Genomic DNA, 53,068 nt, shown 5'->3' on the forward strand with positions numbered 1-53,068 from the left:
TCCACTCGGCGTACAGGTAGTCGATGGCGTTCTTCAGCACGCCCGACGTCGAGTGGTTGTACTCCGGGGTGACGAACACGAAGCCGTCGTACGCCGCGATCGTCTCGGCCCACGCCTTCGTGTGCTCGCCGGCGTACTGGCCCATGGTCGGCGGCATGGCCTCGTCGAGGTGCGGCAGCGGGTAGTCGAGCAGGTCGATCAGCTCGTAGTCGGCTTCCGTGCGGCTCTTGGCCTGCGTCAGCACCCAGTCGGCCACGGCGGCTCCGTTCCGGCCGGGGCGGGTGCTTCCGAGAATGATCGCGATCTTCAGGTCGCTCACAGCGACAACTCCTTCAGACAGGGTTGGCTTGAATCTTCAAGTCACGATCTACGGTAGGACGGTCAACTTGAATCTTCAAGTCAAGCCGGTGGTGACCTATGCTGCATCCATGGCCACCGAAGGAGCCCGGAAGGTCGAGCCTCGGTGGCTGACCGCGGATGAGCTGGATACCTGGAGGACGCTGCACCTGCTGATCGCCACCCTGCCGACAGTGCTGGGGGCGCAGCTGCAGCGCGACTCCGGCCTGAGCTTCCTCGACTACTACGTCCTCGCCGGCCTGTCCGAGCAATCCGGTCACACCATGCGCATGAGCCGGCTCGCTATCCTGACCAACTCCGAGCTGTCCCGCCTCTCGCACCTCGTCCGGCGGCTGGAGAATCGTGGCCTGGTACGGCGCGAGCTCGATCCGGCCGACGGTCGCTTCACCAACGCGATCCTCACTCCCGAGGGGTACGACGAGGTCGTGAAGGCGGCCCCCGGTCACGTCGACCTGGTCCGGCAACTCGTCTTCGACCCACTGACCGAGGATGAGCGGCAAGCGCTGCACCGGGCTTTGGCGAAGATCGTCCCGGGCTTGGGGGACGTCGGCTAGCTCCAGCGATCTGCGGAGATCGACTCCTGGGCGAGCAGGCGCAGTGAGGAGATCAGGGTCTCGCCGAGGATCGTGCCGATGACAACGGATTCGGCCAGTTGGTCCCGGGTCGGGTTGGCTGTGACGGCGTCGATCTCGAGGGCGGTGAAGCGTTCGACCGCGTCGGCGTAGGTGTCGAGGTGGGCGGCCAGGGTGGGCTGGCCGAGGGTGTGCAGGGCGGCGATGGTGTCGATGAGGGTGGCCAGGGCGGGGGCGTCGGGGTCTACCTTCCAGCCGCGGCTGGTGATGAGGTCGGTGACCTGGGTGGTGGCGGCGGCTCGGGCCTCGTCGGTGGCGGTCAGGCGGCGCGTCGGCGTGAGGGCCCGGTGGGCGCGGCCGATCTGTTCGTGCAGGGGCTCGGTATCGGAGTCGAGTGACTCGAGGATCTTCTTGACCTGAGCGACCGGGACCTGGGCCAGCTCGATCAGTGCGCGGATCAGACGCAGCCGGCGGATGTGTGTCTCGCCGTACGACGCCTGGTTGGGGCTGGTCAGTTCGCCGGCGGGGAGCAGGCCCTCGCGTAGGTAGTACTTGATCGTCGGCACCGGTACGTCGGTCGCCTTGCTGAGTTCCCCGATCCGCATTTCCCTTGCCTTCCCATCGCCTGTCATGGACAGTATCAGTATCTATAAACAGATACCCTGACTATCCATAAGGAAGAACGTGTACGTATGAACGACCACTCCCGCATGATCGCCGGCGTCATCCTGCTCACCATCGTGACGATCCAGTTCGGTGGGTACTTCATGACCAAGATCGTCCGCGGCCAGGTACCGATGACCGATTTCCAGAAGTCGTTCGCGCGGGCCGGTCATGCCCACGCCGGCGTACTCGTGATCCTCAGCCTGGTCGGACTCCTGTACGTCGACCAGACGAGCCTCACCGGGTTCTGGCTCTGGGTGGCCCGGCTGGCGATCCCGGTCGCGGCCATCCTGATGTCCGGCGGCTTCTTCGCGTCGTCCGCCGGCAAGGACCGCACCCAGCCCAATCAGTTCCTCTGGATCCTGTGGGCCGGCGCAGCGTCCCTGGCGATCGGCGTACTGACGCTTGGAATCGGACTGCTCACTGCGTGACGAAGGCCTGCGTGAGTCGCTCACCCACTTGGCCGATGAACGCAGCCGTCTCCGGGGTCACGTGGTCGACGACGAAGGGACCGAGGACCGCTACGGCGGCGACTTGGGTCAGGAGCATCGCCGGCGTGTCCGCGCTGAAGCGGACGACACAAGACGACTCGTCGACCGGCTCGACGATCCCGCGGACGACGCCTTCGAAGGTCGCCGAGACTGTGGCCGCAGGCGCCTGCACGGTCAAGTGAACGGAGTGCCGGTACTGCGCTGACACGAACGACTCCACCAGGTACGACGCCGCGTCGGCAGCGGGCAACGTCCGCGGCGTGAAGCGGTGCAAGGTCGAAGCAACGTCGGAGATCCGGTCGACCCGGAAGATCCGCCAGTCGTCCCGATCCGGATCGAATGCGAGCAGGTACCACCGCCACGCCAACGTCAGCAGCTGATGCGGCTCCACCCGCCGGCGCGTCGCCCCGCGCGCCCGTCCTTGGTAGTCGAAGGCAACGATCTCGTGGTTCCGGCAACAGCGGGCGAGGACCGCGAGCACCCCCGGTGAAACCTGCGGTACGCCGGGCCGCGGGATCGCCTCCGCGGACGAACTCACCGCCGCGAGCTGAGGCCGGAGTCGCGCGGGCAGGACCTGCTCGAGCTTGGCCAGCGCGCTCATCGAACTGTCCGCCATCCCGCTCACGCCGCCGCCGACCGCGCCCACCAGCCCCAGCGCGACGGCGATCGCCTCGTCGTCGTCCAGCTGGAGCGGCGGCAGGTTCGTCCCCGACCCGAGCCGGTAGCCGCCCGCGGTCCCGGTCGTCCCGGTGACCGGATAATCGAGCGACCGCAGCCGGTCGACGTCGCGCCGTACCGTTCGCTCCGTGACGCCGAGGCGGTCGGCCAGCTCACGGCCGGACCACTCGCGACGGCTCTGCAACAGCGACAGCAACCGGAGCAGGCGGCCAGGCATATCCATGACAACAGGATGCCTTGCGGACAACTTCTGTCCGCAAGGGCCCATAGCGTGAGTTTCATGATGCTGACGACGACAAGCCCGGAGTACGACGACGCGCGCCTTGGCTTCCAGCGGCGGGACCCGCATCGGCCCGAGGTGATCTTCCCGGTCACCGACGCGGCCGAGGTCGAGGAGGCAGTGCGGTACGCGATCGATCACGACAAACGGATCGCGGTGCAGGCGTCCGGCCACGGTCTGACCCGGGGCATCGACGGAGGCGTGCTTATCGCGACCGGCGCGTTCAACCACGTGGCGGTCGATCCGGACAAGAAGACAGCCTGGATCGAGGCGGGCGCGACCTGGCAGGACGTGATCGCCGCGACCGCGCCGTACGGCCTGGCGCCGTTGTCAGGTAGCTCGCCCGGTGTCGGCGCGATTCCGTACACGCTCGGCGGCGGGCTCGGGTTGATGGCCAGGCGGTTCGGGTACGCCGCGGACCACGTCCGGCGGATCGAGCTCGTGACGATGGACGGCGTACGGCGGGAGGCCGACGCGGAGCTGTTCTGGGCGACGAGAGGTGGCGGCGGGAACTTCGGTGTCGTGACCGGGATCGAGATCGACCTCTTCGACGTACCGACGCTGTACGGCGGGAGCCTGTCCTTCGATCTCGCGGAGCACCCGAGCGCGCCGGAGTCGTGGAGCGAGTGGACCCGGTCCATGCCGGAGGAAGTGACGTCGGCGATCGCGATCCTGCCGATCCCGGACATCCCGCAGGTGCCTGCGCCGGTGCGCGGCAAGTACATCGCGCAGATCCAGGTCGCGATCCTCGGCGACAACGGCGAGGAGTTGGTGAAGCCGCTCCGCGCGATCGGCGAGCCGGTGCTCGACACGGTGGGCGACCTACCGTACGTCGACTCCGGGCGGATCTTCGCCGAGCCGGAACGCCCCGACAGCTACAGCTCGAGCAACGTCCTGGTGAGCGATCTCGATGCGCTGGCGACTCTGCCGAAGCCGGTAGCCGGAGCGCCGATGCGCGTGATCGGTATCCGTCATCTCGGCGGTGCGCTCGCCCGCGAACCCGAGATCCCGAACGCGGTCGGCCACCGCGATGCGGCGTACTCCGTGACCGTCCTGGGCGAGCCGGAAGACCAGCAGGCAGTCCTCGAGCCGTGGAAAGCCTCGACGGTCGGTCGCTTCCTCAACTTCAGCTACGCGCCGCTGACTGCCGGCGAGGTCGCTGACGGTTTCGATCCGGGCGACTACAGCCGCCTCACCGAGCTTCGGCGCCGCTACGACCCGGATCGTCGCCTGTGGGCGAACCACCAGCTCTAGCAATCAGTTCCTCGACCAGCGCGCCCTTGCCGTCGACGTAGGCGGTGCGGTCCGTGGTGAGCAGGTGCGCCAGCTCGCGTTTGCGGGCGGCGTACCGCTCCCGGTCGACCGGGTTCGTACGCAGGTGGTCGCGGAGCAGCACGTGGTCACGGTGAGCTTTGTTGCCTTCAACAACGACGTACAGATGGTGGTAGTGGGCAACGTCCGGCGGCAGGGCGAAGGCTTCGCGGCCGGGGATGCCGGCATCGCCCTCGTGACGGTAGCCGGCGGCAACCAACAGTTCGATTGCCTTCGGCACCAGGTCGGCCGACGGTACGACGATGTCGAGATCGATGATCGGCTTCGCGGCCAGCCCGGGTACTGCGGTGCTGCCGACGTGCTCGATCGTGTGCGGGAGGTCGCCGAGCTCCAGGCCTGCGGAGATCTCGGCGAACCACAGCGGCCATTGCGGGTCGTAGGAGACGACCTCGGCAGGAGCGATCACAGCGCCGCGGTCACGTCGATCTCGACCAGCTGGCCGGGGAAGCCGAGCTGGGCCACGCCGAGCAGCGTGCTGGCTGTGGTGAAGGCAGGACCGAGCGGTGACGCGTTGAGCTGCGTCCACACGGCGGACAGATCCTCACGGTCCGGGCTCACGACGTAGATGACAGTGCGGACGACGTGCTCAGGAGTGGCGCCCGCAGACTCGAGTGCGGTCAGGATGTTGCTGATCACCTGCGCGGTCTGCCCTTCCAGACCGCCCGGAGCCAGCTCACCGGACGGCTGCAACGGGCACTGCCCGGCCAGGTAGACGAGAGTGTCCGCCTTGACGGTGGTGACGTGGTGGTAGCCGGGGGTCTGGTGGAGTCCGCTGGGATTGGTCCGCTCGATGCTCACGCTTCGAACCCAACGCGACAGATCAGCCGCGGGTCAACAGATTTAGCACGTACCGCTTCTGCCACGGCGTCTCGACGGCGTGCTTGTCGAAGTGGGCGCGCACGTACGAGACGGCCTGATCAGCAGGCACACCGTCGAGTACGGCGAGACAGGCGAGCGCCGTACCGGTCCGCCCGCGACCGCCGCCGCACGCGAACTCGACCCGCCCACTGGTAGCCCGGTCCAGCGCCTCGCGAAAGATCGTCAACGCCGCCGGGCGATCCGCCGGCAACCGGAAGTCCGGCCACTTGATCCAGCGCGTTTCCCACGGCACGTCGGGCGGCTCCGACCCGAGCAGATAGACGCCGTACGTCGGAAACGGCGCTACCGCCGGGCCTCGCCGCAGACTACGTCCGCGCACGAGCCGACCCGACGGCAGCTCCATCACACCTGGTGCGTCCTTGTCCCAGAAGCCCACGGGATCAAACTACAAGGCGCTCCTCGGTGGAGGTGGAGAACAGGTGCAGCTTGTCGGGGTCCGGTGCGAGGTAGACCTCGGTGCCCTTGTCGTTGTGCAGGCGGGTGCCGATCCGGGCGATGATCTGCTGGTTCTCGGCGTGATCGGCCGATCCGTACAGGAACGCGTCCGAGCCGAGCTCCTCGATCACGGAGACCTTGACCGGCAGACCCTTGTCGGACAGGTGCAGGGCCTCGGGCCGGACGCCGAGCGTCAGGGTCTTGTCGTCACCGGCCTTGGCCAGCAGCTCCCGCGCGATCGGTACGACGAAGTCGCCGATCTTGGCGCCGCCGTCGACGATCTCGGCGGTGATCAGGTTCATCGCCGGCGAGCCGATGAAGCCCGCGACGAACTTGTTCCGGGGGCGGTCGTACAGGTTCAGCGGGGTGTCGACCTGCTGCAGTACGCCGTCCTTCAGGACGGCGACGCGGTCGCCCATGGTCATGGCCTCGACCTGGTCGTGGGTGACGTAGACGGTGGTGACGCCGAGGCGGTGCTGCAGTTCGGCGATCTGGGTGCGGGTCTGGACCCGGAGCTTGGCGTCGAGGTTCGACAGCGGCTCGTCCATCAGGAACACCTTCGGGCTGCGCACGATCGCGCGGCCCATCGCGACGCGCTGGCGCTGGCCGCCGGACAGGGCCTTCGGCTTGCGTTCGAGGTACTCCTCGAGGCCGAGCAGCTTGGCGGCCTCCATCACGCGCTTGGCGCGTTCGTCCTTGTGGATGCCTTGCATCTTGAGCGCGAAGCCCATGTTGTCGGCGACCGACATGTGCGGGTAGAGCGCGTAGTTCTGGAACACCATCGCGATGTCGCGTTCCTTCGGCGGGGCGTTGGTGACGTCCTTGTCGCCGATGTAGATGCCGCCCTCGTTGACCTCTTCGAGCCCGGCCAGCATCCGCAGCGCGGTCGACTTGCCCGAACCCGACGGGCCGACCAGCACCATGAACTCGCCGTCGGAGATGTCGAGGTCGAGCTTGTCCACCGCGGGGACGTCGTTTCCCGGGTAGACCCGGGTGGCTCCCTTGAACGAGACAGTTGCCATGTCGCGCTTCCTTTCCTTCGCCGGCAGGAACGTGCCGGACGATCCGTAGCAAAGGCCCCCAGGTCTTGGGTGTCTGGTTGTTGGTGATGCATCACCAAGCACTTCTTACAACGAGCGAACCACCACTTACATTCCCAAGTGATATAAATCTCGTGATTGACAAAGAAGATTTTTACGTACAAAGTTCTTTGTGTGATGAGAGACGTGATGCACCTGGAGCAGCTCGAACAGGCCGAGGCGCTGTTCAAGCCGCAGCGGATCGAGGTGCTGCGACGGCTGGCCGAGCCGGCTACCTGCAGCGAGGTGGCCGAGCAGCTCGGGCAGACTCCGCAGCGCGTCTACTACCACGTCAAACGCCTCGTCGAGGCGGGCCTGGTGACCCAGGTGGACGAGCGCAAGGTGCGCGGCATCCACGAGGGCATCTACCAGGCGACGGCTCGTTCGTACTGGTTGTCGCCGACGCTCGTCGGCCGGATCGGCGGCCTCCGCCGGACCCGCGACGACCTGAGCCTCGGCTACGTGCTGGACCTGATGGAAGAGGTCCAGACCGACATCGCCGCGCTGGATCGGTCGGCTCCGGAGCTGCCGTCCATCGGGGTGTCCGGTGAGATCCGGGTTCCACCGGACCGGCGGCGGGAGTTCTTCGAGGACCTGCGCGGCACGCTGCAGGACCTCTTCTCGCGCTACGGCGGCAGTGAGGGTGACGCCTTCAAGCTCGCCGTGGCCTGCTACCCCAAAGGAGACCAGACCCATGACTGAACCACTCGTTCTGCAGGTGCGCGCCAAGGCCGGCGTCGAAGAGGTCCGCCAGGCGCTGACCGACCCGAAGGCCCTCAACCTCTGGCTCGGCGAGCACTCGACCGTCGACCTCCCCAGCACGTTCGAGTTCTGGGGCCGCCACATCCCCGAGGGCGACGCGCCGCACCAGCGCGTCGTCGGGTACGACGGAAGCACGCTGACGCTGGCGTGGACGCTCGGCGGCGAGGAGACCACCACCGAGATCACGCTCACGCCCGACGCCGAGGACGCGACCGTGATCAAGCTGTCGCAGACGCACTTCGACTTCGCGGACGCGATCAGTGGCGCCAACATCCGCGGTGTGCTGCAGACCTTCTGGTCGCTCGCGCTGGCCAACCTCGTCGACCACCTCGAGGGGCGCGAGCTCACGGCCAGGCCGGACTTCACCTCGCCGGTCTTCGAGGGCGAGGTGCTGATCGACGCGCCGATCGACCAGGTGTACTCGTCGCTGACCGAGTCCGAGAAGGCCTCGGCCTGGTTCGGGTTCCCGATCGGCATCGACGCCCGCAAGGGCGGCCGGTTCGCGATGGGCGGGTTCGACGTCAACCCCGGCGTCGAGATCATCGACCTGGTCGAAGGCCGGAAGATGTCGACCGACTGGGGCACGGCCGGTATCAGCACCTGGGAGCTCGCCGAGTCGGACGGGAAAACCCGGCTCACGTTCGTGATGAGCGGGTTCGACGAGTCCAACCCGCCGTACGGCGCCTGGCTCGGCTGGCTCAGCGGCGTCGCGGCCCTGCGCCGGTACGTCGAGTTGCCGGACTGGTCGATCTGGTCCGCCTAGAAGTACGGGCGGGTGCTTTCCCCGATCAGATCGAGCAGGGCGGTGACCGCCCTGCTCGGTTGCCGTCCGGCGGCCGTCGCCACCGACAACGTCCAGGTCAGGTCGGTGCCTTTGATCGGCACCTTGGCGACCTCGGGGTCCTCGGTCAGCTCGAGATCCGGCACCACCGCCACCCCGAGCCCGACCCGGACGTAGTCGGGGATCGTGGTCAGCTCGGGGACCTCGACCTGGATCCGTCGCGGCATGCCGATCGTGTCGAAGGCGCGATCGACCATCTTCCGGTTGCCGAAGCCGGGTGGCATGTCCACGAACCGCTCGGCGGCCAGCTCCTCCAGCCGGACGCCGACCATACCGTACGGTTTGGTATGGCGGGTCTGAGTGGCGGCGGCCGCCACGAGCCGATGCGACGCAGGCAGGAGCGCGACGAACGGGACGGTCGCGATATCCCGGACGTCGAGCCCGTTCAGCTCGGGTTTCGGCAGCCCGAGCAACGCGACGTCCAGCCGGCCGTGGCGTACGTCGTCCGCGAGCCCGGTCGATCCGGTCGGCGAGGTGGCGACCTGGACCTCGACCAGCGGGTACTTGCGGTGGAACGCACCCAGCAGCTCGGCCAGGTTCACCAGGTTGAGCCGGGCGAGGGTCCCGATCCGGACGTTCCCGCGGAGACCGGTCGACGCTTCCTCGACGGCGGCCCGGGCGCGGTCCAGCGCCTCGAGCGCAGCCTTTGCCTCAGGCAACAAAGCCTGACCGGCCGCGGAGAGCGCGACCCGGCGGGTCGAGCGGTCGAAGAGCGTCGTCTTCAGATCGGTCTCGAGGGCACGGACGGCCGCCGACACCGTGGACTGCACCGTGAACAGCCGCTGCGCCGCCCGGGTGAAGCTCAGCTCCTCGGCGACCGCCACGAAGTACTCGAGTTGTCGGCTGTCCACAGCGACAATTATCGGATCTGACGATAAGAGCGTGCAAGAACTTTCGTTGGACTCGATAGATCCCGCGCGGCACGCTGGGAACATGTCCACCATGACGTCTTCGCGGACCGGCGTACGGATCCGGTTCGCCCATGCTCCCGGGTTCTGGGTGATCGCGGCGGCCTTTCTCACCACGATGGCCTTCTCGACGATCCCGACTCCGCTCTATGCGATCTACCAGCACCGGGACGGGTTCCCGACGTACGTGATCACGGTGATATTCGCCAGCTACGCGGTCGGTGTGATGGCCTCGCTCTACCTCGCGGGGCATGTCAGCGACTGGCTCGGTCGACGCCGGGTCGCGCTGCTCGCCGTACTCGCGGAGGCGTTGTCCGCGGCGATCTTCCTGAGCTGGTCGTCGGTGCCCGGTCTGCTCGTGGCGCGTTTCATCTGCGGTGTCGGGGTCGGCGTACTGACCGCGACCGCCACCGCGCACCTGTCCGAGCTGCGGCAGGTCGCGCGGCCGGGCGAGGACCCGAGCCGGTCCGCGTTGATCTCGAGCATGGTGAACCTCGGCGGACTCGCGTTCGGCCCGCTGATCGGCGGACTGCTGGCGCAGTACGTGTCGGCGCCGCTGCAGCGCCCGTACGAGATCTTCCTCGTGCTGCTGTTGCTCAGCGCGGTCGGGATCGCGCTCGTGCCGGAGACCGTGGAGCGGCTGGAGGAGCGTCCGGCGTACCGACCGCAGCGGGTGGCGTTGCCGTCGTCGGCACGTCCGCTGTTCTTCGCGTCGGCGATCGGTGCGTTCGCGGCGTTCGCGATCTTCGGGTTGTTCACATCGCTCGCGCCCACGTTCCTGGCCGGCGTACTGCATCACACCTCGCGCCTGCTCGCGGGTGTCGTCACCTTCGCCGTCTTCATCGCGGGCGCAGTGAGCCAGGCTGTGTTCGTCCGGCTGTCGCGTCCGCATCAGCTGCGGCTGGGCCTCGTCGCGATGTCCGTCGGTCTCGTCGGTGTCGCAGCCGGCGGTCTCGTTCCGAACCTGTGGCTGTTCGTCATCGGCGGCGTTGTCGCCGGTGTCGGTGTCGGCCTGGTGTTCCGCGGCGCCGTCGCGACTGCCGCGTCCCTGGCCGACCCGGGTTCACGGGGCGAGGTGCTCGCCGCGCTCTTCCTGATCGCGTACGCCGGGCTGGCGATCCCGGTCCTCGCGATCGGACTGGGCATCGCGCTCCTCCCCGCCCAGGTCGCGTTGCTGGTCTTCTCCGTCCTCATCCTGATCCTGGTGAATGCCGCCGTACTCCGTATGTTGGCCGCCCACAGGTGATGTGATGCCGGGGTGGTGGATCTCGAACGCAACTATGGCCTGACCGTCTCTTCGTTGCAGCCGCACCCTGGCGGGTTCGCCACCGACGGCTGGGTGGCCGACGAGCAGTGGTTCGTGAAGGCGTGGAAGGAAGGCGTACCGCCGGTCGGGCTCGAGCTCCTGCACCAGTTGCACGCACTCGGACTCCCGGTCGTGGAACCAGTCCGGACCGTGCAGGGAGAGCTGTCTGCGATGGACGGCGAGCGGGCGTACGCCGTTTTCCCTTATATCCAAGGGCGTACGGCGACCTGGGACGACTGGCGGGTTGTGGCTCGCGCGCTGCGCCAGGTCCACGACGTACCTCTGCAGGTGAAGCTGCCGCCCGCCGACACCAGTGAGCCGCACATCCGCGCTCTCGAACAGGAATTGCAGCACCCGTGGATCGCGGATCGGGCGGAACTGGTGTCCGCGGCGATCGCTCGGTTGGACGGCGTACGTGAGCGGCTCACGCCGGTGCGCGATGTCGTCTGCCACACGGATTTCCACGGGCTCAACGTGATGATCGGCGACGACGGCGAGGTGGCGGCGATTCTCGACTGGGAGAACGCCGTCATCGGACCCCGCGAGTACGACGTGTGGGTCGCGGCCGACGGCGGACTGATCGCGGAGTTCATGGACGAGTACGGCGCCGACGACCTCGATCTCGATCACCTCGAGTTCGCGCTCCTGGCCCGCGGGCTGCGGGACTTGTCGGCCCGGGTCTCGCACAACGTCGACCGGCCCGGCGTCGACACCTGGGGCTTCGACCGGATCGCGCGCGTCGACAGCGACCTCGACCACTTCCGCCCGTACTGCGCCTAAGCGCCCGGCCCGGGCAGTACGTCGATGTCGTTCGCGTGCATCGGCTTGCCGCAGTGGGAGCAGCTGAGCTCGACGTGGCTGATCTCGCCGCAGGCATGGTGCCGGTACAGCACCGGCGGGCCTGCCTCGCCGGCCAGCCATTTGTCGCCCCAGGCAACCATCACCATCAGGACGTCGATCAGCTCCAGGCCCTTGCCGGTCAGGACGTACTCGTACCGCGGCCGCTTGTCGTACGGCCGGCGTTCCAGCACGCCGCGGTCGACCAGATGGTTCAGCCGCTCGGTGAGCACCTTGCGGGAGATACCGAGGTCCGCCTGGATCTGCTCGAACCGCGACATCCCGACGAAGATGTCGCGCAGGATCAGCGGCGACCACGGCTCGCCCATCACGTCGAGCGTGCGCGCGATCGAGCACGCCATTCCACTGAAGTCTGTGCGTTGCATGAAATCAGCATAGCGATTGGGGTTCCCTGAAGGAACCCCAGCATGTTAGCGTTCCCTCAAGGAACTCCAAACGGAAGGTGGGAACGATGAGCAAGGTCTTGGCAGCCCTCGCGGTCTCGGTCGACGGCTACATCACCGGCCGCGATTCGGGTCCGGACCGCGGCCTCGGCGACGCGCCGATGCTGTTCGACTGGTACTTCGACGGCGACACCCCGAGCCAGGTCTTCGACGGCTTCAAGCTCAGCGCCCCGAGTGCCAAGGTGTTCGACGCGCTCGCCGGCCGGGTCGGCGCGGTCATCGCCGGGCGCAAGACGTACGACGACTCCAGCCACTTCGGCGGCGGCAGCCCGCACGCGAAGGCGCCGCTGGTCGTGCTGAGCCACGGTCCGGTCGCGGAGATCAGCGAGCAGCAGACGCTCGCCAACACCGTCGAGGACGCGGTCGCGGCGGCCCGCCGGATCGCGGGCGGCAAGGACGTCGGTCTGATGGGCGGCGGTGCTGTGACCTCTGCGCTGAAGGCCGGCCTCGTCGACGAACTCGTCCTGCACCAGGTGCCGATCCTGCTCGGCGGCGGCCGGCCGTTCTTCCAGGAGCTGCCCGAGCGTGTGCGGCTCAACCTCGTCAAAGCAGTGCCCGCCCCGGGCGTCACCCACCTCCACTACGCAGTCGTCCGCTGAAGGAGCAGAGCCATGTTGAAGCCCGCCGTACGCCGTGCCGTCGAGAGCAACTCGATCGCTCACCTGGCCACCGTTCTCCCGGACGGCTCGCCGCACTCGATCCCGCTCTGGGTCACCACGCTCGACGACCGCATCATCTTCCTGACCGGCCCCGACTCGCAGAAGGCGCACAACCTCCGCCGCGATCCCCGTGTCGCCCTCTCGCTCGCGCCCGTCGACAACCCGTACGAGCCGATCATCATCCGCGGCCGCGTCACCGAATGGATCGACGGCGACGCCGGCTGGGCCCTCGTCGACCAGATCGCAATGAAATACCTCGGCCAGCCCTACGACCGCTCGCTCGACCGCGTCATCGGCGTCATCGAGCCCGAGTACCAAAAGGTCGGAGTCTAAGATGCGCGCATGGGTGTGACGGTGACGGTTGGGGAGCAGGACGCTTATCTGGCGCGGGTCGGGCATGCCGGCATGTTGTTGTTGCCGATGATCACCGGGATCGGTGAGCAGGTGCGGGCCTGGGCCGATGAGTTGGCGGGGGAGGGGATCACCGCGCTGGCGTGGGATCCGTTCAAGGGGCGCAGTACTGACAACACCAGTCGGCAGGAGCTGAGTGGGTTGCTGCGGGAGATGGACGACGACACCGCCCTCGCCGAGCAGAGCGCGCTGCTGGACTACCTGGTCGACGAGCTCGGGTGCAGCAAGGTCGGCGTGATCGGCTGGTGCCTCGGTGGGCGGTTCGCCTTCCTGCTCGGGGCGCGTGACCAGCGGGTGGCGAATGTCGTCGCCTTCCACCCGACCGTTCCCTCCGACCGGCCGCCGCACCACACGTACGACGCCATTGCCGAGGCGGCCGGGATCACGGCGCCGGTGCTGGTGAGCTATCCGAGCGCGGACACCGCCGTACCGAATGCGGACTTCGAGACGCTGCAGACGGTGCTGCAGGCGCGGACGGCCGGCGCGACGTTCACGCAGTACTTCCCGGGTGCGGACCACGGGTTCTCGGACAAGTCGCGGCACGACAAAGAGGTGAACGCGGACGCGTTCCGGCTGGCTTGGCCGCAGGCGTTGGCGTTCATGAAGGCGACGGTTGCCTGAGCGCCGACTCCAGTTGGCGGTGCAGTTCGCCGAGCCGGCTGCTGCCGGGCGGCGTGCCGTCCGGGTAGCGCCGCAGTACGTCGCGGACCACGGGTGGCACTCGGTCGATCGCCCACTTGACGACGGCTTCGGGATCGCGCCCCGCCAGCTCGTGCGCGTACGCCGCGTACTGTGCCGCCCCGACGATGTGCTTGACCTGGGTGGCCGCCGCCAACGGATGCAGGTACGCCGAACCCGCCGCCGCAACGGCTGCCCTCGCCGCAGCCTCCGCGGCCGCATCATCCACCTCGCCTGCGGCTTTCAGCGCAGCCCACGCAGCCGTCCGGATCGCCTTCGTTCTGTTGCCTCCAGCACCGAATTCGCGAGCGACCTCGATCGCCTCGCGCGGTCGGCGATCGTCGGGGACGACTGCCTCGTAGAACCGCAACGCCCGCTCCGCACAGTCCGCACTCCAGAGGCTGAGCTGCCGCAGTTCGTCGAGGCTCAACGCGATCTCCATGAGCCTCAATCGTATCGTTGAACCGCGGTATTTAAGCTTTCACGCCGCCCGGCGATGGTCCGTCGGCGTGATCCCGCGGACCCGCTTGAACGCAACGCTCAACGCAAACGCGTTCGCGTAGCCGACCCGCCGGGCGATCGTCTCGACCGTATCCCGGGTCGAGCGGAGCTGATCGGCGGCGAGCGTGATCCGCCAGCCCGTCAGGTAGCTCATCGGCGCTTCGCCCACCACCGCGGTGAATCGCCGGGCCAGCGAGGCGCGCGACACCCCGACCCGGTCGGCGAGATCGGTGACGTTCCACGGGTGCGCCGGATCCTCGTGCAGCAGACGCAACGCAGTACCGGCAACCGGATCGGTCTGCGCCTGGTACCACCCCGGCGCGTGTGAATCGGGACGATCGAACCACGCCCGCAACGTCGTGATCAGCGCCAGGTCGAGCCATCGGTCGAGCACGGTCTGCTGCCCGACCGCATCGCGCTGGATCTCACTCGTGATCATCTCCATCACCGAACCCGCGACCTCCGCGGCCGGTACGACGAGCACTGGCGGCAGCGCGGTCACCAGTCGCCGGCTGACGTCACCGGCTACCTGATAGGTGCCGCTGGCAACCATCACCTCGCCGGACTTGCGGCTGCCGTACGTCCGCACGCCGAGCCGGGCCGAGTAGTCGGCCGGTGCCCCGGGCAACGGTTCGCAGATGCCGCCGGGATGGATCCGCAGCTGCGGCGCGGTCTGCACGCTGTCCCCGACGACGTACGGCTGCGGACCGGTGAAGATCGCGACGTCGCCCTGCTCCAGCCGTTGTGGCGCCTCCCCTTCGCGGGTCACCCAGCCCGAGCCGCGGACGAGGGTCGCGAGCGCGAGCGGTGCCTCGTCCCGGATCTCCAGCGCCCACGGCAGATCCAGGATCGTCAGGTTGAAAACCCCGTCCTGGGCGCGGGTCCCGGCCAGGAGTTCGTCGAGCACGTCCATGCGATGAGACTACGCCATGGTGAGCGCCTCGAACATCAAATTGCGCCGCATGGCCATGGTTTGTCTCACTCAACCCGGCTGAACTTGATACATGACACCGATACTGATCCTCAGTGGCAAAGGCAAGACCGGCCGTCGCGTCGCGGCCCAACTCGATACGCGGGAGATCCCGTACCGCCTCGCCTCCCGCTCCAGCGAGCAGCGGTTCGACTGGTACGACGAGTCCACCTGGGCACCCACGATCGCCGGCGCGGAGACGGCGTACCTCGCGCCGCCGGTCGGACCGACCGGTCTCACGCAGGCAGGCAAGTTCATCCAGCAAGCATCGGACCAGGGCTTGCGGCGGCTGGTGCTGCTGTCCGGTCGCGGCGTCGGCAGCCCGGGTCGCGACTTCGCCGTGTACGACGGCCAGCTCGAGCTGGAGAACGTCGTCAGGGCGAGCAACCTGGACTGGACGATCGTGCAGCCGGCGTGGTTCGCGCAGGGCTTCAGCGAAGACTTCCTTCGGTACCACGTACTCGCGGGCGAGATCCGGCTGTCCGCCGGCACCGGCGCCGAGGCGTGGATCGACACCAACGACGTCGGCGACGTGATGACGACGGCCCTTCTGGACGAGTCGTACGTCGGCCAGACCCTTGAGATCTCCGGCCCTCGCACGCTCACCATGACCGAGATCGCCGAAGAACTGTCCGCCGCGACCGGTCGCCCGATCACCTACGTCGACCTGGAGCCGGAGACGCACGTCGCCGAACTCGTCGAGCAGGGTCTGGTCCAGGAAGACGCGGAAGCGGTCCGGGACCTGTTCGCCGTGATCCGCAACCACCGCTCCGAGTACGTCTCCGACGGAGTGCCGAAGGTCCTCGGCCGCGCACCGCGGGATTTCCGGGACTGGGCCCGCGAGACCGCGGCGACCGAGGTCTGGTCTGCCTGACAGCGCGGACCGCCAGCACTCACCAACCGGCCCTCCCGGGCCGGGCGTGCGCTCAGCGAGCCGGTTGCGCGCGTGTTGATGAGTGCTGGCGGTCCGCTTCCCCGCCCACCTGAAGTGCGGGGAGGTCAGTGCTGCATGGAAATCCACTCGTCGTGGGTGATCTCCTGCAGCTCCGACGTCGGAGTCTTGGCGCGGGGCGTCGTACCCCCGCCGACGGCGCCGCCGCCGAAGACGATGTTCGCCCAGTTGTTCTGCGCGATCAGGATCGACGTGGTCTTGTCGCCGTTGATGTCCGCGGCGGTCGTCGTGTCGGTGGTGTCACCGTCGCAGTTCCAGTCGATCGGCTGGTTCGCGGCGCCGGCCGTGGTCCGGGTGGAGCCGTTCGGGCACTTCCAGCTGGTCTTGTACCCCGCGCCCAGGCTGCCCAGGCCGACCGTCTCGTCCGGCCGGGCCTCGTTGATCGACGTCGGCTGGACGTTCGAGTAGCCCCAGTACTTCGTGCCGTCGGCCTTGAGCACGCCGCCGAGCTGGAACGAGTAGTTCATCACGCTCAGGTAGTTCGGCTTGTAGTTCAGGTTGTCGGTGCCGCCGTGCTTCAGGCCGATGTTGTGGCCGAGCTCGTGAACGAACGTGCCGACATTGGTGTCGTCGGTCGCGTTCCACCCGCACTTCGGGCCGACCGTGACGATGAACGTGTCGTTCGGGATGTTGAACGCCTGGCCGCTGCTGCAACCGCCGTCGTAGCTGTCTCCCCAGATCATGTAATGGAAGACGGCCTTGCGGGCCGCGGCGAAGTTGGCCGCCTTGATCGCGTTGGTCTGGGTCGCCGACGGGTTCAGGTCGTCGTCGTACGTGACCTGGTTCCCGCCGCCGAGGTCGTACGCCGTACCGCGGGCGGCGCCGGCGTCGAGGTGGATCTTGACGCCGGTCGTGCCGTCCGGGTTGCTGACCGGAGCACTCGCGAAGACCTGGACGATCCGGTCGAGCGCGGCCGTACTCGCGAGCCGGCCGGACATGTAGTCCATCTCGACGAACAGGTCCTTCTTCTTCGGGTCCGCGCCCATCGCGGGCAGGTCCACGTCGACGACGCCGTCGCCGTTCGCGTCGTACCCTCCGGTCTCCCACGCGTCGGGCAGCGAGTCGCCGTCGGTGTCGGTCGCGGCGACGACTGTCCTCGCGTTGTCGACGGACGGAGCCGGAGCCGCCACCGCGCTCGAGGTTGCGAGCGCGGCGGCGGCCAGCGATGTCAGGACAGTGAGCAAGGCGGGGCGGGGCCTCATCAGATCTCCTTGGGGGCGGTGGGTGATCTGAGCGCTACCGTAGGTGATTTTCAGCGCCGGCAACGGCCCAGGCGGGCCACTGGCTCAATTGGGTCACGCGGCCGAGCGGAGCATCGCGCGGATACCGACGGTCAGTCCGAGTACCGCGGTCACGATCGCCGCGACCAGTCCCCAGAGCACGGCGCTCGACCACACATCGCCCGAGAACAGCGTCCGCTCGGCGTCGACGAGGTACGACAGCGGGTTGAACTTCGATGCCACCCGCATCCATCCCGGGCCGGTCTCCAGCGGCAGCAACATCCCGGACAGGATCATCAACGGGAACAGGAAGGTCTGCTGAACGACCCAGAACATCCAGTCCTGCTTGCGGACCGCGATCGCCAGCGCGTAGCTGAACGAGCCGAGCCCGACGCCGAACACCGCGAGCAGCGCCAGCCCGACCAGCGCACCGCCGACGTGCAGGTCGAACGCGAACGGCGTCATCACCGCGATCACGATCACCGCCTGCCCGAACAGCGGCACCATCTCCTTCAGCGCCCGGCCGATCAGCAACGACGAACGGGACAACGGCGTGACCAGCATCCGTTCGTGTGCGCCGGTCTGGAACTCGAACAGCAGGTTCGCGCCGGTGGTCGACGTACCGAACAAGGTCGTCATCACGAGGATCGACGGCACGAACCACTGCCAGACGCCGTCGCCGAACGTGCCGGCCATCGAGCCCGACAGCAGTGGCCCGAACAGAGCGAGGAACACCAGCGGCTGGATCATCCCGAACAGCAACGAGAACGGGTCGCGCAGCACCGGCTTCAGCTCGCGGGTCATCACGATCCGGATGTCGCGCAGCAGGTTCCGGGACGGTTCAGAAACAGTCAGGGTGGTCATCAGGCGGCCTCTCGCAGGTTCCGGCCGGTCAGGTTGAGGAAGACGTCGTCGAGCGTCGGCCGATGCACCTGCGCCGACGCGATCGGTACGCCGTCGTGCTGGGCCGCCGCGATCAGTTCGGGCAGCGCCGCCGGGCCGTCGGCCACGCGAACGCTGAGTTCGTCGCCAGTGGCAACAACTTCGCGGGCCCCGGGCAACTTCTCGGCCAGCACCGTCAGTCGTGAAAGGTTGTCGGGAGCAACAGTCAGGGCGAGCCGGTCTCCGGCCAGCTTGGCCTTGAGCGCACTCGCGGTGTCGTCGGCGATCACCTCGCCGTGGTCCACCACGACCACCCGCTCGGCCATCGTGTCGGCCTCGTCGAGGTAGTGCGTGGTGAGCACGATGGTCATTTCGTGCTCGGAACGCATCCGCAGGATGTGGTCCCACAGGTTCGCCCGGTTCTGCGGGTCGAGGCCGGTCGACGGCTCGTCCAGGAACAGCAGCGACGGTGCGTGGACCAGACCCATCGCGACGTCCAGCCGCCGGCGCTGACCACCGGACAGGTCCGACACCTTGCGCTGCGCGAGCTCCCGCAGCTCGAGCGCGTCGAGCAGCTCGTCGGCCCGTTGCTTCGCGGCGCGCCGGTCGAGACCGTAGATCACGCCTTGCCCGCGGAGCTCGTCGCCGACCCGCTGGGTGTGGCCGGCGCCGTTGCCCTGGCCGACGTACCCGATCCGTCGACGGACCTGGCCGGGCTGCGTCGTCACGTCGTACCCGGCGACCGTCGCCGTACCCGAGGTCGGGGTGATCAAGGTGGTGAGCATGCGCAGCGTGGTGGTCTTGCCGGCGCCGTTCGGGCCGAGGACGGCGACCAGCTCGCCGGGTGCGACGTCCAGGCTGATGCCGCGGACGGCGTGCACGGTCTCGGTACGGCTCACCACGAAATCCCGGGTGAGCGCTCGGGTGCTGATCACGGATGGCTCCTTCGGTTGGGCTTGATGGGACCGACATTTCCAGCAGTAGCGGTCAGGTTCTGTCCCTTACTCGTGCGAAGCTGAGGTCATGTCCGAAACCTCTGCTCGACTCCTCGCGCTGCTGTCGCTGCTGCAGGCGCGGCGCGACTGGCCGGGCGCCTTGCTCGCCGAGCGGCTCGAGGTCAGCCCGCGGACGGTCCGCCGCGATGTCGACCGGCTGCGGGACCTGGGCTACCCGGTGCGTGCGAGCAAGGGGCCCGACGGCGGTTACCGCCTGGACGCGGGGGCCGACCTGCCGCCGCTGCTGTTCGACGACGACCAGGCGATCGCGGTCGCGGTCGCGCTGCAGACCGCGACGACCACGGTCACCGGGATCGAGGAGGGCGCGTTGCGTGCGCTCGCCACGGTTCGCCAGGTGATGCCGGCGCGATTGCGGCAGCGGGTCGACGCGTTGCAGGTCACGACGGTCGATCGGTACGCGAACCGACGGACGACGGTCGACTCGGAGAAGCTGATCGCGATCGGGATGGCGGTCCGCGCACAGGAGGTACTGCGGTTCGACTACGCGTCACCCGGTGCGTCGGACGAATGGGTGCCGCCGCGCAAGGTCGAGCCGCATCACCTGGTGACGTGGGGCGGACGGTGGTACCTGGTCGGCTGGGACCTGGATCGGAAGGACTGGCGGACGTTCCGGGTCGACCGGATGACGCCGAAGTCGCCGACCGGGCCGCGGTTCACCCAGCGCGAGCTCCCGGCGCCGGACGTGGCGACGTACATCTCGAGCCGGTTCCACGGCCAGGACCAGAACGCGTGCCGGGGTGAGGCGATCCTGCAGGCGAAGGCGTCGGACATCGCGCAGTGGGCCGGGCGCGGTGCGTTCGTCGAGGAGGTCACGCCGACGAGTTGCCGGCTCGTGCTCACCGCGTGGTCGTGGACGGGCCTGGCTGCGACGTTCGGGATGTTCGAGTGCGACCTGGAGTTCGTCGGTCCACAGGAGTTGAAGGATGCCGCGGCCCAGTTGGCCGCCCGCTATCAGGAGGCTGCGTCGTGAATGCGGAACTGATCGTTGTGGACGCCGGTGCCTGGCTGGCCTGGCTGCGCGAGAACCACGAGACGTCGGACGGCGTGTGGCTCGTGCTCGCGAAGAAGAACGTGACGACGCCGACCAGCCTCACCTACGACCAAGCGCTTGAGGAGGCACTGTGTCACGGCTGGATCGACGGGCAGCGCAAAAGCCGTGACGAGCAGACGTTCGTCCAGCGCTACACCCCTCGGCGCGCGCGGAGCATGTGGTCGAAACGGAACGTGGACCTGGTCGCGCGGATGGAGGAGGCGGGCCGGATGCGTCCTGCCGGGCGCGCGGAGATCGAGCGTGCCAAGTCGGACGGCCGGTGGGACAAGGCCTACGACGCGTCGAGCACCCAGCAGGTCCCGGACGACCTGGCCGCGGCGCTGGCGGCCGAGCCCCGCGCGCAGGCCATGTTCGAGATCCTGACCAGCGCCAACCGGTTCGCCGTCGTCTTCCGGGTGAACGATGCGAAGAAGCCAGAGACCAGGGCGAAGCGGATCACGCAGTACGTCGAGCAACTTGCCCGCGGCGAGACGATCTACCCGCAGAAGCGGACGCTCTAGATGAGGTCGAGCGTCGCGTCCTGGCCGGCGGTGAGCGGGAAGTACGCCAGGAACGTGACGCCCTCGTCCTCGGTGTCGAAGCGGGAGATCCGGTCGACCGCGGGCTCGTAGAACACGTCGCCGGGGTGCAGGACCTGGATCTCGGCGTCGGCGGCCTGCTGGTAGATCGCCTTGCCGGAGACGATGTTGCCGAAGACGGGGCCGTTGTGGACGTGGGCGCCGAGCGCGGTGTGCGGCTCGATCGTGATCCGGCGTACCTCGACGTGCTGCACCGGGAGCGGCTCCGGCAGGTGCTGGTCGAGGACGACGACGCGGCTGATCGGTGACTCTGCTGAGGTCATGGCAGCATCGTACATACCAATAGGTACAGAAGTCCTCCGGGTTTGTCCGGCCGCGGCGCGGGGTGGGTCAGTAGAGGACGGGATTGAGCGGGGAGGAGACGGTCTCGCCGGGCTGGTTGCCGGGCATCCAGCTGGCCAGGTCGAGCTTCTGGTTGTCGTTGACCGGCGTCGAGATCTCCATCGCGGCGTCGACGTAGATCACCGTCATCACCCGGCGCGGGATGTCGGTGGTGTTCTGCGGCGCGTGGTGGAAGGTCCAGCCGAGGTGATAGCTGACCTCGCCGAGTTCGAACGGCTCGGAGACCTCGGCGAACTCCTGCTCGGCCAGCGATTCCTGCAGGATCCGCTCGGAGTCGTCGCTGATCGGCAGGTCGCGACCGTGCTCGAACGTGTGGCTGCCGGCTGCGAACGACAGCGGGCCCATCTCCATCGGGGTCTCCTGCAGCGGCACCCAGACGGTGACGCAGCGGTCGGTCGCGAACGGCCAGTAGTACTGGTCCGCGTGCCACGGCGTGACCCCGCCGCCGGACTCCTTGTAGAGCGCCTGGTCGTGGTACAGCCGGACCGACTGCACGCCCAGCAGCTGCGCCGCGATCCGCGCCAGCCGCGGTGACGACACGAACTCGAGCACGCGCTCGCTGTCCTGCCACAGGTTCGTCACCTGCAGGAACGCCTTGCCGTAGGTGTCGCGCTCCTCGAGCGGCAGGTGCTGGGTGTTCAGCTCGATCACCTTGCCGGTGATCTCCGGCTCGTACGCCGCGATCGTCTCCGGACTCAGCACGTTCTTCAGCTTGACGAATCCGTGCTCGGCGAAGTGCGCGATGTCGGACCGGCTGAGGGTGTAGTCGGTCTCGAGCTCCGGGCGGGTCAGAGTCATGGGACTCAAGGGTTCATGAACGTTTCATCGCTGTAAAGATCAGTGATCAAATCTTTGCCCTGCGTGCACGTGCACGTGCACCCTAAGGAAACCGGTCAGGACCGTAACGCGAAACGGTCCAGTGCTTGGAGGATCAGCTCGCGCGTACGGTCGCCGCCCGCGCCGTGCCCTTCCTGCTCCACCAGGTGCAACTCGGCGTCGGGCCACGCCTGCGCCATCCGCCAGGCGACGTCCGCCGGGCTGCTGATGTCGAGCCGGCCGTGGATCAGCACGCCAGGGATCCCGGCCAGCTTTCCCGCTTCCCGTTCGAGAACGCCCTCGTCCAGCCAGGCCGCGTGGCCCCAGTAGCGCGTCACCAGCCGGGCCAGCCGGAGTCGCAGTGCGGGGTCTTCGAATCGTGTGTCGGGCTGCCAGTTCGGATGGGTGCGGACATGCGTGTCCTCCCACGCGCACCAGTTGACAGCGGCCTGCTCGCGCACCGATGGGTCCGCATCGTGCAGGAGTCGGCTGTAGGCGAGCGCGAGGTTGCCGTCGCGCTGGTCCGCCGGTACGCCGTCGCGGAAGCGCGCCCACTCCGCAGGGAAGATCCGGCCCATGTCGCGCGTGATCCACTCGACCTCGCGCCGGGTTGTGTTGGTGACGCTGAACAACACCATCTCCGAGATCGCCTCCGGGTGCTGCTCGGCGTACGCGAGCCCCAGCGTCGCGCCCCAGGACGCCCCCAGGAGCAGCCACTTCTCGATCCCGAGCCGCTTGCGGAGTTGCTCGAAGTCCGCGATCAGGTGGGCCGTGGTGTTGGTGCTCAGGTCCACGTCAGGCTGGGCGGCATCCGGCGTACTGCGGCCGCAGTTGCGCTGATCGACGAGGACCACCTTGTACTTCGCGGGATCGAAGTACCGCCGCCACCAAGCGCCCGCCCCGGAGCCGGGGCCGCCGTGGACGACGAGTGCGGGCTTGCCGTCCGGGTTGCCGCAGACCTCCCAGTACACGCGGTTGCCGTCGCCGACGTCGAGTAGGCCGTGGTCGTAGGGCTCGATCGCGGGATACACAGTCAGAGCACTCCGGTGTAGGTGAGGGCGAACGTTGCGCAAGGAAAGAGGAACAGGCCGGCCAGGACGATGATGCCTTTGAACGACTGCCGCGGGCCAATGAGTTTGCCGTAGGCAGCGACCAGGACCGGGACCATTACCACCTCGAGCATGAGCATGCCGCGCGGGATGATCGTGCCCGTCGCGGCGAGGATCACCGACAGGGCCGCGGCGGCGATCCAGGCGGCGTACCCGATGCGGTACGTCGTGCGGGCGCCGAAGCGGACCGCGATCGTGTGGTAGCCGGCGGCTCGGTCGGCTTCCAGATCGGCCAGCGTCGTCGGGAGGTAGAGGCCGATGGCGGCGAGTGTGCCCTGGAGGCCCATCAGCCAGGGGAAGCTGCTCAGGTCCGGGTTGATCGCGGCCCAGCCGGCGAGTGGGCCGAACGCGCCGAGCGCCAGCGCGTTGACGGCGACATCGAAGCCGGCGCGGGTCTTCAGGCGGACCGGCGGGACGGAGTACGCGTAGCCGAGCAGGACGGCGAGCAGGACGCCGAGCGCGAAGACGACCCCGACGTGCAGGCTCAGCCCGACCGCGGCGACGGCGGCCGCGAAGGCGAGTCGCTTGGCTGCGCGGAGCGTGATGCGTCCGTCGAGCAGTGGCGACTTCGCCTTGCGCGGGTTGAGCCGGTCGCTCGGCAGGTCGTACGCGTCGTTCACCGCCAGCACGGCCAGCCACACCAGCGGGCCCATCACCACCGCGCCCACGATCAGCCGCGGCCACTCCTCGACCGGCGGGATCAGCCGATGCGTGGCGAGCAGGATCCCTGTGTAATAAGGGACGATCGAGACCACCCAGAACGCCGGCCGCCCCACCGCGATGACGTCGCGAACCCGCGCGGTCGTTCCCCGGATCTGCACCAGCGTGCTCACATCACCACTGTCCACCCGGTCGAGGCCTGCCGTCCTCCCTCTACCGGGTGAACCTGCTCACCCTCACGGCTGGATGTGAGCCAAAGAACCTTGCTCCAACGCCACCCACACCGAGTCGCCCTCGATCGCAAGCCCGTGCGGCTCGGAGCCCTCGCCCAGCGGGTACTCGGCAATAACGTTGCCCTGAGCATCCAACCGGACGAGTGCACCGGCGGACCACAAGGTGACCCAGCACCCGCCGTCCGCAGCCGCGGCCACCGCGTGCGGCTTGGAACCAGCGGGCAGCGGAAACTCCTCGATCTTCCCGTCCGCACTGATTCGCCCCACCCGATCGGCGAGGATCTCCACGAACCAAACGCTGTCGCGACCAGCGCAGATGCCGACCGGCCCGGCAGCCTCGGTCGGCAGGGGATAGGTGGTGACCGATCCACCAAGAGTCATCCGACCGATCGCGTTGCCCTGATTGAGCGTGAACCACAACTCGCCGTCGTACGACGTGATCATCGCCGGAAACGCCCCGCTCACCCCGATCGGGTACGTCGACACCTCGCCGTCGACCGTCACCCGCCCGAGCGCATCGGCGCTCATCAACGTGCACCACAGCGCCCCGTCCGGACCGACGCACAGCCCGTACGGCGCGCCAGCAAGCTCGACCGCCGACACCTCCCCGTCGTACCCGATCCGCCCGACGCGGTCGTCGCCGCTCCGCGTGAACCAGACCGCGTCATCGGGCCCGTCGACGATCACGCTCGGACGGGACTCCGGCGCGTCGAGATCGATGACACGTCCCGAACGCGTGGCGACGCGGCCGGTGTGGACGAGCGTCGCCCACACCTCACCGCCCGCCACCACCACGCCGTACGGACCATCGCTCATCGCATATTCAGTGACTGACACAGGTGTTCTCCTTCAGGTCGATGACGGTGCCGCGCCAGCGCGACACGAAGCGCCGGTCATGGCTCACCACGACGAGCGCACCGGCGTACCGGTCGAGCGCCGACTCCAGTTCCTCCACCAGCACGAGCGACAGGTGGTTCGTCGGTTCGTCCAGCAGCAGGACGTCGTACGGCGTGGTCAGCAGCCGCGCCAACGCCAGCCGCCGGCGTTGCCCGGTCGACAACGCGCCGACCTTGGTCTGCAGTTGATCCCGCCGGAACAACCCCAACCCGGCCGCACCCGGATGCCGCGCGAGCGCCTGCCGCAACGTCTCGTCCGGTCGCGCCTCGCTCACCTCCTGCTGGAGGTAACCGATCCGCCCGCGGCGTTCGACGTACCCTGACGAGGGCTCGAGCGCCCCGGCCAGAACATCCAGGAACGTCGACTTGCCGACGCCGTTCGGTCCGGTGATCAGCACCCGAGCACCGGCCGGCACTTCGAGCGAGATCGGCAACAGCCGGTCCTCGACCGCGACACCGACCGCGTCGAGCCCGGCCGGTTCGCCGGTCGTGCGGATCGAAGCGCTGAAGCGCAGCGGCTTCGCCGGCACCGGCGGCGGGTCCTCCTCCAACCGGCGCAGGCGTTCCTTCGCGTTCCGGATCTTGCTGCGCTCGGCTTCGTTGACGCGTCCGCCCTTCCGGTCGTTCGCGACCTTGTTGTTGTCGCTCATCGGCCGCCCGTACGCGACCCGGTCCGCGGTGGTGCGAACCAGGACCCGCGTCGCCGCGACCTCGTCCTCCCATTCCTGCCGGGCCTGCTCGATCCGCGCCCGCTCGGCCGCCTTCTCGGTCAGGTAGCCCTGGAAGCCGTTGCCGTACCGCGTCACCCGATGCGTGTCGCCGTCCACCTCGAACAGTGTCGACGCGACCCGCTCCAGGAACGCACGGTCGTGCGACACGACCACCGTCGTACCGCGCCGCGACCGCAGGTGGTCCTCCAGCCAGACAGCGGCCGACACGTCGAGGTGGTTGGTCGGCTCGTCGAGCAGCAGGATCTCTGGCGACGACGCGAGCACGGCGGCCAGGTGCAGCCGCGCCAATTCGCCACCGGACAGCTCGGACAAGCGTCGATCGCCGGGCAGCGTGCTCAACCCGAGTCCGTACGTCGCACGAGCGAACCGAGCGTCGGCGTCGTACCCCTCGCGGATCTCGAACACGGTCTGGAGCTCGCCGTACTCGTCCAGGACGTCGGTGCGTCCATCGGCGAGCAGGCCTTCCAGCAAACGCATCCGCGACTCGATCCGGCGCAGGTCGGCCAGGGCGTGATCGGCGAGCGCGTTCACGTCGAGGTCGAGCGGCAACGGGTTGTCCTGCGCCAGGAAACCGACGCTGCCGGCGGCCGTCGCCGTACCGTCCGTTGGCGGCTCGAGACCGGCCAGGATCCGCAGCAGGGTCGACTTGCCGGAGCCGTTCTCGCCGATCAGGCCGCTGACCTGTCCGGGCGGGAAGGCGCACGTGACCTGGTCGAGCACCAGGCGGTGGTCGTAGGACTTGGTGACATCGTGCAGGGACAGCTGGGTAGACATGAGGATCCTCCTGACTCACGCGGGGTTCGGGGTTGGCGAACGGCGGGTCAGAAGATCACTGGGCTGCTCCCTAATGCGACGAATGTTGCGTTAGGATCATGCCATGCAGACGATCGATCGCGCAAGCAGGCCGGGCGGGCGGACGGCGCGGGTGCGATCCGACGTCCTCGCGGCCGTCGAGGCCGAGCTCGCCGAGCACGGGTACGACGGACTGACGATCGACGCCGTCGCCGCCCGCTCCGGAGTTCATCGCACGACGGTCTATCGCCGCTGGAAGACCGTCGCCGGCCTGCTCGTCGATCTTCTCGGGGCCGGAGCCGACGACTCGTGGGAGCCGGCCGACACCGGTTCGCTCGAGGGCGACCTGATCGCCGTCAACCGCGAGGTGCACGCTGCGCTGACCGCTCGTCCGTCGGTCACCCAGGCCGTGATCGCAGCCTCCTTCCGTACGCCGGAGGCCGCCGAGGCGCTCACGAAGTTCTGGGTCGATCGCTACGAACGCACGGCACTCGTCGTACGGCGAGCCGTTGCACGTGGCGAGATCCCGGCGGACACCGACGCCCACCAACTCCTGCTGACCGCGACGGGTCCGCTGTATCACCAGCTGGTGCTGCTGCGTCGGCCGATGCGTCGCTCGATCGCCGATCACCACGCCAGAGTCGCTGCTGCGTCGGTCCGCTAAATCTCTTTGCGGCGCTCGTTCCGCGCGAAATACGGTGGTACCTCCGGCAGATAGGAGTTCTGATGAGCGTCAACCTGCAAGCACTGTCCTTTGATGCAAAGGATCCCGCCGGACTGGCCCGGTTCTGGGCCGGTGTGCTCGGGCGCGAGTTGGCCTCGGACGGCACCTCGTTGCTGCCCGAGAACGACCTCGGGTTCACCCTGCGGTTCCTGCAGAGTGACGTCGAGAAAGACCGCGCGAACCAGATCCACTTCGACCTGACCAGCCAGTCGCTGGAGGATCAGCAGGCGACGGTCGCGCGCGCGTTGGAGCTCGGCGGCCGCCACATCGACATCGGGCAGAAGCCGGAGGAAGGCCACGTCGTACTGGCCGATCCCGAGGGCAACGAGTTCTGTGTGATTGAACCAGGCAACAACTTCCTCGCCGACACCGCAGCGATCGGCGCGTTGTGTTCCGACGGCACCCAGGCCGTCGGCTACTTCTGGAGCAAGGCGCTCGACTGGCCGCTGGTCTGGGACCAGGACGAGGAGACCGCGATCCAGTCGCCGCAGGGCGGCTCGAAGATCAGCTGGGGCGGCCCGCCCGTCGCCGCGAAGCCGCCGAAGAACCGCCTGCACCTCGACCTGGTGCCGTCCGGCGACGCCGAGGCAGAGGTCGAGCGGCTGATCGGCCTCGGCGCGAAGCGGCACGAGAGCGGTCAGGCGCACACCGACGGGATCGAGCTGGTCGACCCGGACGGCAACGAGTTCTGCATCCTGACCGCCCGCTGACCGCCCGCTGACACAGCCGGGAGTCGCGACTCCACCGCCGTCTAGGGTCGTCCTGACGACTGGTTGGGAGGAGACGCTGATGAGCGGACGGCTGGCGAACGAGATTGTGCTGGTGACGGGTGCCGCGCGCGGGATCGGGCGGGCCGTTGCGGTCAAGGCGGCGGAGGAGGGCGCCGCGGTCGGCCTGATCGACATCCTGGCTGACCAGCTGACCGCCACTACCGCGGAGCTCGCCGAGGGCGGCGCGAAGGTGGCCGCGGCCGTTGGCGACATCACCGACGAGGTGTCGGTCCGGCAGGCGGTCGGCAAGCTAACCGACGACCTCAGCGGACCCGTCACGGTGCTCGTCAACAACGCCGGCAAGAACTCGTACGCCGACCCGGCGTCGATGTCGGTGGCCGAGTGGGACGACGTGTTCGACGTCGACCTGAAGGGCGCGTTCCTGATGGCGCGTCAGGTCCTGCCGTCGATGATCGCCGGCAGACGCGGTTCGATCGTGAACATCGCCTCGATCCACTCGAAGCTCACCACCGCAGGCATGTTCCCGTACGCCGCGGCCAAGTCCGGCCTGGTCGGGATGACCCGCTCGCTCGCCCTGGACGTTGCCCCGCACAACATCCGGGTGAACGCGGTCAGCCCCGGCTACATCTCCACCGACCTGCTCGAGGAGTTCTTCGACACGATCCCCGGCGAGCGCGAGAAGGCCCTTGGCGTCCACCCGCTCGGCCGGATCGGCACCCCGGAGAACGTCGCCGAGGTCGTCTGTTTCCTCGCCTCCGAAGCCGCCGCCTTCGTCACCGGCGCAAACTGGGCGGTCGACGGCGGCCTCGGCGTCCGCTACGCCTAACCCGGCGGACCGGGCTTGTACGCGCAGGCGGAGGACAGATCGCCGTCGTCGGGCTTGGTCGTCGGTTTGGACTGGGTGGTCGGTTTGGGCTGGGTCGCCGTCGACGGCCTGGTCGTCGTGGTCCGGCGCGGTGTCGTGGCCTTCGGGCTGAGCGCCTTCGCGACGATCTCGCGCATGCCGGCGTAGTTCGGGTCACGGCCGTTCGGGAAGTTCTTCTTCTTGTCCAGGTCGATGTTGGCGATCTTGGCGGTCTTGACCCGCTCGCCGAGGGTGACGAAGTCGCCGAGCAGCTTCTGCGGGATATCGGTGCGGACCAGCTTCTCGCCGGCCGCCGCGACCGCCTCGAAGTTGGTGAGCACGTTCTGTGGGGTCGCGCGTTCGACGAGTGCCTTGACCGCGCAACGCTGGCGAGCCTGCCGGGCGAGGTCGGCAGTCGGTACCCGGTACCGGCCGCGGGCGAACCAGAGCGCATCGGTCCCCATCAGGTGCTTGTTCGGCCCGGGCTGGAGGTAGCGGCTCGGCGGAACGTTGTCGTCGTCGCTCCCGCCGACCGGAACCGGGTAGTTGATGTTCACCGTGATTCCGCCGAGCGCCTCGACCAGCTGCGCGAAACCGGCCAGGTCCACCTGCACGTAGTAGTGGATCTTCAGTCCCAGCGCCTCGCCGACCGAGACCTTCAGGATGTCCGCGCCCTCGTTGTCCGACGGGCCGAGGATGCCTGGATGCAGTTTCGGGATGTTGCGGTACATCGCGTCCAGGTAGAACTCCGACTGCTCCTTGCTGGGGTCGATGCTCGGGTCCCAGAACCCGGTCGGGTAGATCTTGTGCAGCGGCGAGTCGGCGGGGAACGGCATCCGCATGAAGTTCCGGGTCAGCGAGATCAGCGAGGTGTTGCCGGTCTTGGTGTCGATGCTCGCGACCATCACCGAGTCGGTCCGCGTCCCTTTGCGGCCGTCGCCGTCGTCGGCGCCGAGCAACAGCACGTTCAGGCGCGGGAGTTGGTCCCACAAGTTCTTGTTGGCGCTGACGGTCGGCCGTGTCACGCTCTTCGACTCAGGGTCGGCGAACACCTTCTTCACCAGGCTGCGCTGCGCCATCAGCGTTTGCGCGCCACTCGCCGTACCGACCGTCATCGCGAAGCAGACCACGCCGATCACCAGCGACCCGAGCAGCCGCGGCACCGGTCCTACGGTCAGCGGCCGGAGCATCTTGTACGAGGTGACCAGGACGACGATCCAGGCGAGCGCGATCGCGCCGAGCGCTGCGATCATCCACAGCAGCAGGCTCGGGTTCAGCGCCCACGAGATCACCGCGTCCCGCTTCCGGAGCGCGAGGTACGCGGCCGCGCCGTACAGCACCAGGCTCGCCGCGATCAGCGTCACGCCGAGCCGGATCCGGCGCGCGACCAGGTACGCCGTACCGGGGAGCAGGATGCCGGCCACCGCGATCACCAGTGCGGCGAACGCCGACCGTTGCCGGGGCCTCGCTCTCCGTGCTCGGCTGCTGCGCGACGATCGCTGCGCTCTGCTCGGGGCCATGCCCCCTTCGATTCATTGACGCGGCAAAAAGTTGGCAGGATTGTCGTCGTGAGTGACATTCAGGTACGACGAGCCGGCGCGGATGACGCGGAGTCCCTGGTCCGTTTACGTGGGCTGATGCTCGCGGCGATGGGCAACGACATCGACGGCCCTTGGCAGGCGACCGCGCTCGAGTGGTTCGCCGGGCAGCTGGCGGCACCGGAGACGTTCGCGGCGTACGTCGTCGAGGACCCGGACGCGGGCGTCGTCGCAGGGGCCGCAGGCAACGTGTTCGTCCACCCGCCGGGCCCGAACGACCCGACCACGCTCCGCGGCCACCTGTACAACGTCAGCACCGAGCCTGCCTTCCGCCGCCGCGGCCTGGCCCGCGCCTGCGTGATCGCGCTGATGGACTGGTTCGAGAACGAGACCGGCGTCGGCCAGGTCGAACTGCACGCGACCGACTACGGCATCCAGCTCTATCGCGACCTCGGCTTCAACGAGTCGAAGTACCCCTCGCTGAGGTTCCGGACCGCCAAGGCGTAGCCCCGCCCGTGGGTTGAGAAGGGTTTATGGGCACAGTGGCAAGAAGACAGTGAGGACGCGCCCGACCGGGCGCGGTGTGAGGAGCTCACCGGAATGCGCCGCTGGACTGTTGTCAGGACGATCGGGCTCGCGACCGCGGCGGTGGTCGCGGTCGGAGTGGTGTACGAGTTGCCCGCCAGCCCGTTGTCGCGCCATGGCGACCTCGGGCGGCACGTCGTACCCGCGTCGGTCCAGACGACCGCCCCGCCGCTGGAGTCGCCGGCCGTCGCCCCACGGCGTACGAGTAAGCCGGTGGTGCCGGCCGAGGTGATCTCCTACCCGATCGCCGGGTCGCAGTCGTACGCCGTACTGCCGGCGAATCCCGCGGTGATCGGGCGGGGCGGCAAGCTGATGACGTTCCAGATCGCGATCGAGGGCGGGATCACCGGGATCGACAAGTCCGCGTTCGCGCAGTTCGTGCGGACGACGTACGGCGCACCGCAGGGGTGGGCCTCGCAGCGGAAGTGGCGGTTCCAGCAGGTCGGGCCGGGCGCGACGCCCGACTTCAGATTGATGCTGGTGACACCGCAGACGCGGGACGTGATCTGCGGCGGGGGACCGGACCGGTACACGAGCTGCCGGATCGGCGACTCGGTCGTGCTCAACGTCGCGCGCTGGGCACACGGCGTACCGGGCTTCGGCGCGTCGCTGACGACGTACCGGCAGTACATGGTGAACCACGAGACCGGCCACCGACTCGGCAACGGCCACGAGCTGTGCCCGGGGCCGGGCCAGCCGGCCCCGGTCATGCAGCAGCAGACCCTCGGCCTGCACGGATGTACGGCGTACGCCTGGCCCTACCTGAACGGCACCCGCTACTCCGGCCGCCTAGGTCAATACAACGACCCGGTGCCTCACTCCTGAATGATCGAGAGCACGTTGCCGGCCGGGTCCTTGAACCAGGCAATCAACGGGCCTTGGCCGCGGTAGATCCCGGACTCGTCCTGCTCGTCGGTGTAATGCTCGAACGTGACCCCGCGGCCGGCCAGCTCACGCGCGGTCGCCTCGATGTCGGGGACCGGGAAGTTGAGCACGGTGTACTCGGCCGGCACGTGGTTCGATTTCGGGTACACCAGGATCGGGGTGCCGCCCGCGACCTTCAGGTGCAGCATCCCGTTCTCCTCGCCGACGTCGACCCCGAGCGTGTCGGCGTAGAACGCCTTCGCCTTCTCGATGTCGTCCACCGAGAACCCACTGAACGCCTTGCTGTCGTGCAACATCTGATGTCCTCCTTGATCGCCTGACACCAGCTACGTCGAGACCTGACCTGCGATTTCGACACTAGTTGTGCGCGACCACCTGCGGGAGGGTGTCGTTGACGGCGGCGGCGACCGAGGCGGACTCGAGGCCGTCGGCGACGGTGTGGAGGAGGCGGACCAGGTGGGCGGCGTCGGTCGGGCCGAGGATGCCGGTGATGACGTCGAGGACGCGGACGGTGAGACCGTCGAGCTGCGAGAGCCGGGCCTGTCCCATCGACGTGACGGCCAGCGCCGGTGCGGTCCGGACCATGCCGAGCGCTTCGAGGTCGGCGATCGCCAGCTCTGCCTCGCCGGGCGTGATCCCGACCTGCTGGGAGACCTCGTCCGGGGTGTTGCGGCCGTTGGCGATCGCATTCAGCACCAGGGCGGCCGGCATCTTCATCCCGACGGCCTGCTGCAGGCCGAGGATCAGCGGGTGGGCGTGGCCGCGGACGCGCTCCACCGCGTCGAGCAGCCGGAGCGCGTCACCGATGTCACCGATCAGGTGCTCCGTCTGGACCGCCGCGATCCCCGTCGGCCCCGGCCGGACGGGTGACGGAACGACGCCGCCGATGACCCGCTCGGGCACTACCAGGGCCTGTGCCACGACCCGCTCGTCGTCGGATCCTCGCGGCCTGATTCCAGCGTCTTCGATGGTCACACGTCCAGCGTACGGAGCCGTTCCGACACCTTCGGCGTGTCTTTCCTGAAGAAACACTGTGAATCCGGCGACGTCGGTGCTCTACGCTCCGCCCATGCAGCTGACTGGGAAACGGGCCTTGGTGATCGGTGGCGGTGGCGGCGGGATCGGTCGCGCGACAACAGAGGCCTTGGGCAACGAAGGTGCCGCGGTGGTGGTCGCGGACCTCGACCCGGCGCGCGCCGAGGAGGCCGCCGAGGCAGTGCGGGCCGGTGGCGGTACGGCGTACCCGGTGTCCGGTGACGTCAGGTCGGTCACCGACATCGAGGCGATGGTCGCGGCCGCGGTCGAGAAGCTCGGCGGGCTCGACATCCTCGTCACCGTCGTCGGCGGGCAGGTCGCGTTCGTGCCCGCGGTGAAGCTGCACGAGATGGCCGACGCGGACTGGGACACGATCTACGAGGTCAACCTGCGGTACGTCGCGCGCGCGGTCCGGGCCGCGCTGCGCGTCTTCCTGGATCAGGGCACCGGCGGGACGATCGTCAGCGTCGGCTCGGTCACCGGGTTCATGGCGGCGCCCGAGCAGGCGGCGTACGGCGTGATGAAGGCGGGCATCCTCAGCCTGGCCCGGACGGTCGCCGCGGAGTACGCCCGCGACGGCATCCGGATGAACGTTGCCGCGGCCGGCGCGATCGCGACCGCGGTCGCCAACGGAGTAGTCGACGGCGAGGTCGTCGAGGAGATCCCGGTCGGCCGGTTCGGCCGCTCTGAGGAGGTGGCGCAGGCGGTGGTCTACCTGGCGTCGGGTGCGTCGTCGTACATCACCGGACAGCAGATCGTGCTGGACGGCGGCGTCTCGGTACGGGGTCCGTTCGGGTAATCGAACATACCGGCGAAGAATTGGGTTCCGGCCGGTTCCGAAAAAGCTGGGAATTTCTGAATTCGGGCGTGACCTCGGCTCGCCGTACTCCGTTGGATCTGACGTGACGGTGAACACAACACGGCGCACCGGCACCGCGCTCGCCCGCGTTTTCCAGGCCGTACAGCCCTCGAAGTAACAGCCAGGAGGACCAGTGACAACCGCCACCGCCATCCAGACGAATGAGCGCCGACGCGTCCGTGTCTGGTTCGGTGAGCACGTCATCGCCGACTACAACGCCGAGCCGGCGTTGGCCGAGCGGTATGCAGACGCCATGAGCCGTCGGTTCGCCGGACTCCGGGTCACCAACGACCCGATGCCGGCCGTCGACAAGCTCCCCGACCCCCTGCCCGGCGAGCGCATGTGGGATGTAGCACCCCGCTAGAGAAAGAAAGCATCCGGCGCCTTTCGCGTTCCGTATCTCACCAGACAACCCACCCGGAACGTGGCCCAGGTCGAGCACCTCACCTCGATCACGCAAAGGCACCGGTGATTGGGCGGCAAGCGAGCGTGGGCGTTCTGCTCCTCGCTTGCCGCCATTTCTCTCACCGAGCACTGCTTGCATGCACTGCGCCTGATACAACTGAATAAACCTCATCGTTCGCACCGGATCCCCCAGGTCCGGTGCGAACTCATTTGCCGGCGTAATACTCCGGCTTCATCTGGATGAGCTGGACGTAATTACCGTCGGGGTCGATCAGCGTCGCGAACCAGCCGACGCCGCGATCCTCGGGATGCACCAGCCACTCGACGTCGAGCGTGCGCAGGTGCGCGGCGGCCGCCTCGATGTCCTCGACCTCGAAGTTCACGATGTGCCGCCCGGGCTCGGCGGTCTTCGCGGCGACGTCGTCACGCTGCTCGATCACCAGCCCGAACCCGCCGAGGTCCAGGTTCCCGTAGCCGTCGACCTCGGCCTGGAACCCGTCGCGGTACCACGCCTTCAACCGCTCGGCGTCGGTGCTGCCGAGCAACATGCTGTTCAGAATCACGAGCTCTCCCTCTCCGCTGATCTCTGTCGCCCGGTACGTCGGAACCAGCGCGCCGGTCTCGACATGACCTCGCCAACTCCGATGATGAGCAGATGAAGTTCACCGCCGAACTGCTCTCCACCGGGAAGAACACGGCCGGCTTCGAGGTCCCCGACAGCGTCGTCGAGTCGCTCGGCGGGGGCGGCCGGCCGAAGGTCAGCGTCACCGTCAACGGGTTCACGTTCCGGACCTCGATCGCGCGGATGGGCGGGCGGTACCTGCTCGGGTTCAGCGCGGAGCGACGTACGGAAGCCGGGGTCGCGGCCGGCGACGTACTCGAAGTCGACGTCGAACTCGACACCGCTCCCCGAGAGCTCGAGATCCCGGAGCCACTGGCCGCCGCCCTCGCAGCGGACGATCAGGCCAAGGCGTTCTGGGAGACGCTGAGCTACAGCAACCGCCAATGGCACGTCCTCCAGGTCACATCAGCCAAGACAGACACCACCCGCGACCGCCGAATCAAGAAGTCGATCGCAGCTCTCCACGACGGGCGGGCGCGCTGACTTAGCAGTACTCGCGGCAGCCGTGGTCGGGGCCGTACGTGCGGTGTGTTTTGGCGACGGTGCTGACTGGTGAGAGTTGGCCGCCGTGGTGCCAGCTGTTGAGGAACTGTTGGGGGGCTACTGCGCCGCGGCGGATCCACCAGGTGTTGGGTTTTGTCGGCCAACTGATGCCGAAGTGCAGGTGTGGTGGGGTGAAGCGGGCGCTGCCTGTTTTCCCTGTGCGGCCTAGGGTTTGGCCGGCGTGGACGGTCGCGCCGGGGCGGATTCCTGGGGCGATCGCTGACAGGTGGGAGCCGTAGTACCTGACTCCGTCTACGCCGACGATTGATACCGAGAGGCCGCCGCGGTCGGGGCCTCGGTTGGTCTTCGGGTTCCAGGTGTCTACGCGCGTCACCTCGTCGACACGGCCGTCGATCGGCGCGACGAAGAGGCAACCGACGTTCGCGAAGATGTCGGAGGCTGGGTAGTCGTGGTGGCTCTGTGAGGCGTCCGCACGGCAACCGCCCACAGGAAATACATAGCGTGGGGTCGGGTTCTTCGCGCGTGACGGGGTCGGTGTGTGCGACGTCGGGTGTGCTGGTGTAGCCCGCGATGTTGTGGTGTTTGGTGGGCGTGGTGTGCGCGTTGGCGCAGGTGGGTCTGAGGTCTGGGCCGCGCTAGTCGGCTGTGGTGTTGGTACGGCGGTGGGTTGGGTGCGGTCGAAGACGCCGGCCGCGGACAGCGCGAACAACCCACCACCGGTGACAACCACCACCGCTGCGAGAAAGACCGCCCAGACCCGCCGCGTCACGGATACCAGAACGCGTTGACAGCCGCCGATGAGTACACGGTTTCACACGGTATCCCGTTCTTGTCCGCATCCATGCGATCCGGCATGCCGTAGTACCACCAATAACGGACTGCCTCGGCGTACGACGCCCCGTGCGCGACCATATCCCGGCAGTACAACCCGGCCGACCAGAACACGACGCCACTGATCTCGCGCCCGTTCCAGTAGGCGGCGACGTCGCTGCGCGGGTACACGGTCTCACACGGAATTCCGTTGCGGTCGGCATCCATCTGATTCGGCTGCCCGTGCAACCGCCAGTAGTCGATCGCGGCCACGTAGCTGTATCCCTTGGCGTTCAGGTCGCGGCAGAACAACCCGGCCGGCAGCGACCGGACGTCCCCGACCGCCGGCGCCGAGTTCGACGTACCTTTCACGGTCGGCTTCGGTACGACGGTCTTCGTGACCACTGAGGCCGGCGCCGACGCGACCGGCGCCGAGGCTGCCGTCGTGGTCGAGGTGTTCGCCGCCCGCGGTGCCGGATCGTCTTTCGTCATCAGCACCACGAGCCAGGTCAGCAGCACCAGGATGACGCCGATCGCCACCCCTCCCAGGGCTGCCAGCGTCGCGTTACCGCGCTCGTCCCGCCGGTGACAATACGTGCGTGTATACGGTTCTCCATTCATGATTCCCCCCGCAAGCCATTGAAGCCTCGTCACTGTGCGTTGTCCACAGGTCGGTGGGAATGATGTTCACCAGGACAGCGGTCAGCGGTTGGTATTCCAGGCTGGGGAGGCTTCGAGTACCTCGGGTAGACGGCCGATCACGCCGAGGCGTTGGGTGCAGCGGGTGAGGGACACGTAGAGGTCGCGGAGGCCGCGGGGAGACTCGATGACGATGCCGTCGGGGTCCACCACGAGGACCGAGTCGAACTCGAGGCCCTTGGCTTCGCGGGCGGTGAGGACGGTGACGCCGGCGAGGCCGTCGACCGCCTCCTGGATGAGTTCCAAACGATTGCGTGAGGTGATGACGCCGACCTCGCCGTACGCCGTCTCCTCGGCCGCCGTCTTGTACACGTACAAGGCCTGTTCCGCCGCGGGCACATCCGCGTGCCACGGCTTCACCCCGGTCGAGCGGACGGATTGCGGTGCCCGCGCCGACGGGTCGACCTCACGCAGTACGTCGTTGGCCAGCTCCATCACCTCCGCGGGCGTGCGGTAGTTCAGCGTCAGCTCGGCCAACCGCCAGCGGTCGCCGAACGTCTCGCCGAGCGCGCTCGCCCACGACGTCCCGCCGCCGATCGAACTCGTCTGCGCAACATCACCCACCACGGTCATCGACCGCAACGGACACCGCCGCGCGATCGCCCGCCACGCCATCGGCGACAATTCCTGCGCCTCGTCGACGATCACGTGACCGTACGTCCACCGCCGATCCGCAGCCGCGCGATCAGCCAGCGTCCGATCGTCATCCGCCTCGTACCGCTCGGCCAGCGCCTCCGCGTCCAGCAAGTCCTTTGCTGTAAGGATCTCGGCCTCGTCGTCCTCGTCCCAGTCGGTCGACCCCGAACCGCTCAGCACGTCCAAAGCCCCTTGTGCATAAGCGATTGCGCGCGCCCGCGCTGCCCGCTCCCGCGCCGCCTCGGTCCCGTCGTCACCAAGCAGCTCCGCGGCTTCGTCCAGCAGCGGTACGTCGGCCGGCGACCAGTCGTCGCCGTACCTCAGCAGATGCTCGCGATCCAGCTCCGACAACTGCGGCGCCGCCGACGCCAACCGCGCCTCGTCGCCGTACAGATCCTCGAGCAGCTTCTGCGGACCGAGCAACGGCCACAGCCGCTCCAACAGAGCCTGTACGGCGGGCTCGGCCAGCACCTCGGCGCGGAGCTCGGCCAGGTCGTAGTCGTCCAGCAACTGCTCACCGTCGAGCGGATCGGTGCCGATCAGCTCGGCGTACTGGTTCGTCAGGTAGTCGGTGAACTCGTTGAGGATGAACGGCCGCGCCTGGTTGTGCGTCAGCCCGCGGTTGCGAACCCGCGCATGCGTCTCCTCGCACACCGACGGGTCGAGCCTGAGCTCGGTCCGCTCCACCGTGACCCGAACGGGCTCGTCCGGGATCCACTGCCGATCGGCGACCGCCTTCGCGATCACGTCGGCCATCACCGTCCGCCCCTTCACCTCGGCGCTCTCCGGCGGCTCCGGCCGGGTCGCATTGAGCCCCGGGAACAACTCGGCGATCGTGACCAGCCGGACGCCGTCCTCACCGAGCGACGGCAGCACCTGACCGATGAACCGCAGGAACGCCGCATTCGGCCCGACGACGAGAATTCCGCGCTTTTCCAGTTGTTCGCGATGCGTGTACAGAAGAAATGCCGCCCGATGCAGTGCGATCGCGGTCTTTCCGGTGCCGGGACCGCCCTGGACGACAAGGATTCCGGGCAGTTCGGAACGGATGATCCGGTCCTGGTCGGCCTGGATGGTCTGGACGATCGACTCCATCCGGCCGGTCCGCCGCGCCTCGAGCGCCTTCATCAGCACGGCCTCGCCGATCACGCCGGTGCCGGGCTTGGACGGGTCGGCCGCCTCGCGCCCGAGGTCGAGCTGCTCGTCCTGCACGTCGATCACCCGGCGCAACCGGGTCTGGATGTGCCGTCGGCGGACGACGTCGTGGTTGGCCACCGCGGTCGCGATGTAGAACGGCCGCGCTGCGGGGGCACGCCAGTCGACCAGCAAGGGCTCGTAATCGGCGTCGTGCAGACCGATGCGGCCGATGTGCAGGATCTCACCGTCGGCGGTGTCGAGGCGGCCGAAGTACAGGCCCTCCTCGGCGGCGTTCAGCCGGGCCTGCCGGAGCTTGAGGTCACGGATCCGGCCGTCGCGCTGGTGCAGGGCCTGCGCGTTGCGGGTATGGACCAGTTGCTCGTCGTCGGTCCGGGCGTCCGTGCGCTCGCGCTCGGTGTCGAGCGCGGCGTAGAACGTGGTCAGGTGAGCCTGTTCGGCATCGACCGGATTCGGCAATTCAAACCCCTTGTGTTAAAATACGTCCCGTTGGTTTCCAGGCCGCATTTCAGTCGTTCAGGAAATGACGCGCGCGGCAGCCACAAATCCTTGAGTTTATCCCTTTCCGGGGTTTTCCTGTAGTGGTGTTCCACTCCATCGTCCCGCCGTACCTGCTCGAGCGGCTCGAGCGGTCCGCGAGTGACCCCAGCCTCCGCGCCCGGTACCGGCAGTCGTTGCAGCACGACGCCGTACTGCGATCGCGCCCCGCCGCCGGCCGTGAAACCGTGGCAACAGCGGGCGGCCGGCAGCGCAAGGTGTACGACGCCGAGAACGGCACCGACCTGCCGGGCACGCTGGTCCGCGCCGAGGGCGACGATCCGGTCCAGGACCCGGCGGTGAACCAGGCGTACGACGGCACCGGCGCGACGTGGGCGCTGTACAAGGAGTGCTTCGGGCGAGACTCGATCGACGACGCCGGCCTCGTGCTGACCTCGACCGTGCACTACGACCGCGGGTATGCGAACGCCTTCTGGGACGGCGCGCAGATGGTGTTCGGCGACGGTGACGGCGAGGTGTTCGGCAACTTCACGTCGTCGATCGACGTGACCGGGCACGAGCTGACCCACGGCGTCACGCAGTACACGGCGAACCTGGCGTACGACGGTCAGTCGGGCGCGCTGAACGAGAGCATCTCGGACGTGTTCGGTTCGCTCGCCAAGCAGTACGCGCTGGGGCAGAGCGCAGCGGATGCCGACTGGCTGATCGGCGCGGGGCTGCTGCTGCCGGGCGTCCAGGGTGTCGCGCTGCGGTCGATGAAGGCGCCCGGCACGGCGTACGACGACCCGCGGCTGGGGAAGGATCCGCAGCCGGCCGACATGTCGTCGTACGTCGACACCGAGGACGACAACGGCGGCGTACACATCAACTCCGGCATCCCGAACCGCGCGTTCTACCTGGTCGCGACCGAGCTCGGCGGCAACGCCTACGACGACGCCGGCAAGATCTGGTACGCCACGCTGACCTCCGGCAACCTCGCCGAGTCCGCCACCTTCAAGGACTTCGCCCAGGCCACCCAAGCCAATGCCCGCAGAGTCTTCGGCGACGACTCCACCCAACTGGCCGCCGTCACGAAGTCCTGGCAAACCGTCGGCGTCCTTGTCGACCAAACCTCGCTGATGAGCGCCGCCCAGACCGAGCTCCAGCCCTCCACCCCACCGGCCCCGCCGCCACCGGCCGAATGAGACAGGTTTGACCTCAAGTCTTGTTGAGGTACTAGCGTCTTTCGGGTGACTGTTCATCCGCTGCGGCTCGTCGTGCTGACGCGCAATCTCGACCGCGGGCGGTTCGGTACGGCGGTGACACGGTGGTTCGTGCGGGAGGTCGAGCGGGCGGACGAGTTCAAGCTCGACCTCGTCGATCTGAGCGTGGTGCCGCTGGGGGAGCTGCCGCGGCGGATCGACGACGCGGACGCGGTGATGATCGTCACCGCGGAGTACAACCACGCGTATCCGGGGGACGTGAAGACCGCGATCGACGCCGTACGGCGGCCTTGGTACGCGAAGCCGGTCGGATTCGTCGTGTACGGCGGACGGTCGGGCGGGCTGCGGGCGGCGGAGCAGCTCAGGCTCGTCTTCGGCGAGCTGCACGCGGTGACGATCCGGGACAGCCTCGGATTCCGCGAGGAGGACTTCACGCCTGCCGGGGAGCCCACCGACCCCACCACCTCAGCGGCCGCCGGAGCGATGCTCCGCCAGCTCGCCTGGTGGGCCCGCTCCCTCCGCGACGCCCGCGCCAACACGCCCTATCCGGAATAGGTCGCCTGTGGCGGCGGTTGGGCTAGTGCGTGAGCGCCGAACCGATGCCCCTGTCCGTGCTCGACCTCTCGCCGGTGCCGACGGGCACGCGGCCGTCGGAGGCGCTGCACGAGACGCTCGAGCTGGCCCGCACCGCGGAGGCGGCCGGGTATTACCGCTACTGGCTGGCGGAGCATCACAACATCCGCAGCGTCGTGAGCACGAGCCCCGAGGTCATGATCGCGGCGGTCGCTGCCGCGACGTCGAGCATCCGCGTCGGGTCCGGCGGGATCATGCTGCCGAACCACTCGCCGCTGAAGGTCGCGGAGACGTTCCGCGTCCTCGGCGGGCTGTACCCGGACCGCATCGACCTCGGCATCGGCCGCGCGCCCGGCACTGACCAGCGCACCGCGCTCGCCCTGCGCCGCAGCCGCGAGGCCCTCGGCGCCGACGACTTCACCGAGCAGTACGCCGAACTCCGCGCCTACGTCGAGGGCTTCCCGGCCGGCCACCCGTTCGAGCCGATCAGCGCGCAACCGGACGACGTACCGCTGCCGCCGGTGTGGATCCTCGGCTCCAGCACGTACGGCGGTCAGGCCGCGGCCGCACTCGGGACCGGGTTCGCGTACGCCGGGCACTTCGGCACGCTCGACCCGGCCGGCGTCATCTCGACGTACAAGGAGAACTTCCAGCGCTTCGAGAACGAGGGCGAGCCGCGGGCGATGCTCGCACTCGCCGCGATCGTCGCCGAGACCGAGGAACGCGCCCAGGCCCTGGCCCGCGCCAACGCCCTCTCCATGCTCCGGCTCCGTTCCGGCCGACCGGGCCCGCTGCCTTCGCCCGAGGAGGCTGCGGACTACCCGTGGTCCGAGGCGGAGGAAGCCGCCGTCGAGGAGTGGGCCGGACTCGTGTCCGTCGGCACGCCCGAGCAGGTGGCCGCCGACCTGCTCCGCCGCGCCAACAAGGCCGGCGCCGACGAGCTCATCATCACCACCAACATCCACGACCCGGCCGAGCGCCGCAGCTCGTACCAGCTCCTCGCCCAGGCCTGGGGCCTCAAGCCGCGCTGACTTCAGCCGCCGCGGATGTGCTCGAAGATCAGACTCGTCTCGGCATGACTCACCGCAGAATCTGCGGTGAGGTGGTCCAGCACGAACTCGCGGAGCGCGTCCGGAGTCGCTGCGCTGACGTGGAGCAGGTAGTCGTTTGCTCCGCTGACATGGAACAGCGAGAGCACGCCCGGCAGCGTCGGGACCTTGGCGCGGAAGCGGTCGATCTCGTCGCGTGAGTGCGCGCCGATCCGGATCGCGATCAGCGCCTGCAGCGGCTGACCCAGCGCGCCCAGATCCACGTCGGCGTGGAAGCCGCGGATCACCCCACGCTCACGCAGTGACCGCACCCGCGTGAGACACGTCGACGGCGCGATCCCGGTCGCCTCGGCGAGCGCGTTGTTCGCCATCCGCCCGTCGGCGGTGAGCAGTTGCACCAGCTTCCGATCGATCTCGTCGAGTCCGCCCGGAGCCGGCCGCGGAGCCGGTCCAGGGCTCCGACGATCCTTCGGCATGCCCTCACTCTAGAGCCCGTCCACAGAATCCACAGGCTGTGGACGACACTGTGGACGAATTTTCTTCGGAACTATTGCATCAATCCCGCAGAAGATTCCAAGCTCCTGGCGAGGAGGCAGCCATGACCCAGCTCGACACCCGTTCGGTCCACGCCGGTCGCGACGACCTGGCCGCGCTCGGCGTCCACGTCCCCCCGATCGACCTGTCCACCACGTATCCGCTCCCCGACGTGACCAGCGGCGGAGCGTCGTACGACGCGCTCGCGGAGGGCCGCGGCCCCGACGGCGGCAGCCTCGTCTACCAGCGGCTGTGGAATCCGACCGTCGCTCGCTTCGAGGACGCGCTAGCCGAGCTCGAGCACACTGACGGCGCGGTCGCGTTCAGCTCTGGCATGGCCGCGCTCACCGCGTGCCTGCTCGCCGGCGTCGCCGCCGGCCGGTCACATGTGGTCGCCGTACGTCCCCTGTACGGCGGCAGCGACCACCTGTTATCCACAGGTCTCCTGGGGACAACCGTGACTTACACACAGCCGGGTGAAGTCGCGGGAGCGATCCGCCCGGACACCGGTCTGGTGATCGTGGAGACCCCGGCGAACCCGACGGTGGCCCTCGTCGACATCGCGGCGGTCGCGTCCGCGGCCGGCGACGTACCCGTGCTGGTGGACAACACGTTCGCGACGCCGGTGCTGCAGCAGCCGGTCCGGCACGGGGCGAGTCTGGTGTTGCACTCGGCAACCAAGTACCTCGGCGGTCATGGTGACGTTATGGGTGGCGTCGTCGCGGCCGGCGTGGAGTGGGTCGGCCGGCTCCGGCAGATCCGCGCCGTAACAGGGGGCCTGCTGCATCCGTTGGCGGCGTACGAACTGCACAGGGGACTGCAGACGCTGCCGGTGCGAGTACGGGCGCAGCAGGCAACCGCAATCAAGGTCGCTGACTGGTTGTCCGCGCAACGACTGGTCGACCAGGTCTTCTATCCCGGCCTCACCGACCCGCAGGCGCTCATCGGACGTCAGCAATCCGGTCCCGGGGCCGTGCTCGCCTTCACCGTGGCCGGCGGATTCGAGGCTGCGGCGAGGGTCGCCGGCGCCCTGAAGCTCATCACTCACGCGGTGTCTCTGGGCGGCGTGGACACGCTCATCCAGCACCCCGCGGCGCTGACCCACCGGCTGGTGGCCGCCGAGGCGAAGCCGTCCGGCGGCCTGCTCCGCCTCAGCCTCGGCCTGGAGGACCCGGAGGACCTGACCGCGGACCTCCAGCAGGCGCTCAACTGGTGAGAAGAATCTGCTCAGGGCAGATCTTTGCACGAGGGACCTGGTGGGGGTGGCACACTCGGTACAGGACATCCGGAGGCGAGGAGGACCAGACGTGTTGCTACGCCAGGTGATCGGGAACGTCTTCCGCCGCTTGCGGCGCGAGCGGGGGATCACCCTGCGCGAGCTCGCCGAGCTGGCCCAGGTGTCGGTGCCGTACCTGTCCGAGATCGAGCGCGGCCGCAAGGAGCCGTCCTCGGAGATCCTCGCCGCGATCTGCCGTGCGCTCGAGCTGGAGCTGACAGACCTGCTGGCCGAGGTCCAGTTCGACCTCGCCACCGCCGTCCGCTCCACCCTCCCGGTCCGGCTCCAGACCGCCGCTATCCGGGTCGAGGACCGCACCGCGCACCGGATCCCATCCGGCCCGCGAGCGTACTCCGCCACGGCTCAGGCCTTCGCTCTGGTCGCCTAGAAAACTGGTGGTGAACAGGACGACCGTCCTGGTAAGCACTGGGGAGTGCGTACCTACATAAAGCGGCGGGAGCCTGCCGTGCCGGGCTCGATTCCGGACGTGCTGCAGATGTTCGAGTCCGAGGTGCGGTTCTATCGGGAGATCGCGCCGGTCGTCGGGGTGCGCGTACCGGAGTGCTACCAGTCAGAGTCGGGGACCGACGGGACGCTGCTGGTGCTGGAGGACCTGTCCGACTGGTCTGCTGGAGCGGACGCGGCCGCCGGTGCGGGTGTGTTGCGCGAGTTGCACGACCGCTGGGCGGGACGGGCGGACCACGAGTGGGGCTGGCTGCGGCCGCTCGGCGCCGGCGAGCAGCTGGTCGCCGACCTGTACGACCGGACCTGGCCTGAGTTGGCTGGTCGGTCGGATCTGTCGGCTTCGGTGCGTTCGTTCGGAGAGCGTCTCGTCGGCCGGGTGGTCGAGGCCGAGAAGGCCGTGGGAACGGCGGGTCCGTTGACGCTGGTGCACGGGGATGCCTCGGCGCAGAACATGCGGACCGGCCCTGACGGTGTCGTGGCCTTGCTGGACTGGGAGGACGTCTCGGCGGCGCCGGGCATCCTGGACCTTGCCTGGTTCCTGGTGTCGTCCGTGGAGCCGGAGCGGTGGCCCGAGGCGTTGAGTGCTTACGGGATCAGCGAGGGGCTCGGCGCGGTCATGCCGTCCGTGATGGTGCAAGGATTTCTGAGCGCGTCGGATCTGCCTGACGGTGAGGCTGTCGGCTGGAACGCTCGCCTCGAGGCTGCATTGGAGTTGCTGTGAAGTACGTCGTGCGGTTCCCGGTGGATGACCGGGAGTTGTCGGAGCTGCATGCGGCCGCCTTCGAGAGTGAGCCTGAGGTGACCGCGTGGGGTGAGCGGTTGGAGCGGTGGGCGTTGACGTGGGTCGGTGCCTTTAGCAACGATCAGTTGGTCGGGTTCGTGCAGGTGTGCTGGGACGGCGGTGCGCACGCGTTCGTGCTGGACACCGCCGTACATCCGGATCACGGCCGGCAGGGGATCGGCAAGCAACTCGTGCTGACCGCGGCCGAGGAGGCGCGCAACGCCGGGTGTGAATGGCTGCATGTCGACTTCGAGCCGCACCTGAGTGCGTTCTACCTCGACGCTTGCGGGTTCCGGCCGACGGATGCGGGGTTGCTCAAGCTCCGATGACGGTCAGGCGTTCGGTGGAGATGCACGACGTCAGGCAGCGTTCCTTCGCGTCACCGAGCAGGTCTGCGGTCCAGGTGGTGAACCCGCCGTCGCCGAGTCCTTCGCCGCCGCGATCGATCCCCAGCCCGGTGCCGGCGTAGTACCCCGCGCTCTTGGTGCGGTCGGCGTCCTCGGTGAACGCGACCCCGAGCGCCGGCCGGACCGTGTCCTCGATCCGCTCCCGCAACGCCGACTCCTTGAACGCCGTGAACGTCAGCTCGGCCTTGTCACCGAGTGCTGCGTGCCAGAAGCGCAAGTGGTCGATCAACAGCTCGGCCTCGGTGCGGCACGAGCCGGTGTCACGCGCGCTCGACACCAGCACGAACAACTCGAAATGCGCCGACATCCCCGGCCCGTCGAACGGCTGCGCCCGGACCACCCGCTGACAGGCCGCCAGGTGTACCCGCTCCTGCCCGGCACGACGGCGTACGGCGGCCTCGATCGCGAGCTCGTTGGTGGGATCGCTGGCGACCTCCGTGCCACGGATCGTGCTGACCACCTGGTGCTGGTTGATCGGCGCAACCGCCGAGCACGTGCCGAGCGGCGTGACTGGAGAGAGCTGGATCCCCTCGAACTTCGATGGCAGCGCCACCCACAGCCGCTGCTGCGTCTGCACCAGCTCACGCGGATCGACGGTCGACGGGCGCACGAACCGGTCCTGCTGCCAGCGCTGCAACAGCCGCGCCGGTGTCACCTTCGCGGCTCGCTCACGGGTCACGTCGAGCAGCACCGACTGCAGCTCGGACTGGCTCAATCCGTCGACGAGGGCGTCGCGGCTGCCCGCCGGCAGCTTCGCCCAGAACCGTTCGCTGACCTGTCCCATCGCTCTACTCTGACCGATATTCCAGCGGCTCCGCGCCTGATTTTCGCGTATCTTCGATGCATGAGACTGCCGAGCCCGCATCTTTGACGTTCTGACCGAAGTCTGGTCGCCCGGGTTGTTGCCTTCGAGGCGCTGCACGACTTCATCCCGCTCTACCCGCTGTACCAGTTGCTGTTCGCCGATCACGGACTGTCGGCTGCCCAGATTTCGACGCTGTTCGTCATCTGGTCGGCGACCGCGTTCGTCCTCGAGGTGCCGTCGGGCGCCTGGGCGGACACGTATTCACGGCGCAAGCTGCTGGTTCTCGGCGCGCTGATCAGCGCCCTCGGGTACGCCGCCTGGATCACGCTCGCGTCCTTCACCGGATTCGCGCTGGGCTTCGTCCTCTGGGGTACGTCGTCCGCGCTCATCTCCGGCACGTACGAAGCCTTCGTGTACGACGAACTCGCCGCGCGGGACCGGACCGCTGACTACGCCACGGTCCTCGGTCGTGCCCGCTCCGCCTCGTTCGTCGCGAACCTTGCCGCGACCGCTCTCGCGACACCGCTGTTCGCCCTCGGCGGCTACACGCTTGCCGGAATCGTCAGCGTGCTCAGCGGCGTACTGCAGGCGGTCGTCGCGTGGACGCTGCCCGAAGCGCGAGTCGTCGAGACAGCTCGCGAGGCGGACGAACCCGGCACCCGAGCAGCCTTCGCCATCTACCTCCACGTACTCCGGACCGGTGTGACGGAGGTGCTGCTGAGCCGATCGGTGCGCCGAGCGGTGGCATTGGTGGCGTTGCTGGGCGGATTCCTGGCGTTCGACGAGTACTTCCCGTTGCTCGCCCGGGAGGCGGGTGCGGCGACCGATGCGATCCCGTTGCTGATTGCGGGAACCGTTGCCGCGCAGGCGATCGGCAGCGCGCTCGCGGGACCGGTGTACAAGTTGCCCGCAGCAACCTTTGCGGTGGGGCTGGCGGCAACGGCGGTGCTGATCGCGGCCGGGGCGTTGAGCGGGTCGGCCTGGGGATTCCTGCCGATCGCGCTCGGCTACGGGCTGATGCAGCTCGTGATCGTGGTGTCGGAGTCGCGGTTGCAGGACGCGATCACCGGGACGGCGCGGGCGACCGTGACCTCGGTGTCGGGCTTCTTCGCCGAGGTCTTCGCGATCGCGGTGTACGGCGGGTTCGCGCTCGGTTCACTGTGGTTCACGATGTCGGTGCTGGTCGCGGGTCTGACGATCCCGGTCCTGATCACGGCGTTCGTCGTACCGTTCGCGCTGCCGCAGCCCCGCAGTTCGGTGACCGCCGAAGCATCCGAGCCCTAGCCTCACATCATGAGCCCGGACGGCGTTGTATCAGCATGAAGAAGCAGGGTGTGTTCGCCGCCGGCGCGGCTGCGGTCACGGTGGTGCTGTGGGCGTCGGCGTTCGTGGCGATCCGTCACGTCGGCCAGGAGATCTCGGCCGGTGCGCTGTCGCTCGGGAGGTTGCTCGTCGGCAGCGTCCTGCTCGGGATCTTCGTGTTCGCCCGGCCGCGGCGCTGGCCGGCCCGCGGTGACTGGAAGTTCCTGCTGGCCTGCGGCCTGCTCTGGTTCGGCGTCTACAACCTCGCGCTGAACGAGGCCGAGCGCCACCTCGATGCCGGTACGACGGCCATGCTCGTGAACATCGGACCGCTGCTGATCGCGTTGCTGGCGGGGGTTCTTCTCCACGAAGGATTCCCTCGTCAGCTGGTGATGGGCAGCATCGTGGCGTTCGGCGGGGTGGTTCTGATCGGGCTCTCGTCGTCCAGCGGCAGTGCTGAGACGTGGGGTGTTGTGCTGTGTCTGGCGGCTGCGGCGGCGTACGCGATCGGTGTTGTGTCGCAGAAGCCGCTGCTTGCGCGACTGCCTGCGCTGGAGGTGACCTGGCTGTCGTGCGTGATCGGTGCGATCGCGTGTCTGCCGTTCGCGCCGACGCTCGTTCGTGAGACCGCTGACGGGCGCCCGTCGACGATCTGGTGGGTCGTGTTCCTCGGCGCCTTCCCGACCGCGATCGCCTTCACCACCTGGGCCTACGCGTTGGCCCGGACGACGGCCGGCCGGATGGGCGCGACGACGTACCTGGTCCCGCCGCTCACGATCTTCCTCGGCTGGCTGCTGCTCGGCGAGAGCCCGGCGCCACTCGCGTACGGCGGCGGTGCGCTCTGTCTGGTCGGGGTCGCGATCTCGCGCTACCGGCGTCGTACCGTGGCCGCGATACCCGCGGTCAGCGTCGAGAGTCCGGCCTCGAACCCGCCGTCGAAGTCGTAGGCGAGACCCTCGACGCCGAGCCTGTCGACGATCCTGGTCAGCGTCGGTGCCTTGTCCGCCGGGAGCGCGCGCACGCGGGTGAGGAGGTCCGGTGCCAGCTCGAACGTCTCCGACCGTACGGACGCCTCACCGAGGCTGAACCCGTGGATGAAGTCGATCAGCGTGTTGGCCGCCTCGAAGATCTGCCGCGGTGACAGGCCGGCGCGGTCGAGCGCGCGGTAGAACGGCTCCATCGTGACCACGACGACGTCCGAGACCGCGGAGGTGTCGGACAGCACCTGTAGCGCCAGGTTCGGGTGCTGGCGGAGGCCGTTGCGGTAGGCGCGTGCGGCTTCTTTCAGTTGCTCCTCCCACGGCACGGCGTCGCCGGGGTCGGGCAGCTCCAGCCCGGCGAACACCAGCTCCGCCAGGCCCGCCAGCACGGCGGCCTTGTTCGGCAGGTGGTGGTAGAGCGACATCGGGTTGACCTGCAGCGTCGCCGCGAGTCGCCGCATTGTCAGCGCGTCGATGCCCTCGTCGTCGACGATCCGCAGGGCCGCGGTCAGGATCGCCTCCCGGCTCAGCCGCTCCTCCCCGGCGCGGGGCCGCCCGGAGCGGTTGCCGACGTTAACCATACGCCGTATGGTACATAATCGTACAGCGTATGGATTAGGAGGAGCGATGAAGCCGTTGGCGGGGAAGGTGGCGTTGGTCGCCGGGGCGACCCGAGCGGCCGGGCGGGGGATCGCGGTCGAGCTCGGCGCGGCCGGCGCGACCGTGTACGTGACCGGCCGGACCACCCGGAGCCGGCAGTCGGAGATGAACCGGCCGGAGACGATCGAGGAGACGGCCGAGCTCGTCGACAAGGCCGGCGGGCGCGGCATCGCCGTACCGGTGGATCATCTGGATCCGGAGCAGGTGCGTGAGCTGGTGGCACGGATCGAGGCCGAGCAGGGCGCGTTGCACATCCTGGTGAACGACATTTGGGGACAGTTCGGCGAGCCCGAGTGGGACAAGACCGTGTGGGAGAGCTCGCTCTCCGATGGTCTGCGGTTGCTTGAGCTGGGCGTGAACACACACGCCATCACCAGCCATTTCGCGCTGCCGTTGCTGATCAGGACACCGGGCGGGTTGGTTGTCGAGATGACCGACGGCACCAACGAGTACAACGCGTCGAACTATCGCGTCTCGTTCTTCTACGACGTCGCGAAAGGCGCGGTCAGCCGGATGGCGTTCGCGCTGGCCCACGAGTTGAAGCCGTACGACGCGGCCGCCGTGCTGCTCACGCCGGGGTGGTTGCGGTCGGAGGCGATGCTCGACGGGTTCGGCGTACACGAGGAGAACTGGCGGGACGCGACGTCGAAGGTCCCGCATTTCGCGATCTCCGAGAGCCCGTCGTACGTCGGCCGCGCGGTGGCGGCGCTGGCCGCGGACCCCGACGTACGGCGGTGGAACGGCAGGTCGACGTCGAGCGGGGAACTCGCGCAGCTGTACGGGTTCACGGACCTCGACGGCAGCCGGCCCGACGCGTGGCGCTACATCGTCGAGGTGGAAGGCGCCGGTAAACCCGCTGACACGACGGGCTACCGCTAGATCGCGTACGGCGGGCAGACGTCGTTGCCGTCGCCGCTCGACGCGACCGGGATCGCGTCGGCCGACAGGGCAGCGTGCGGATGCGCGGCTGCGATCGGCACACCCAGCGCGGCGGCCATCGCCAGCACTTCCCGCCGCGAGGTCACTGCTTGGGCGGGATCGCGCTCGTACACATAGGTCAGCTCCGGCCACCGAGCCTGCGCCGGATGCACCAGCACATCACCACCCAGCACGGCCCGATCCGTCACCACCGACTGATGCCCAGGCGTGTGCCCCGGCGTCGGCACCAACCGCATCCCCCGCAGCGCCGTCTCACCCTCCACGATCCGCAACTGTCCAGCCTCTTCGATCGGCCGAATCCTGCTCAGGTACGTCGACCCGCCGCGCACCTGCTCCACCTCGTCCCGCTGCACGACGTACTCCGCCCGCGGAAACACCGGCCGAACTCCGTCCGAAGCCCACCCCACGTGATCAAGATGCACATGCGTCAGAACCACCGCATCCACATCCGCCGCCTCCACCCCCACCCGAGCCAGCAACCCCGGCAGCCGCCCACTCACCCCCAACCACTCAGCAGCCTCCCCACCCGCCGGCCCAACCCCCGCATCCACCAACACCACACCGTCGTCCGACCGCACCAAGTAACTATGAAAATGCAGCAACCACCCACCCCCACGAACATTCCCCGGCCCCACCCGCGCCGTCCACTCCGCCACCTCCAACCCCCAACCAGGCAACGCCTCCCCAACCCCCTCCGGAAACACCGCCACCGCATCACACAACACCGTCACATCCACGGCCACCACCCGTCCCACCCCGCCGGAAACCCCATCTCCGACAGACTCCGTCCACACCCCGGAACCTCCACCCCCACCAACTCCCGTAGTCCCACAGCCCAATCCCCCCGCGCAACCCGATCCAGCAGAAACGCAAGCACACACAGCGTGGAGTAGATGCGGTGATGGGAGACCTCCGGTTGGCTGAGGTGCCGAAGCTCAGGGATGCTCGCCAGTTGTCGTGCGCCGATCTTGTTGACCATGTGCCGGTTCCACAGCCGGGAGTGGTGTGCACAGATGTTGCGAACATAGTTGAGCACTCGCAGCCAGTTGCCGAGGGTGTGTCCGTTTCCCTGCCCGAACTGATCGACGATGTCGAGCTCGCGTGCGATCGCGTTGCGATCAACGGCTTTCAGGCCACGGTACAGATGTGCGGTGGAGCCGAAGTCCAGGATCTCGGTGACGACCCAGACCGGCAGGCGCCCGTCGTACTTCTGCTGGAAGTGCACGACGAAGTCCTCCGACGAGCGACCCTGGGCATCCAGCACCTTGGCGATCCAGTCGTCGTACTTGCTGCGCCGCCTGCCGCCGGCCTGCGTGAACTGGCCGTCGAGGTTGCTCCGGTCGAGGTGCGCGTAGGCGCCGCGCTTGCCCAAGGTGAAGCCGATCATCACCCGCAGTGCGATCTCAATTCGCTCGATCGCATCGAGGACATGCAGCTTGAGCCGCCGGTCGGCGTCGTACAGCCGGACGACGGTGTCGAAGGTCGTGCCCGCGACGAACTGGTCGTCACGTTGTCTTGGGCCGAGTTGGCGACGGTACGGGTACCAGTAGCCGCTCAGCCGGTAGTAGCCGATCGCGCTCAACAACTGCGCCGCAGCGGCAGGATCGTCGATGACCATGCCTCTGCTCTGGAGTAGCTGGACCTGGGCATCGAAGGACAGGTGTGGCTTGGAGTAGGAAGTCACGTGAATCCCCCGGAAAAGACGACCAGCCCGTGCCCGAGCGGGCAGAGGGGCTGGTCTTGCTACTCACAGTGTATCCGGGAGTGCGGGTGGCGACCAACTGGAATTGGGGGCTGTGGATATCAGGGGAGGAGCATCCAGGTGGCTAGGGTCGCCATGATGAGGGCGATTGCGGAGTCTAGGAGTTGCCAGGCTCGGGGGCGGGCGAAGAGGGTGGTTAGTTTGCTGGAGAAGAAGCCTAGGGCGAAGAACCAGATGAAGCTGGCGGTTACGGCGCCCAGGCCGTAGAGCCAGCGGCCGTCGGTGCCTCGCTGGTTGGCGAGGGAGCCCAGGAGGACGACGGTGTCCAGGTAGACGTGCGGGTTGAGGTACGTGAAGCCCAGGCAGGTGAGTACGACGCTGCGGAGGGCGGCGGGGGCGTGGTCGGCGGGGCTGATCGCGCCGGGGTTGACGGCTCGCTTGGCGGCCAGGGCGGCGTACGTGTAGAGGAACGCGGCGCCGCCGAACTTGGCGATGTCGAGGGCGAGTTGGCTGCGGGTGAGGAGGGCGCCGAGGCCGAGGATGCCGCTGGAGATCAGGAGCGCATCGGAGAGTGCGCAGGTCAGGACGACCGGCAGGACGTGCTCGCGGCGCAGGCCCTGGCGGAGGACGAAAGCGTTCTGGGCGCCGATCGCGACGATCAGGGAAATCGACGTGGCGAATCCGGCGAAGAGGGGCATGTCTTCGACGGTAGGCAGTTGGGCGGCTTCAAACCAGCTAAAGATTCTGAAGCAGCATTAGGATTGCTTCATCATGCAGTTCGACTCCGTGCAGCTCGAGACGTTCGTGGCCGTCGTCGACGAAGGCAGCTTCGACGCGGCCGCCCGGCGGTTGCGGGTCACGCCGTCCGCGATCAGCCAACGGATCAAGGCCCTCGAGAGCCGCCTCGGTCAGGTCGTGGTGATGCGCGGCAAACCGGCCCGGGCGACCGCGGCGGGTGAGGCGCTGCTCCGGCTGGCTCGGCAGGTCGCTCTGCTCGAGCTCGAGGCGATCGCCGCCGTCCGCGGTACGGTCGACGCGCAGCGCATCCCGCTCGCGGTGAACGCGGACTCGCTCAACAACTGGTTCCTGCCCGCGATGCTCGATCTGTCGCGCACGCACGACGCCCGGTTCCTGGTGCACCAGGAGGACGAGGAGCACTCGGCGGAGTACCTGCGCAACGGTACGGTCCTGGCCGCGGTCACCGCCGATCCGCGGCCGGTGCAGGGGTGTCGCGTCGTACCGCTCGGGAAGATGCGATACCTCCCGCTCGCGACCCCGGAGTACGCCGACCGCTGGCTGGCCGGGAAACCGTTGCCGGAGGCACTTGCCGAGGCCCCGATGGTCGTGTTCAACGAGAAGGACGTGTTGCAGCATCGGCTGCTGCGCAAGGTGACCCGGCGGAAGCTGGATCCGCCGTCGCATGCGATCCCGGCGTCCGCGCCGTTCCACGAGGCGGTCCGGATCGGGCTCGGCTGGGGGATG

The 53,068-nt window shown here is 68.3% G+C and carries 65 protein-coding genes (2 of these 65 cut by a window edge); 32 read left to right on the forward strand and 33 right to left on the reverse strand.

Annotation, left to right across the window (positions count from 1 at the left end; translation table 11 throughout):
- Positions 1-319 carry the 5' portion of an NADPH-dependent FMN reductase gene (locus tag ABT313_RS18825; RefSeq protein WP_350854872.1) on the reverse strand. 263 nt of this gene lie to the left of the window's left edge, so 319 of the gene's 582 nt are visible here — the first part of the coding sequence; its start codon is at positions 317-319; the stop codon falls past the left edge of the window.
- Positions 320-428: 109 nt separating this feature from the next.
- Here ABT313_RS18825 and ABT313_RS18830 point away from each other — a divergent pair, with 109 nt between their 5' ends.
- Entirely contained in the window at positions 429-911 is a 483-nt protein-coding gene (locus ABT313_RS18830; protein ID WP_350854875.1) for a MarR family winged helix-turn-helix transcriptional regulator, read from the forward strand.
- On the opposite strand, the gene ABT313_RS18835 is transcribed toward ABT313_RS18830, so the two are convergent.
- The gene (locus ABT313_RS18835) at positions 908-1,534 is read right to left on the reverse strand and encodes a MerR family transcriptional regulator (RefSeq protein ID WP_350854878.1); all 627 of its coding nucleotides are present in this window, start codon (positions 1,532-1,534) and stop codon (positions 908-910) included. The genes ABT313_RS18830 and ABT313_RS18835 overlap by 4 nt on opposite strands.
- 87 nt (positions 1,535-1,621) lie before the next feature.
- Here ABT313_RS18835 and ABT313_RS18840 point away from each other — a divergent pair, with 87 nt between their 5' ends.
- Positions 1,622-2,023, forward strand: coding sequence for a hypothetical protein (locus ABT313_RS18840; RefSeq protein ID WP_350854881.1), 402 nt, complete (start codon positions 1,622-1,624; stop codon positions 2,021-2,023).
- Here ABT313_RS18840 and ABT313_RS18845 read toward each other — a convergent pair.
- Complete coding sequence (locus tag ABT313_RS18845) at positions 2,013-2,984, reverse strand: helix-turn-helix transcriptional regulator (protein ID WP_350854883.1); 972 nt, start codon at positions 2,982-2,984, stop codon at positions 2,013-2,015. The genes ABT313_RS18840 and ABT313_RS18845 overlap by 11 nt on opposite strands.
- Before the next feature lie 57 nt (positions 2,985-3,041).
- Here ABT313_RS18845 and ABT313_RS18850 point away from each other — a divergent pair, with 57 nt between their 5' ends.
- Entirely contained in the window at positions 3,042-4,295 is a 1,254-nt protein-coding gene (locus ABT313_RS18850) for an FAD-binding oxidoreductase (RefSeq protein WP_350854886.1), read from the forward strand.
- Here ABT313_RS18850 and ABT313_RS18855 read toward each other — a convergent pair.
- Genes ABT313_RS18855 through ABT313_RS18870 form a run of 4 tightly spaced genes read right to left on the reverse strand, consistent with a single transcriptional unit; the run spans position 4,234 to position 6,709 of the window.
- Positions 4,234-4,779, reverse strand: coding sequence for a GrpB family protein (locus ABT313_RS18855; protein ID WP_350854889.1), 546 nt, complete (start codon positions 4,777-4,779; stop codon positions 4,234-4,236). The two genes, ABT313_RS18850 and ABT313_RS18855, sit on opposite strands and share 62 nt — an antisense overlap.
- Positions 4,776-5,171 carry a RidA family protein gene (locus tag ABT313_RS18860; RefSeq protein WP_350854892.1) on the reverse strand — a complete coding sequence of 132 codons (396 nt, stop codon included), beginning with the start codon at positions 5,169-5,171 and terminating at the stop codon, positions 4,776-4,778. Before ABT313_RS18860 ends, ABT313_RS18855 begins: the two co-directional genes overlap by 4 nt.
- A gap of 22 nt (positions 5,172-5,193) precedes the next feature.
- Positions 5,194-5,628 carry a phosphatase domain-containing protein gene (locus tag ABT313_RS18865; RefSeq protein ID WP_350854894.1) on the reverse strand — a complete coding sequence of 145 codons (435 nt, stop codon included), beginning with the start codon at positions 5,626-5,628 and terminating at the stop codon, positions 5,194-5,196.
- A gap of 4 nt (positions 5,629-5,632) precedes the next feature.
- On the reverse strand, positions 5,633-6,709 hold the full coding sequence (locus ABT313_RS18870) for an ABC transporter ATP-binding protein (RefSeq protein WP_350854897.1): 1,077 nt from the start codon (positions 6,707-6,709) through the stop codon (positions 5,633-5,635).
- A gap of 195 nt (positions 6,710-6,904) precedes the next feature.
- On the opposite strand from ABT313_RS18870, the gene ABT313_RS18875 reads away from it, so the two are divergent.
- Both ABT313_RS18875 and ABT313_RS18880 read left to right on the forward strand, forming a co-directional pair.
- Entirely contained in the window at positions 6,905-7,468 is a 564-nt protein-coding gene (locus ABT313_RS18875; protein WP_350854900.1) for an ArsR/SmtB family transcription factor, read from the forward strand.
- A complete protein-coding gene (locus ABT313_RS18880; RefSeq protein ID WP_350854903.1) occupies positions 7,461-8,291 on the forward strand; it encodes an SRPBCC family protein in 831 nt (276 codons plus the stop codon). Before ABT313_RS18875 ends, ABT313_RS18880 begins: the two co-directional genes overlap by 8 nt.
- Here ABT313_RS18880 and ABT313_RS18885 read toward each other — a convergent pair.
- Positions 8,288-9,220 carry a LysR family transcriptional regulator gene (locus ABT313_RS18885; protein ID WP_350854906.1) on the reverse strand — a complete coding sequence of 311 codons (933 nt, stop codon included), beginning with the start codon at positions 9,218-9,220 and terminating at the stop codon, positions 8,288-8,290. The genes ABT313_RS18880 and ABT313_RS18885 overlap by 4 nt on opposite strands.
- A gap of 82 nt (positions 9,221-9,302) precedes the next feature.
- Between ABT313_RS18885 and ABT313_RS18890 the strand changes: the two genes are divergently transcribed.
- Positions 9,303-10,523, forward strand: coding sequence for an MFS transporter (locus ABT313_RS18890; RefSeq protein WP_350854909.1), 1,221 nt, complete (start codon positions 9,303-9,305; stop codon positions 10,521-10,523).
- Positions 10,524-10,535: 12 nt separating this feature from the next.
- The gene (locus tag ABT313_RS18895) at positions 10,536-11,363 is read left to right on the forward strand and encodes a phosphotransferase enzyme family protein (RefSeq protein ID WP_350854912.1); all 828 of its coding nucleotides are present in this window, start codon (positions 10,536-10,538) and stop codon (positions 11,361-11,363) included.
- Here the strand turns inward: ABT313_RS18895 and ABT313_RS18900 are convergent.
- Positions 11,360-11,806 carry a winged helix-turn-helix transcriptional regulator gene (locus ABT313_RS18900; RefSeq protein ID WP_350854915.1) on the reverse strand — a complete coding sequence of 149 codons (447 nt, stop codon included), beginning with the start codon at positions 11,804-11,806 and terminating at the stop codon, positions 11,360-11,362. The genes ABT313_RS18895 and ABT313_RS18900 overlap by 4 nt on opposite strands.
- 86 nt (positions 11,807-11,892) lie before the next feature.
- On the opposite strand from ABT313_RS18900, the gene ABT313_RS18905 reads away from it, so the two are divergent.
- The 3 genes from ABT313_RS18905 to ABT313_RS18915 are packed head-to-tail and all read left to right on the forward strand — an operon-like array spanning position 11,893 to position 13,575.
- Entirely contained in the window at positions 11,893-12,483 is a 591-nt protein-coding gene (locus ABT313_RS18905) for a dihydrofolate reductase family protein (RefSeq protein WP_350854918.1), read from the forward strand.
- A gap of 12 nt (positions 12,484-12,495) precedes the next feature.
- Positions 12,496-12,876, forward strand: a complete 381-nt coding sequence (locus ABT313_RS18910; protein WP_350854921.1) for a TIGR03618 family F420-dependent PPOX class oxidoreductase — start codon at positions 12,496-12,498, stop codon at positions 12,874-12,876.
- Positions 12,877-12,885: 9 nt separating this feature from the next.
- The gene (locus ABT313_RS18915; RefSeq protein WP_350854924.1) at positions 12,886-13,575 is read left to right on the forward strand and encodes a dienelactone hydrolase family protein; all 690 of its coding nucleotides are present in this window, start codon (positions 12,886-12,888) and stop codon (positions 13,573-13,575) included.
- Here ABT313_RS18915 and ABT313_RS18920 read toward each other — a convergent pair.
- Both ABT313_RS18920 and ABT313_RS18925 read right to left on the reverse strand, forming a co-directional pair.
- Positions 13,553-14,074, reverse strand: a complete 522-nt coding sequence (locus ABT313_RS18920; protein ID WP_350854927.1) for a putative immunity protein — start codon at positions 14,072-14,074, stop codon at positions 13,553-13,555. The two genes, ABT313_RS18915 and ABT313_RS18920, sit on opposite strands and share 23 nt — an antisense overlap.
- Positions 14,075-14,113: 39 nt before the next feature.
- The gene (locus tag ABT313_RS18925; RefSeq protein WP_350854930.1) at positions 14,114-15,046 is read right to left on the reverse strand and encodes an AraC family transcriptional regulator; all 933 of its coding nucleotides are present in this window, start codon (positions 15,044-15,046) and stop codon (positions 14,114-14,116) included.
- 91 nt (positions 15,047-15,137) lie between these two features.
- On the opposite strand from ABT313_RS18925, the gene ABT313_RS18930 reads away from it, so the two are divergent.
- The gene (locus ABT313_RS18930; protein ID WP_350854933.1) at positions 15,138-15,977 is read left to right on the forward strand and encodes an NAD(P)H-binding protein; all 840 of its coding nucleotides are present in this window, start codon (positions 15,138-15,140) and stop codon (positions 15,975-15,977) included.
- Positions 15,978-16,102: 125 nt separating this feature from the next.
- On the opposite strand, the gene ABT313_RS18935 is transcribed toward ABT313_RS18930, so the two are convergent.
- The 3 genes from ABT313_RS18935 to ABT313_RS18945 all read right to left on the reverse strand — a co-directional run bounded on the left by ABT313_RS18935 (position 16,103) and on the right by ABT313_RS18945 (position 19,092).
- Positions 16,103-17,257, reverse strand: coding sequence for a zinc metalloprotease (locus ABT313_RS18935; protein ID WP_350854936.1), 1,155 nt, complete (start codon positions 17,255-17,257; stop codon positions 16,103-16,105).
- A gap of 93 nt (positions 17,258-17,350) precedes the next feature.
- Positions 17,351-18,139, reverse strand: a complete 789-nt coding sequence (locus ABT313_RS18940; protein ID WP_350854940.1) for an ABC transporter permease — start codon at positions 18,137-18,139, stop codon at positions 17,351-17,353.
- A complete protein-coding gene (locus ABT313_RS18945) occupies positions 18,139-19,092 on the reverse strand; it encodes an ATP-binding cassette domain-containing protein (RefSeq protein ID WP_350854943.1) in 954 nt (317 codons plus the stop codon). Before ABT313_RS18945 ends, ABT313_RS18940 begins: the two co-directional genes overlap by 1 nt.
- A gap of 88 nt (positions 19,093-19,180) precedes the next feature.
- Between ABT313_RS18945 and ABT313_RS18950 the strand changes: the two genes are divergently transcribed.
- Together ABT313_RS18950 and ABT313_RS18955 are read left to right on the forward strand one after the other, a co-directional pair.
- Positions 19,181-20,143 carry a helix-turn-helix transcriptional regulator gene (locus tag ABT313_RS18950; RefSeq protein ID WP_350854946.1) on the forward strand — a complete coding sequence of 321 codons (963 nt, stop codon included), beginning with the start codon at positions 19,181-19,183 and terminating at the stop codon, positions 20,141-20,143.
- A complete protein-coding gene (locus ABT313_RS18955; protein ID WP_350854949.1) occupies positions 20,140-20,724 on the forward strand; it encodes a YdeI/OmpD-associated family protein in 585 nt (194 codons plus the stop codon). The genes ABT313_RS18950 and ABT313_RS18955 overlap by 4 nt, the downstream gene beginning before the upstream one ends.
- Here ABT313_RS18955 and ABT313_RS18960 read toward each other — a convergent pair.
- The 6 genes from ABT313_RS18960 to ABT313_RS18985 all read right to left on the reverse strand — a co-directional run bounded on the left by ABT313_RS18960 (position 20,721) and on the right by ABT313_RS18985 (position 26,363).
- Complete coding sequence (locus ABT313_RS18960) at positions 20,721-21,065, reverse strand: cupin domain-containing protein (RefSeq protein WP_350854952.1); 345 nt, start codon at positions 21,063-21,065, stop codon at positions 20,721-20,723. The two genes, ABT313_RS18955 and ABT313_RS18960, sit on opposite strands and share 4 nt — an antisense overlap.
- Positions 21,066-21,132: 67 nt before the next feature.
- Positions 21,133-21,942 carry a phytanoyl-CoA dioxygenase family protein gene (locus tag ABT313_RS18965; protein WP_350854955.1) on the reverse strand — a complete coding sequence of 270 codons (810 nt, stop codon included), beginning with the start codon at positions 21,940-21,942 and terminating at the stop codon, positions 21,133-21,135.
- A gap of 95 nt (positions 21,943-22,037) precedes the next feature.
- Positions 22,038-22,991 (reverse strand): prolyl aminopeptidase, encoded by a 954-nt coding sequence (pip, locus tag ABT313_RS18970; RefSeq protein WP_350854958.1) that lies wholly within the window; start codon positions 22,989-22,991, stop codon positions 22,038-22,040.
- Positions 22,992-22,993: 2 nt separating this feature from the next.
- On the reverse strand, positions 22,994-23,902 hold the full coding sequence (locus tag ABT313_RS18975; protein ID WP_350854960.1) for a UbiA prenyltransferase family protein: 909 nt from the start codon (positions 23,900-23,902) through the stop codon (positions 22,994-22,996).
- Between the two features lie 63 nt (positions 23,903-23,965).
- Positions 23,966-24,799 (reverse strand): Vgb family protein, encoded by an 834-nt coding sequence (locus ABT313_RS18980; protein WP_350854963.1) that lies wholly within the window; start codon positions 24,797-24,799, stop codon positions 23,966-23,968.
- Entirely contained in the window at positions 24,786-26,363 is a 1,578-nt protein-coding gene (locus ABT313_RS18985) for an ABC-F family ATP-binding cassette domain-containing protein (protein WP_350854966.1), read from the reverse strand. Before ABT313_RS18985 ends, ABT313_RS18980 begins: the two co-directional genes overlap by 14 nt.
- A 103-nt stretch (positions 26,364-26,466) precedes the next feature.
- On the opposite strand from ABT313_RS18985, the gene ABT313_RS18990 reads away from it, so the two are divergent.
- From ABT313_RS18990 to ABT313_RS19000, 3 genes are all read left to right on the forward strand, one after another.
- Positions 26,467-27,045 (forward strand): TetR/AcrR family transcriptional regulator, encoded by a 579-nt coding sequence (locus ABT313_RS18990; RefSeq protein WP_350854969.1) that lies wholly within the window; start codon positions 26,467-26,469, stop codon positions 27,043-27,045.
- A gap of 62 nt (positions 27,046-27,107) precedes the next feature.
- A complete protein-coding gene (locus ABT313_RS18995; RefSeq protein ID WP_350854972.1) occupies positions 27,108-27,815 on the forward strand; it encodes a VOC family protein in 708 nt (235 codons plus the stop codon).
- Between the two features lie 79 nt (positions 27,816-27,894).
- The gene (locus ABT313_RS19000) at positions 27,895-28,662 is read left to right on the forward strand and encodes an SDR family NAD(P)-dependent oxidoreductase (RefSeq protein ID WP_350854975.1); all 768 of its coding nucleotides are present in this window, start codon (positions 27,895-27,897) and stop codon (positions 28,660-28,662) included.
- Here ABT313_RS19000 and ABT313_RS19005 read toward each other — a convergent pair.
- Positions 28,659-30,200: an LCP family protein gene (locus ABT313_RS19005; protein WP_350854978.1), complete on the reverse strand. Its 1,542-nt coding sequence runs from the start codon at positions 30,198-30,200 to the stop codon at positions 28,659-28,661. The genes ABT313_RS19000 and ABT313_RS19005 overlap by 4 nt on opposite strands.
- A 48-nt stretch (positions 30,201-30,248) precedes the next feature.
- On the opposite strand from ABT313_RS19005, the gene ABT313_RS19010 reads away from it, so the two are divergent.
- Both ABT313_RS19010 and ABT313_RS19015 read left to right on the forward strand, forming a co-directional pair.
- On the forward strand, positions 30,249-30,725 hold the full coding sequence (locus ABT313_RS19010) for a GNAT family N-acetyltransferase (RefSeq protein WP_350854981.1): 477 nt from the start codon (positions 30,249-30,251) through the stop codon (positions 30,723-30,725).
- Positions 30,726-30,818: 93 nt separating this feature from the next.
- The gene (locus ABT313_RS19015; RefSeq protein ID WP_350854984.1) at positions 30,819-31,628 is read left to right on the forward strand and encodes a DUF3152 domain-containing protein; all 810 of its coding nucleotides are present in this window, start codon (positions 30,819-30,821) and stop codon (positions 31,626-31,628) included.
- Here ABT313_RS19015 and ABT313_RS19020 read toward each other — a convergent pair.
- Positions 31,619-31,984, reverse strand: coding sequence for a VOC family protein (locus tag ABT313_RS19020; protein WP_350854986.1), 366 nt, complete (start codon positions 31,982-31,984; stop codon positions 31,619-31,621). The genes ABT313_RS19015 and ABT313_RS19020 overlap by 10 nt on opposite strands.
- Positions 31,985-32,045: 61 nt before the next feature.
- A complete protein-coding gene (locus ABT313_RS19025; protein ID WP_350854989.1) occupies positions 32,046-32,663 on the reverse strand; it encodes a winged helix DNA-binding protein in 618 nt (205 codons plus the stop codon).
- 94 nt (positions 32,664-32,757) lie between these two features.
- Between ABT313_RS19025 and ABT313_RS19030 the strand changes: the two genes are divergently transcribed.
- Together ABT313_RS19030 and ABT313_RS19035 are read left to right on the forward strand one after the other, a co-directional pair.
- On the forward strand, positions 32,758-33,522 hold the full coding sequence (locus ABT313_RS19030; protein ID WP_350854992.1) for an SDR family NAD(P)-dependent oxidoreductase: 765 nt from the start codon (positions 32,758-32,760) through the stop codon (positions 33,520-33,522).
- 193 nt (positions 33,523-33,715) lie between these two features.
- Positions 33,716-33,946, forward strand: a complete 231-nt coding sequence (locus ABT313_RS19035) for a hypothetical protein (RefSeq protein WP_350854995.1) — start codon at positions 33,716-33,718, stop codon at positions 33,944-33,946.
- A 247-nt stretch (positions 33,947-34,193) separates the two neighbouring features.
- On the opposite strand, the gene ABT313_RS19040 is transcribed toward ABT313_RS19035, so the two are convergent.
- Positions 34,194-34,550 carry a VOC family protein gene (locus tag ABT313_RS19040; protein WP_350854998.1) on the reverse strand — a complete coding sequence of 119 codons (357 nt, stop codon included), beginning with the start codon at positions 34,548-34,550 and terminating at the stop codon, positions 34,194-34,196.
- Positions 34,551-34,642: 92 nt separating this feature from the next.
- Between ABT313_RS19040 and ABT313_RS19045 the strand changes: the two genes are divergently transcribed.
- Positions 34,643-35,092, forward strand: a complete 450-nt coding sequence (locus tag ABT313_RS19045; protein ID WP_350855000.1) for a YdeI/OmpD-associated family protein — start codon at positions 34,643-34,645, stop codon at positions 35,090-35,092.
- 1 nt (position 35,093) lies between these two features.
- Here ABT313_RS19045 and ABT313_RS19050 read toward each other — a convergent pair whose 3' ends face one another.
- From ABT313_RS19050 to ABT313_RS19060, 3 genes are all read right to left on the reverse strand, one after another.
- Complete coding sequence (locus tag ABT313_RS19050) at positions 35,094-35,600, reverse strand: M23 family metallopeptidase (RefSeq protein WP_350855003.1); 507 nt, start codon at positions 35,598-35,600, stop codon at positions 35,094-35,096.
- A gap of 278 nt (positions 35,601-35,878) precedes the next feature.
- Positions 35,879-36,544, reverse strand: coding sequence for an excalibur calcium-binding domain-containing protein (locus tag ABT313_RS19055; protein ID WP_350855006.1), 666 nt, complete (start codon positions 36,542-36,544; stop codon positions 35,879-35,881).
- Positions 36,545-36,625: 81 nt separating this feature from the next.
- Positions 36,626-38,872: a HelD family protein gene (locus ABT313_RS19060; RefSeq protein WP_350855009.1), complete on the reverse strand. Its 2,247-nt coding sequence runs from the start codon at positions 38,870-38,872 to the stop codon at positions 36,626-36,628.
- 125 nt (positions 38,873-38,997) lie between these two features.
- On the opposite strand from ABT313_RS19060, the gene ABT313_RS19065 reads away from it, so the two are divergent.
- The 3 genes from ABT313_RS19065 to ABT313_RS19075 are packed head-to-tail and all read left to right on the forward strand — an operon-like array spanning position 38,998 to position 41,717.
- Positions 38,998-40,095: a M4 family metallopeptidase gene (locus ABT313_RS19065; RefSeq protein ID WP_350855012.1), complete on the forward strand. Its 1,098-nt coding sequence runs from the start codon at positions 38,998-39,000 to the stop codon at positions 40,093-40,095.
- Between the two features lie 45 nt (positions 40,096-40,140).
- Positions 40,141-40,668, forward strand: coding sequence for an NADPH-dependent FMN reductase (locus ABT313_RS19070; RefSeq protein ID WP_350855014.1), 528 nt, complete (start codon positions 40,141-40,143; stop codon positions 40,666-40,668).
- A 29-nt stretch (positions 40,669-40,697) separates the two neighbouring features.
- The gene (locus ABT313_RS19075; protein WP_350855017.1) at positions 40,698-41,717 is read left to right on the forward strand and encodes an LLM class flavin-dependent oxidoreductase; all 1,020 of its coding nucleotides are present in this window, start codon (positions 40,698-40,700) and stop codon (positions 41,715-41,717) included.
- A gap of 2 nt (positions 41,718-41,719) precedes the next feature.
- Here the strand turns inward: ABT313_RS19075 and ABT313_RS19080 are convergent, their stop codons facing one another.
- On the reverse strand, positions 41,720-42,211 hold the full coding sequence (locus tag ABT313_RS19080) for an Lrp/AsnC family transcriptional regulator (RefSeq protein WP_350855020.1): 492 nt from the start codon (positions 42,209-42,211) through the stop codon (positions 41,720-41,722).
- Positions 42,212-42,333: 122 nt separating this feature from the next.
- Here ABT313_RS19080 and ABT313_RS19085 point away from each other — a divergent pair, with 122 nt between their 5' ends.
- The 4 genes from ABT313_RS19085 to ABT313_RS19100 all read left to right on the forward strand — a co-directional run bounded on the left by ABT313_RS19085 (position 42,334) and on the right by ABT313_RS19100 (position 45,120).
- Entirely contained in the window at positions 42,334-43,485 is a 1,152-nt protein-coding gene (locus ABT313_RS19085; protein ID WP_350855022.1) for a trans-sulfuration enzyme family protein, read from the forward strand.
- A 91-nt stretch (positions 43,486-43,576) separates the two neighbouring features.
- Positions 43,577-43,933, forward strand: a complete 357-nt coding sequence (locus ABT313_RS19090) for a helix-turn-helix domain-containing protein (protein WP_350855025.1) — start codon at positions 43,577-43,579, stop codon at positions 43,931-43,933.
- A 45-nt stretch (positions 43,934-43,978) separates the two neighbouring features.
- On the forward strand, positions 43,979-44,731 hold the full coding sequence (locus ABT313_RS19095; RefSeq protein ID WP_350855028.1) for a phosphotransferase family protein: 753 nt from the start codon (positions 43,979-43,981) through the stop codon (positions 44,729-44,731).
- The gene (locus ABT313_RS19100) at positions 44,728-45,120 is read left to right on the forward strand and encodes a GNAT family N-acetyltransferase (RefSeq protein WP_350855031.1); all 393 of its coding nucleotides are present in this window, start codon (positions 44,728-44,730) and stop codon (positions 45,118-45,120) included. Before ABT313_RS19095 ends, ABT313_RS19100 begins: the two co-directional genes overlap by 4 nt.
- Here the strand turns inward: ABT313_RS19100 and ABT313_RS19105 are convergent.
- Positions 45,107-45,982, reverse strand: coding sequence for a hypothetical protein (locus tag ABT313_RS19105; protein ID WP_350855034.1), 876 nt, complete (start codon positions 45,980-45,982; stop codon positions 45,107-45,109). The two genes, ABT313_RS19100 and ABT313_RS19105, sit on opposite strands and share 14 nt — an antisense overlap.
- Before the next feature lie 144 nt (positions 45,983-46,126).
- Between ABT313_RS19105 and ABT313_RS19110 the strand changes: the two genes are divergently transcribed.
- Both ABT313_RS19110 and ABT313_RS19115 read left to right on the forward strand, forming a co-directional pair.
- On the forward strand, positions 46,127-47,287 hold the full coding sequence (locus ABT313_RS19110; RefSeq protein ID WP_350855155.1) for an MFS transporter: 1,161 nt from the start codon (positions 46,127-46,129) through the stop codon (positions 47,285-47,287).
- Positions 47,288-47,322: 35 nt separating this feature from the next.
- Complete coding sequence (locus ABT313_RS19115; RefSeq protein WP_350855037.1) at positions 47,323-48,252, forward strand: DMT family transporter; 930 nt, start codon at positions 47,323-47,325, stop codon at positions 48,250-48,252.
- On the opposite strand, the gene ABT313_RS19120 is transcribed toward ABT313_RS19115, so the two are convergent.
- Positions 48,174-48,866 (reverse strand): TetR/AcrR family transcriptional regulator, encoded by a 693-nt coding sequence (locus ABT313_RS19120; protein WP_350855040.1) that lies wholly within the window; start codon positions 48,864-48,866, stop codon positions 48,174-48,176. The genes ABT313_RS19115 and ABT313_RS19120 overlap by 79 nt on opposite strands.
- Positions 48,867-48,912: 46 nt before the next feature.
- On the opposite strand from ABT313_RS19120, the gene ABT313_RS19125 reads away from it, so the two are divergent.
- Positions 48,913-49,824 (forward strand): SDR family oxidoreductase, encoded by a 912-nt coding sequence (locus ABT313_RS19125; protein ID WP_350855043.1) that lies wholly within the window; start codon positions 48,913-48,915, stop codon positions 49,822-49,824.
- On the opposite strand, the gene ABT313_RS19130 is transcribed toward ABT313_RS19125, so the two are convergent.
- From ABT313_RS19130 to ABT313_RS19140, 3 genes are all read right to left on the reverse strand, one after another.
- Positions 49,821-50,462 (reverse strand): MBL fold metallo-hydrolase, encoded by a 642-nt coding sequence (locus ABT313_RS19130; protein WP_350855046.1) that lies wholly within the window; start codon positions 50,460-50,462, stop codon positions 49,821-49,823. The genes ABT313_RS19125 and ABT313_RS19130 overlap by 4 nt on opposite strands.
- A gap of 149 nt (positions 50,463-50,611) precedes the next feature.
- A complete protein-coding gene (locus ABT313_RS19135; RefSeq protein WP_350855049.1) occupies positions 50,612-51,568 on the reverse strand; it encodes an Abi family protein in 957 nt (318 codons plus the stop codon).
- Between the two features lie 119 nt (positions 51,569-51,687).
- Positions 51,688-52,284, reverse strand: a complete 597-nt coding sequence (locus tag ABT313_RS19140; RefSeq protein WP_350855051.1) for a LysE/ArgO family amino acid transporter — start codon at positions 52,282-52,284, stop codon at positions 51,688-51,690.
- A 73-nt stretch (positions 52,285-52,357) separates the two neighbouring features.
- Here ABT313_RS19140 and ABT313_RS19145 point away from each other — a divergent pair, with 73 nt between their 5' ends.
- Positions 52,358-53,068: the 5' portion of a LysR family transcriptional regulator ArgP gene (locus ABT313_RS19145; RefSeq protein WP_350855054.1), read on the forward strand. 192 nt of this gene lie beyond the right edge of the window; the window shows 711 of its 903 coding nt (coding positions 1-711); it begins with the start codon at positions 52,358-52,360; its stop codon lies off the right edge, out of view.

Source organism: Kribbella sp. NPDC000426, from assembly GCF_040300265.1.
GTDB lineage: Bacteria > Actinomycetota > Actinomycetes > Propionibacteriales > Kribbellaceae > Kribbella.

Bases quoted from the DNA above. Each gene is read 5' to 3' on its own strand.
- ABT313_RS18830 (WP_350854875.1), top strand. From the start codon at position 429: ATGGCCACCGAAGGAGCCCGGAAGGTCGAGCCTCGGTGGCTGACCGCG.
- ABT313_RS18835 (WP_350854878.1), bottom strand. From the start codon at position 1,534: ATGCGGATCGGGGAACTCAGCAAGGCGACCGACGTACCGGTGCCGACG.
- ABT313_RS18840 (WP_350854881.1), top strand. From the start codon at position 1,622: ATGAACGACCACTCCCGCATGATCGCCGGCGTCATCCTGCTCACCATC.
- ABT313_RS18845 (WP_350854883.1), bottom strand. From the start codon at position 2,984: ATGGATATGCCTGGCCGCCTGCTCCGGTTGCTGTCGCTGTTGCAGAGC.
- ABT313_RS18850 (WP_350854886.1), top strand. From the start codon at position 3,042: ATGATGCTGACGACGACAAGCCCGGAGTACGACGACGCGCGCCTTGGC.
- ABT313_RS18870 (WP_350854897.1), bottom strand. From the start codon at position 6,709: ATGGCAACTGTCTCGTTCAAGGGAGCCACCCGGGTCTACCCGGGAAAC.
- ABT313_RS18875 (WP_350854900.1), top strand. From the start codon at position 6,905: ATGAGAGACGTGATGCACCTGGAGCAGCTCGAACAGGCCGAGGCGCTG.
- ABT313_RS18880 (WP_350854903.1), top strand. From the start codon at position 7,461: ATGACTGAACCACTCGTTCTGCAGGTGCGCGCCAAGGCCGGCGTCGAA.
- ABT313_RS18890 (WP_350854909.1), top strand. From the start codon at position 9,303: ATGTCCACCATGACGTCTTCGCGGACCGGCGTACGGATCCGGTTCGCC.
- ABT313_RS18900 (WP_350854915.1), bottom strand. From the start codon at position 11,806: ATGCAACGCACAGACTTCAGTGGAATGGCGTGCTCGATCGCGCGCACG.
- ABT313_RS18905 (WP_350854918.1), top strand. From the start codon at position 11,893: ATGAGCAAGGTCTTGGCAGCCCTCGCGGTCTCGGTCGACGGCTACATC.
- ABT313_RS18910 (WP_350854921.1), top strand. From the start codon at position 12,496: ATGTTGAAGCCCGCCGTACGCCGTGCCGTCGAGAGCAACTCGATCGCT.
- ABT313_RS18915 (WP_350854924.1), top strand. From the start codon at position 12,886: ATGGGTGTGACGGTGACGGTTGGGGAGCAGGACGCTTATCTGGCGCGG.
- ABT313_RS18920 (WP_350854927.1), bottom strand. From the start codon at position 14,074: ATGGAGATCGCGTTGAGCCTCGACGAACTGCGGCAGCTCAGCCTCTGG.
- ABT313_RS18925 (WP_350854930.1), bottom strand. From the start codon at position 15,046: ATGGACGTGCTCGACGAACTCCTGGCCGGGACCCGCGCCCAGGACGGG.
- ABT313_RS18930 (WP_350854933.1), top strand. From the start codon at position 15,138: ATGACACCGATACTGATCCTCAGTGGCAAAGGCAAGACCGGCCGTCGC.
- ABT313_RS18935 (WP_350854936.1), bottom strand. From the start codon at position 17,257: ATGAGGCCCCGCCCCGCCTTGCTCACTGTCCTGACATCGCTGGCCGCC.
- ABT313_RS18940 (WP_350854940.1), bottom strand. From the start codon at position 18,139: ATGACCACCCTGACTGTTTCTGAACCGTCCCGGAACCTGCTGCGCGAC.
- ABT313_RS18950 (WP_350854946.1), top strand. From the start codon at position 19,181: ATGTCCGAAACCTCTGCTCGACTCCTCGCGCTGCTGTCGCTGCTGCAG.
- ABT313_RS18960 (WP_350854952.1), bottom strand. From the start codon at position 21,065: ATGACCTCAGCAGAGTCACCGATCAGCCGCGTCGTCGTCCTCGACCAG.
- ABT313_RS18965 (WP_350854955.1), bottom strand. From the start codon at position 21,942: ATGACTCTGACCCGCCCGGAGCTCGAGACCGACTACACCCTCAGCCGG.
- ABT313_RS18985 (WP_350854966.1), bottom strand. From the start codon at position 26,363: ATGTCTACCCAGCTGTCCCTGCACGATGTCACCAAGTCCTACGACCAC.
- ABT313_RS18990 (WP_350854969.1), top strand. From the start codon at position 26,467: ATGCAGACGATCGATCGCGCAAGCAGGCCGGGCGGGCGGACGGCGCGG.
- ABT313_RS18995 (WP_350854972.1), top strand. From the start codon at position 27,108: ATGAGCGTCAACCTGCAAGCACTGTCCTTTGATGCAAAGGATCCCGCC.
- ABT313_RS19000 (WP_350854975.1), top strand. From the start codon at position 27,895: ATGAGCGGACGGCTGGCGAACGAGATTGTGCTGGTGACGGGTGCCGCG.
- ABT313_RS19005 (WP_350854978.1), bottom strand. From the start codon at position 30,200: ATGGCCCCGAGCAGAGCGCAGCGATCGTCGCGCAGCAGCCGAGCACGG.
- ABT313_RS19015 (WP_350854984.1), top strand. From the start codon at position 30,819: ATGCGCCGCTGGACTGTTGTCAGGACGATCGGGCTCGCGACCGCGGCG.
- ABT313_RS19020 (WP_350854986.1), bottom strand. From the start codon at position 31,984: ATGTTGCACGACAGCAAGGCGTTCAGTGGGTTCTCGGTGGACGACATC.
- ABT313_RS19030 (WP_350854992.1), top strand. From the start codon at position 32,758: ATGCAGCTGACTGGGAAACGGGCCTTGGTGATCGGTGGCGGTGGCGGC.
- ABT313_RS19045 (WP_350855000.1), top strand. From the start codon at position 34,643: ATGAAGTTCACCGCCGAACTGCTCTCCACCGGGAAGAACACGGCCGGC.
- ABT313_RS19055 (WP_350855006.1), bottom strand. From the start codon at position 36,544: ATGAATGGAGAACCGTATACACGCACGTATTGTCACCGGCGGGACGAG.
- ABT313_RS19080 (WP_350855020.1), bottom strand. From the start codon at position 42,211: ATGCCGAAGGATCGTCGGAGCCCTGGACCGGCTCCGCGGCCGGCTCCG.
- ABT313_RS19085 (WP_350855022.1), top strand. From the start codon at position 42,334: ATGACCCAGCTCGACACCCGTTCGGTCCACGCCGGTCGCGACGACCTG.
- ABT313_RS19105 (WP_350855034.1), bottom strand. From the start codon at position 45,982: ATGGGACAGGTCAGCGAACGGTTCTGGGCGAAGCTGCCGGCGGGCAGC.
- ABT313_RS19115 (WP_350855037.1), top strand. From the start codon at position 47,323: ATGAAGAAGCAGGGTGTGTTCGCCGCCGGCGCGGCTGCGGTCACGGTG.
- ABT313_RS19120 (WP_350855040.1), bottom strand. From the start codon at position 48,866: ATGGTTAACGTCGGCAACCGCTCCGGGCGGCCCCGCGCCGGGGAGGAG.
- ABT313_RS19125 (WP_350855043.1), top strand. From the start codon at position 48,913: ATGAAGCCGTTGGCGGGGAAGGTGGCGTTGGTCGCCGGGGCGACCCGA.
- ABT313_RS19140 (WP_350855051.1), bottom strand. From the start codon at position 52,284: ATGCCCCTCTTCGCCGGATTCGCCACGTCGATTTCCCTGATCGTCGCG.